60 protein-coding genes and 1 tRNA gene (2 of these 61 only partly in view) are annotated in these 56,106 nt (G+C 52.7%); 38 read left to right on the top strand and 23 right to left on the bottom strand.

Annotation, left to right across the window (positions count from 1 at the left end; genetic code table 11):
• Positions 1–326, bottom strand: partial view of a phosphoribosylaminoimidazolesuccinocarboxamide synthase gene (locus tag EL386_RS01705; protein WP_126452667.1) — the start only. 571 nt of this gene lie to the left of the window's left edge; 326 of the gene's 897 nt are visible here — the first part of the coding sequence; its start codon is at positions 324–326; its stop codon lies beyond the left edge, outside the window.
• A gap of 66 nt (positions 327–392) precedes the next feature.
• On the opposite strand from EL386_RS01705, the gene EL386_RS01710 reads away from it, so the two are divergent.
• On the top strand, positions 393–1,058 hold the full coding sequence (locus EL386_RS01710; protein WP_126452669.1) for a methionyl-tRNA formyltransferase: 666 nt from the start codon (positions 393–395) through the stop codon (positions 1,056–1,058).
• The gene (gene def, locus EL386_RS01715) at positions 1,049–1,603 is read left to right on the top strand and encodes a peptide deformylase (RefSeq protein WP_126452670.1); all 555 of its coding nucleotides are present in this window, start codon (positions 1,049–1,051) and stop codon (positions 1,601–1,603) included. Before EL386_RS01710 ends, def begins: the two co-directional genes overlap by 10 nt.
• Before the next feature lie 71 nt (positions 1,604–1,674).
• On the opposite strand, the gene EL386_RS01720 is transcribed toward def, so the two are convergent.
• A complete protein-coding gene (locus EL386_RS01720) occupies positions 1,675–2,274 on the bottom strand; it encodes an OmpA family protein (RefSeq protein ID WP_126452672.1) in 600 nt (199 codons plus the stop codon).
• A gap of 124 nt (positions 2,275–2,398) precedes the next feature.
• Positions 2,399–2,983: a thioredoxin family protein gene (locus tag EL386_RS01725; protein WP_126452674.1), complete on the bottom strand. Its 585-nt coding sequence runs from the start codon at positions 2,981–2,983 to the stop codon at positions 2,399–2,401.
• Positions 2,984–3,193: 210 nt separating this feature from the next.
• On the opposite strand from EL386_RS01725, the gene EL386_RS01730 reads away from it, so the two are divergent.
• Entirely contained in the window at positions 3,194–3,493 is a 300-nt protein-coding gene (locus EL386_RS01730; protein ID WP_126452676.1) for a hypothetical protein, read from the top strand.
• A 4-nt stretch (positions 3,494–3,497) separates the two neighbouring features.
• Here EL386_RS01730 and EL386_RS01735 read toward each other — a convergent pair whose 3' ends face one another.
• The 10 genes from EL386_RS01735 to EL386_RS01780 all read right to left on the bottom strand — a co-directional run bounded on the left by EL386_RS01735 (position 3,498) and on the right by EL386_RS01780 (position 12,387).
• Entirely contained in the window at positions 3,498–4,364 is an 867-nt protein-coding gene (locus EL386_RS01735; protein ID WP_126452678.1) for an RluA family pseudouridine synthase, read from the bottom strand.
• The gene (locus EL386_RS01740; protein ID WP_126452680.1) at positions 4,361–4,954 is read right to left on the bottom strand and encodes a class I SAM-dependent methyltransferase; all 594 of its coding nucleotides are present in this window, start codon (positions 4,952–4,954) and stop codon (positions 4,361–4,363) included. The genes EL386_RS01735 and EL386_RS01740 overlap by 4 nt, the downstream gene beginning before the upstream one ends.
• Before the next feature lie 10 nt (positions 4,955–4,964).
• The gene (locus EL386_RS01745) at positions 4,965–5,567 is read right to left on the bottom strand and encodes a histidine phosphatase family protein (protein ID WP_126452682.1); all 603 of its coding nucleotides are present in this window, start codon (positions 5,565–5,567) and stop codon (positions 4,965–4,967) included.
• Positions 5,560–5,967, bottom strand: coding sequence for a hypothetical protein (locus tag EL386_RS01750; protein ID WP_126452684.1), 408 nt, complete (start codon positions 5,965–5,967; stop codon positions 5,560–5,562). The genes EL386_RS01745 and EL386_RS01750 overlap by 8 nt, the downstream gene beginning before the upstream one ends.
• A gap of 23 nt (positions 5,968–5,990) precedes the next feature.
• Positions 5,991–6,533, bottom strand: coding sequence for a TIGR00645 family protein (locus EL386_RS01755; protein ID WP_126452686.1), 543 nt, complete (start codon positions 6,531–6,533; stop codon positions 5,991–5,993).
• Between the two features lie 10 nt (positions 6,534–6,543).
• Positions 6,544–8,886 (bottom strand): nitric oxide reductase activation protein NorD, encoded by a 2,343-nt coding sequence (locus EL386_RS01760; RefSeq protein WP_126452688.1) that lies wholly within the window; start codon positions 8,884–8,886, stop codon positions 6,544–6,546.
• 239 nt (positions 8,887–9,125) lie between these two features.
• A complete protein-coding gene (locus tag EL386_RS01765) occupies positions 9,126–9,953 on the bottom strand; it encodes a CbbQ/NirQ/NorQ/GpvN family protein (protein ID WP_126452690.1) in 828 nt (275 codons plus the stop codon).
• A gap of 52 nt (positions 9,954–10,005) precedes the next feature.
• Positions 10,006–10,317 carry a hypothetical protein gene (locus EL386_RS01770; protein WP_126452692.1) on the bottom strand — a complete coding sequence of 104 codons (312 nt, stop codon included), beginning with the start codon at positions 10,315–10,317 and terminating at the stop codon, positions 10,006–10,008.
• Positions 10,318–10,502: 185 nt separating this feature from the next.
• Positions 10,503–10,862, bottom strand: coding sequence for a ribulose bisphosphate carboxylase small subunit (locus EL386_RS01775; RefSeq protein ID WP_126452694.1), 360 nt, complete (start codon positions 10,860–10,862; stop codon positions 10,503–10,505).
• Positions 10,863–10,965: 103 nt separating this feature from the next.
• A complete protein-coding gene (locus EL386_RS01780; RefSeq protein WP_126457188.1) occupies positions 10,966–12,387 on the bottom strand; it encodes a form I ribulose bisphosphate carboxylase large subunit in 1,422 nt (473 codons plus the stop codon).
• Positions 12,388–12,608: 221 nt separating this feature from the next.
• Between EL386_RS01780 and EL386_RS01785 the strand changes: the two genes are divergently transcribed.
• The 19 genes from EL386_RS01785 (at position 12,609) to EL386_RS01870 (ending at position 31,499) form a co-directional block, all read left to right on the top strand.
• Positions 12,609–13,520 (top strand): LysR family transcriptional regulator, encoded by a 912-nt coding sequence (locus EL386_RS01785; protein WP_126452696.1) that lies wholly within the window; start codon positions 12,609–12,611, stop codon positions 13,518–13,520.
• A gap of 120 nt (positions 13,521–13,640) precedes the next feature.
• Positions 13,641–14,027, top strand: coding sequence for a hypothetical protein (locus EL386_RS01790; protein ID WP_126452698.1), 387 nt, complete (start codon positions 13,641–13,643; stop codon positions 14,025–14,027).
• An 86-nt stretch (positions 14,028–14,113) separates the two neighbouring features.
• Entirely contained in the window at positions 14,114–15,403 is a 1,290-nt protein-coding gene (locus tag EL386_RS01795; protein ID WP_126452700.1) for a TolC family protein, read from the top strand.
• Positions 15,403–16,992 carry an efflux RND transporter periplasmic adaptor subunit gene (locus EL386_RS01800; RefSeq protein WP_126452702.1) on the top strand — a complete coding sequence of 530 codons (1,590 nt, stop codon included), beginning with the start codon at positions 15,403–15,405 and terminating at the stop codon, positions 16,990–16,992. Before EL386_RS01795 ends, EL386_RS01800 begins: the two co-directional genes overlap by 1 nt.
• A 12-nt stretch (positions 16,993–17,004) precedes the next feature.
• On the top strand, positions 17,005–20,136 hold the full coding sequence (locus tag EL386_RS01805; protein ID WP_126452704.1) for an efflux RND transporter permease subunit: 3,132 nt from the start codon (positions 17,005–17,007) through the stop codon (positions 20,134–20,136).
• A complete protein-coding gene (locus EL386_RS01810; protein WP_126452706.1) occupies positions 20,133–20,630 on the top strand; it encodes a c-type cytochrome in 498 nt (165 codons plus the stop codon). Before EL386_RS01805 ends, EL386_RS01810 begins: the two co-directional genes overlap by 4 nt.
• A gap of 12 nt (positions 20,631–20,642) precedes the next feature.
• Positions 20,643–20,765: a hypothetical protein gene (locus EL386_RS15845; RefSeq protein WP_269471112.1), complete on the top strand. Its 123-nt coding sequence runs from the start codon at positions 20,643–20,645 to the stop codon at positions 20,763–20,765.
• A 97-nt stretch (positions 20,766–20,862) separates the two neighbouring features.
• Complete coding sequence (locus tag EL386_RS01815) at positions 20,863–21,249, top strand: DUF302 domain-containing protein (protein WP_126452708.1); 387 nt, start codon at positions 20,863–20,865, stop codon at positions 21,247–21,249.
• A gap of 108 nt (positions 21,250–21,357) precedes the next feature.
• Positions 21,358–21,660, top strand: coding sequence for a hypothetical protein (locus EL386_RS01820; RefSeq protein WP_126452710.1), 303 nt, complete (start codon positions 21,358–21,360; stop codon positions 21,658–21,660).
• A gap of 45 nt (positions 21,661–21,705) precedes the next feature.
• Entirely contained in the window at positions 21,706–22,197 is a 492-nt protein-coding gene (locus tag EL386_RS01825; protein WP_126452712.1) for a hypothetical protein, read from the top strand.
• Between the two features lie 256 nt (positions 22,198–22,453).
• A complete protein-coding gene (locus EL386_RS01830; RefSeq protein ID WP_126452714.1) occupies positions 22,454–22,849 on the top strand; it encodes a hypothetical protein in 396 nt (131 codons plus the stop codon).
• Between the two features lie 215 nt (positions 22,850–23,064).
• The gene (locus tag EL386_RS01835; protein ID WP_126452716.1) at positions 23,065–24,258 is read left to right on the top strand and encodes a porin; all 1,194 of its coding nucleotides are present in this window, start codon (positions 23,065–23,067) and stop codon (positions 24,256–24,258) included.
• Between the two features lie 12 nt (positions 24,259–24,270).
• A complete protein-coding gene (locus EL386_RS15670; protein ID WP_197722130.1) occupies positions 24,271–24,567 on the top strand; it encodes a hypothetical protein in 297 nt (98 codons plus the stop codon).
• A gap of 8 nt (positions 24,568–24,575) precedes the next feature.
• Positions 24,576–24,905, top strand: a complete 330-nt coding sequence (locus EL386_RS01845; RefSeq protein ID WP_126452718.1) for a c-type cytochrome — start codon at positions 24,576–24,578, stop codon at positions 24,903–24,905.
• Positions 24,906–24,944: 39 nt separating this feature from the next.
• Positions 24,945–25,934 carry a YncE family protein gene (locus EL386_RS01850; RefSeq protein ID WP_126452720.1) on the top strand — a complete coding sequence of 330 codons (990 nt, stop codon included), beginning with the start codon at positions 24,945–24,947 and terminating at the stop codon, positions 25,932–25,934.
• 78 nt (positions 25,935–26,012) lie between these two features.
• A complete protein-coding gene (locus tag EL386_RS01855) occupies positions 26,013–28,445 on the top strand; it encodes a heavy metal translocating P-type ATPase (RefSeq protein ID WP_126452722.1) in 2,433 nt (810 codons plus the stop codon).
• Positions 28,446–28,462: 17 nt separating this feature from the next.
• Positions 28,463–28,690 carry an SHOCT domain-containing protein gene (locus EL386_RS01860; RefSeq protein ID WP_126452724.1) on the top strand — a complete coding sequence of 76 codons (228 nt, stop codon included), beginning with the start codon at positions 28,463–28,465 and terminating at the stop codon, positions 28,688–28,690.
• A gap of 347 nt (positions 28,691–29,037) precedes the next feature.
• On the top strand, positions 29,038–29,244 hold the full coding sequence (locus EL386_RS01865; RefSeq protein ID WP_126452726.1) for a heavy-metal-associated domain-containing protein: 207 nt from the start codon (positions 29,038–29,040) through the stop codon (positions 29,242–29,244).
• Positions 29,245–29,270: 26 nt separating this feature from the next.
• Positions 29,271–31,499 (top strand): heavy metal translocating P-type ATPase, encoded by a 2,229-nt coding sequence (locus EL386_RS01870; protein WP_126452728.1) that lies wholly within the window; start codon positions 29,271–29,273, stop codon positions 31,497–31,499.
• Positions 31,500–31,653: 154 nt separating this feature from the next.
• Here the strand turns inward: EL386_RS01870 and EL386_RS01875 are convergent, their stop codons facing one another.
• Together EL386_RS01875 and EL386_RS01880 are read right to left on the bottom strand one after the other, a co-directional pair.
• A complete protein-coding gene (locus EL386_RS01875; protein WP_126452730.1) occupies positions 31,654–32,319 on the bottom strand; it encodes a tetratricopeptide repeat protein in 666 nt (221 codons plus the stop codon).
• 446 nt (positions 32,320–32,765) lie between these two features.
• Positions 32,766–33,626, bottom strand: coding sequence for an HDOD domain-containing protein (locus tag EL386_RS01880; protein WP_172597577.1), 861 nt, complete (start codon positions 33,624–33,626; stop codon positions 32,766–32,768).
• A gap of 163 nt (positions 33,627–33,789) precedes the next feature.
• On the opposite strand from EL386_RS01880, the gene djlA reads away from it, so the two are divergent.
• On the top strand, positions 33,790–34,581 hold the full coding sequence (djlA, locus tag EL386_RS01885; RefSeq protein WP_126452734.1) for a co-chaperone DjlA: 792 nt from the start codon (positions 33,790–33,792) through the stop codon (positions 34,579–34,581).
• A gap of 165 nt (positions 34,582–34,746) precedes the next feature.
• On the opposite strand, the gene EL386_RS01890 is transcribed toward djlA, so the two are convergent.
• Entirely contained in the window at positions 34,747–35,202 is a 456-nt protein-coding gene (locus EL386_RS01890; protein WP_126452736.1) for a CopD family protein, read from the bottom strand.
• Between the two features lie 32 nt (positions 35,203–35,234).
• On the bottom strand, positions 35,235–36,059 hold the full coding sequence (locus tag EL386_RS01895; RefSeq protein ID WP_172597578.1) for a DUF3530 family protein: 825 nt from the start codon (positions 36,057–36,059) through the stop codon (positions 35,235–35,237).
• Between the two features lie 146 nt (positions 36,060–36,205).
• On the opposite strand from EL386_RS01895, the gene rpe reads away from it, so the two are divergent.
• From rpe to trpC, 6 genes are all read left to right on the top strand, one after another.
• Positions 36,206–36,916, top strand: coding sequence for a ribulose-phosphate 3-epimerase (gene rpe / locus EL386_RS01900; protein WP_126452740.1), 711 nt, complete (start codon positions 36,206–36,208; stop codon positions 36,914–36,916).
• Between the two features lie 50 nt (positions 36,917–36,966).
• Positions 36,967–37,662, top strand: coding sequence for a phosphoglycolate phosphatase (locus EL386_RS01905; RefSeq protein ID WP_126452742.1), 696 nt, complete (start codon positions 36,967–36,969; stop codon positions 37,660–37,662).
• 128 nt (positions 37,663–37,790) lie between these two features.
• Positions 37,791–39,269 (top strand): anthranilate synthase component I, encoded by a 1,479-nt coding sequence (trpE, locus tag EL386_RS01910; RefSeq protein ID WP_126452744.1) that lies wholly within the window; start codon positions 37,791–37,793, stop codon positions 39,267–39,269.
• 12 nt (positions 39,270–39,281) lie between these two features.
• Complete coding sequence (locus tag EL386_RS01915; protein WP_126452746.1) at positions 39,282–39,872, top strand: anthranilate synthase component II; 591 nt, start codon at positions 39,282–39,284, stop codon at positions 39,870–39,872.
• A gap of 17 nt (positions 39,873–39,889) precedes the next feature.
• Positions 39,890–40,909, top strand: coding sequence for an anthranilate phosphoribosyltransferase (gene trpD / locus EL386_RS01920; RefSeq protein WP_126452748.1), 1,020 nt, complete (start codon positions 39,890–39,892; stop codon positions 40,907–40,909).
• On the top strand, positions 40,906–41,703 hold the full coding sequence (gene trpC / locus EL386_RS01925; RefSeq protein ID WP_126452750.1) for an indole-3-glycerol phosphate synthase TrpC: 798 nt from the start codon (positions 40,906–40,908) through the stop codon (positions 41,701–41,703). Before trpD ends, trpC begins: the two co-directional genes overlap by 4 nt.
• 52 nt (positions 41,704–41,755) lie before the next feature.
• Here trpC and EL386_RS01930 read toward each other — a convergent pair whose 3' ends face one another.
• Positions 41,756–44,095, bottom strand: a complete 2,340-nt coding sequence (locus tag EL386_RS01930) for a tetratricopeptide repeat-containing sulfotransferase family protein (protein ID WP_126452752.1) — start codon at positions 44,093–44,095, stop codon at positions 41,756–41,758.
• Positions 44,096–44,163: 68 nt separating this feature from the next.
• Positions 44,164–44,790 carry a cAMP-activated global transcriptional regulator CRP gene (gene crp / locus EL386_RS01935; protein ID WP_126452754.1) on the bottom strand — a complete coding sequence of 209 codons (627 nt, stop codon included), beginning with the start codon at positions 44,788–44,790 and terminating at the stop codon, positions 44,164–44,166.
• Between the two features lie 181 nt (positions 44,791–44,971).
• Between crp and EL386_RS01940 the strand changes: the two genes are divergently transcribed.
• Genes EL386_RS01940 through speD form a run of 3 tightly spaced genes read left to right on the top strand, consistent with a single transcriptional unit; the run spans position 44,972 to position 46,624 of the window.
• Positions 44,972–45,394: an OsmC family protein gene (locus tag EL386_RS01940; RefSeq protein WP_126452756.1), complete on the top strand. Its 423-nt coding sequence runs from the start codon at positions 44,972–44,974 to the stop codon at positions 45,392–45,394.
• Complete coding sequence (locus EL386_RS01945; RefSeq protein ID WP_126452758.1) at positions 45,391–45,789, top strand: VOC family protein; 399 nt, start codon at positions 45,391–45,393, stop codon at positions 45,787–45,789. The genes EL386_RS01940 and EL386_RS01945 overlap by 4 nt, the downstream gene beginning before the upstream one ends.
• A gap of 25 nt (positions 45,790–45,814) precedes the next feature.
• Complete coding sequence (speD, locus tag EL386_RS01950; RefSeq protein ID WP_126452760.1) at positions 45,815–46,624, top strand: adenosylmethionine decarboxylase; 810 nt, start codon at positions 45,815–45,817, stop codon at positions 46,622–46,624.
• Here the strand turns inward: speD and coq7 are convergent.
• A complete protein-coding gene (gene coq7 / locus EL386_RS01955) occupies positions 46,621–47,265 on the bottom strand; it encodes a 2-polyprenyl-3-methyl-6-methoxy-1,4-benzoquinone monooxygenase (protein ID WP_126452762.1) in 645 nt (214 codons plus the stop codon). The two genes, speD and coq7, sit on opposite strands and share 4 nt — an antisense overlap.
• Positions 47,266–47,297: 32 nt before the next feature.
• Positions 47,298–48,530: a (Fe-S)-binding protein gene (locus EL386_RS01960; RefSeq protein WP_126452764.1), complete on the bottom strand. Its 1,233-nt coding sequence runs from the start codon at positions 48,528–48,530 to the stop codon at positions 47,298–47,300.
• A gap of 88 nt (positions 48,531–48,618) precedes the next feature.
• On the opposite strand from EL386_RS01960, the gene EL386_RS01965 reads away from it, so the two are divergent.
• From EL386_RS01965 to EL386_RS01985, 5 genes are all read left to right on the top strand, one after another.
• Positions 48,619–48,927 carry a (2Fe-2S) ferredoxin domain-containing protein gene (locus EL386_RS01965; RefSeq protein ID WP_126452766.1) on the top strand — a complete coding sequence of 103 codons (309 nt, stop codon included), beginning with the start codon at positions 48,619–48,621 and terminating at the stop codon, positions 48,925–48,927.
• A 1,031-nt stretch (positions 48,928–49,958) separates the two neighbouring features.
• Positions 49,959–50,387: a 50S ribosomal protein L13 gene (gene rplM / locus EL386_RS01970; RefSeq protein ID WP_126452768.1), complete on the top strand. Its 429-nt coding sequence runs from the start codon at positions 49,959–49,961 to the stop codon at positions 50,385–50,387.
• A 19-nt stretch (positions 50,388–50,406) separates the two neighbouring features.
• Complete coding sequence (rpsI, locus tag EL386_RS01975) at positions 50,407–50,796, top strand: 30S ribosomal protein S9 (RefSeq protein WP_126452770.1); 390 nt, start codon at positions 50,407–50,409, stop codon at positions 50,794–50,796.
• Between the two features lie 47 nt (positions 50,797–50,843).
• Positions 50,844–50,917: transfer RNA gene (locus tag EL386_RS01980), tRNA-Gln, on the top strand.
• 698 nt (positions 50,918–51,615) lie between these two features.
• Positions 51,616–52,803, top strand: coding sequence for a porin (locus EL386_RS01985; protein WP_126452772.1), 1,188 nt, complete (start codon positions 51,616–51,618; stop codon positions 52,801–52,803).
• A 475-nt stretch (positions 52,804–53,278) separates the two neighbouring features.
• Here the strand turns inward: EL386_RS01985 and rpiA are convergent, their stop codons facing one another.
• Positions 53,279–53,941 (bottom strand): ribose-5-phosphate isomerase RpiA, encoded by a 663-nt coding sequence (rpiA, locus tag EL386_RS01990; RefSeq protein WP_126452774.1) that lies wholly within the window; start codon positions 53,939–53,941, stop codon positions 53,279–53,281.
• Positions 53,942–54,383: 442 nt separating this feature from the next.
• On the opposite strand from rpiA, the gene ilvA reads away from it, so the two are divergent.
• Positions 54,384–55,904, top strand: a complete 1,521-nt coding sequence (ilvA, locus tag EL386_RS01995; RefSeq protein WP_126452776.1) for a threonine ammonia-lyase, biosynthetic — start codon at positions 54,384–54,386, stop codon at positions 55,902–55,904.
• A 92-nt stretch (positions 55,905–55,996) separates the two neighbouring features.
• On the opposite strand, the gene EL386_RS02000 is transcribed toward ilvA, so the two are convergent.
• On the bottom strand, positions 55,997–56,106 hold the 3' end of the coding sequence (locus tag EL386_RS02000; protein ID WP_126452778.1) for a histidine biosynthesis protein HisIE. The gene runs 292 nt beyond the window's last position; the window shows 110 of its 402 coding nt (coding positions 293–402); the start codon falls outside the window, past its right edge — the gene reads right to left on this strand; its stop codon occupies positions 55,997–55,999.

Consider the following 56,106-nt stretch of genomic DNA (forward strand, 5'->3'; position numbering starts at 1 on the left):
GGCAGTGGGCGCAATTTGCGCACGACGGTGGCCTGGCCTTCGACGGTGGCGCGCTCCCCGGCATCAGGCAGTACTTCGTCGAGCGTGCGTGAGGCGAGATGGTTCGGTACGATGTCGGCAAGATAGTCGAACCAGAAGTTCGAGACCGTGGTTAATACCCGGCCCTTGTCCGGGATGGGCGTTTTCATGATGACATCAAAGGCCGACAGACGGTCGGTGGTGACGATCAGCATGTGCTGGTCATCGATATCATAAATATCGCGCACCTTGCCGCGATTAATCAGTTTCAGGCTGGTCAGGTTTGATTCGTAAAGGGGCGCTGCCATGATGAAATTCTGCTTATGTTTCAGGAATGAAGGCGTGATTGTGCCGTGAGTGCGGGACAGACGCAAATGCCACTATTTATCTATGCCGGCCAGGGTGGGCCGCTGTCGCTGCGCCCGCTCGAGGCCCTGCTTGAGGCCGGCTACCGCCCGCAGGCCGTGTTGATGCCGGTAACGGCCAACACGTCTAACCCGTCGAAATCACTGCCTGTACGGCCACCCCGTGACCCTGATAGCCTTGCTTACCTGGCCTTTGAGGAAGAGCTGCCCCTGCTTGGCTGGCAACAGGGCAAAGAGGCGGAAATCGCGGCGAAAATAACTGAACTGGGGCCGGAACTGGTGGTGTGTAGCTGTTTCCCATGGCGGGTACCGCCCAGGCTACTTGGCATCCCCCGCCATGGCTGGTGGAACCTGCATCCCTCATTATTGCCTGCCTATCGGGGGCCGGATCCACTGTTCTGGCAGCAGCGGGCCGCCGAGGGTAACACCGGGATCAGTCTGCACCAGATGGACGAGGGGCTTGATACGGGGCCGATCCTGGGCCAGGCTGCGGTTTCTTTAACCCTCGGGGATTTGCGTGAGGCCGAGCAGAGGCTGGGTGCAGAGGGCGGGCAATTACTGGTCAGGGCATTTCAGGAATTGATGGCCGGCGAGCTTCGGCCACGGCCACAGGCTGCGGCTGGCGCCAGTTACCAACCGTTACCAAACAAGGTGAGGCAGACGACATGGCGGTAAGAGAGGTATTACGTATGGGTGATCCGGCCCTGCTCAGGCGGGCCGGGGCCGTGAGCGAATTTAATACACCGGCACTCGATGCCTTGATCGAGGATATGTTTGAGACCATGGCCGCCTGTGACGGGGCCGGGCTGGCCGCGCCGCAGATTGGCGTCGACCTGCGTGTGGTGATCTTCGGGGTCGGGCATAACCCGCGTTATCCGGATGCCGAGACGGTACCGCAGACCGTGCTCATCAACCCGCAGATCATGCCATTAAACGAGGGCATGGATGAGGGCTGGGAAGGCTGCCTGTCTGTGCCCGGTATGCGTGGCTTGGTGCCGCGCTTCACGCATATCCATTACAAGGGTTTTGACCAGTTAGGTCGACAGATTGACCGTGAGGTGACGGGTTTCCATGCCCGGGTTGTGCAGCACGAGTGTGATCACCTCGATGGCATTCTCTACCCGCAGCGTATCCCGGATATGCGCTACTTTGGTTTTACCGAGGAGCTTCTGACCGAGGGACTGATGGGGACCCCAAAAACGCCCTGTGACCAGCCATGAACGGCCGATAGCAGAGAAAAAGAAACGGGGCCCATAAGGCCCCGTTTCTTGATATCACGAACAATCCGCGATCACTCGACGGCGCGAATACCGATTTCAACGCGACGGTTCTGTTGCCGTCCTTCCTTGGTCGCATTGGATGCGACAGGAGAGGATTCACCCTTACCGCTGGCAGTGATCACATTGCCGTTGACTCCCTTACTGATCAGATACTGGCGTACAGAGGCCGCACGGCGTTCACTGAGACCCTGGTTGTAGGCATCGGTACCCTGGCTGTCGGTATGCCCAACAACATTTATGCCGCGAACGGAAGAGAAAGATTTCAGCCTGGCAGCCAGGGCATCCAGTTCACGTTTGCCTTCAGGGCGCAGGTTGGACCTATCGTGGTTAAAGAGGGCGTGGGCACCGAGGCTGACGTTTTTCTTGATGACCTGTGGGGCCGGTGCTGGAGCTGGTGCCGGTTCGGCCATCTTCTTGGCTTCATCTGCGCAGTACTTAATACCCCCATCTTTGTGAAAATGTTTAAGTTTGTCTATCGAGACGCACTCACCAAAGCCATCTGTCACATATTGGCCTTGTCTATCCAGCAATATCCCTTCAAGTGCGTAGGCAGGACTGGCCAATAAGGTAATACAGACTGTGAACAGTGCATTGAACATGAATTTGCGCATGATTTTTTATCCTAAATTAGGTTGTTGATTAGCCCGATAATAAATACACATTTATGAGTGGATATCTATCAATGAACTTATTTCGGGATTGTATACCCCAGTGAGACAATTAAGTTAGAAAAATTTAGCCAAAATAATCCGGTTCGTTACCGCCCTTCCATTTGATATTGCAACCCATACTTGGGACCTGTGCGTCTTCGGGGATAGACCGTCCGGTCAGCACGGCCTCGATGGCGGCACGCATATCTTTACCGGTCACCGGCTGTCCATTATTGGGGCGTGAGGCATCGAACTGGCCACGGTAGGCGAGTCTCATCTCACCGTCAAAGAGGAAAAAATCCGGGGTGCAGGCCGCCCTGTAGGCCTTGGCAACGGACTGGTCCTCATCAAACAGGTAGGGGAAGCAATAGTCCATGGTCCTTGTTACCTCGACCATCTTCTCAGGGCTGTCATCCGGGTAGTTGGCGACATCATTGGCATTGATGGCTACGGCGGCCAGCCCCCTGGGCTGGTATTCACGGATCAGGTCATTCAGCTGCTTGTGAAGGTGCAATACGTAGGGGCAGTGATTGCACATAAAGATCACCAGCAGGGCCTCGTTGCAGGTGAAGTTGGCAAGCGAAAAGGTCTTGCCGCTGGCCGGTTCCGGCAGGGAGAAGTCGGGGGCGGGGGTGCCGAGGGCCAGCATGGTGGATTCGGTACGTGCCATTATGTATGTCCTTTTTTTGCGTTTTCCTGTGTGGAGATAAAGGGTACTGCATTGTCGGCATGGCCCACAAGTGCGGAGGCATGCAGGGTGTAAAACGGAATTTTGTGAACTGTTCGACATAGCGATGTGTCCTGATTTGACCTGGGTCGCATTTTGTTTTCCTGCAGGTCTCTATGATTTGCTGCACACATAAATCAGGAGGTGAGATAAATGGAAGTACGTAATGTAGTCATGGCCAGTGTGCTGGCAATGACCTTGAATGCCTGTGCCAGCACGGCACAGAACCCGGATGAAACCAACAAACTGGCGGCGAGTTGTGACAAGAATTTAAGTATTGCTTACCAGGAACTGGATTTCGCCAATGCAAACGGATTTTCCGGTAGTTGGGAATATACCAAGGCAGCCAGCCTGTTAGGGACGGCCAGGGTACAGTCGGGTTTTGGTGCCTATGAAGACTGTATTGATAAGGTCAAAACCGCACAGGCCTATATCAAGGAATCCAAACAGTAACTAATCAGGATTTGTTCAGGGACGATAGCCGCGGTAGTTTATCTTCGGATAAATGATATGTCCGCGGGGTGCCGGTAATCGGGCACAGGAAGGCGAGTGTGAAGGCCGTCAGTTGCAGGTCTTCATGCGCGCCTTTTTTTTCAGTTTTTCCATAGAGTCGGTCACCAATGATAGGAAAACCCGCCTCACTCAAGTGTCTACGAATTTGGTGTTTACGCCCGGTCTCAATTCTTATTGCCACTAGACTGCGGTTAACACCTTCAGCAAAGTCCAGTTTGCGTGCATGACTGGTTGCTGCCTTGCCATCAATCTCGGTGGTGAGGCATTGTTCCTCATCAGGAAATCGCCCATGCACGACGGCACGATAATGTTTTTCAATATCACGAGACTGGAATAGGGCAGACAACGCGGCCGCAGCCTTTTTTTCGTGTGCTATCAGTATCAGGCCGGTGGCGGCACGGTCGAGTCGGTGAACGACAAAGGCCGGTCGTTGTGGTTGCAGGTGTTGTTCGGCCCAACGGCCGATGGTGCAGTGGTCACCCCACTTCGAGCCTTGTGATAACATGCCATAAGGTTTGAACCAGACGCTGTATGCCCCTTCATCGGCAATCAGTTCAGGTGCCAGTGGCTCACGGGCAAGGACCTTCTCATCATAATAGAGGTGCAAGGTATCACCGGGCAGAAAGGTCTTCTTCGCCCGGCGAACACGCTGTGTTTTATTACCGCGCGTGAACCAGACAGCGCCTTTTATCATGGTCTGTTTCAGGCGTGATTTTGATAATGTGGTCTTGTCCGCAAGCAGCTCAATGGCCGTGGCATCATGGTCAGTGACATCGATATGGACCTCGATAGGACCGGTTTCGCTATTCATGCTTCTTTGATGGCGCGCGCGACGGTGTAATTGGTACCCTGCTTGAGTTTTTTGTAATTACCAAAGACTTCTTCAAAATGGCGTTTCATGAATTTGCGCAGGCCATTGATCGTTACCACATATAGTTCCCCGCCCGGATTCAGATGGGCCAGGGCATCATAGAGAATCAGCAGCAACATCTCCTTGCCGACCTTGGCAGGAATATTCGAAACAATGACATCAAATTTACGCTCGCCAACCTGGTCAAAGGCATTGCTAAGCATGGCCCTGGCATTATCCAGGCGGTTCTCTTTAATATTCTTGTTTGCATAGTCAATGGCGACAAAATCCTTATCGACCAGCAGGTGTTGGCCTTTGGGGGCGAGTTTGGCGAGGGTGATACCAAGGGGGCCATAACCACAGCCGATGTCGAGGCTGTCGGCATCCTCGGCGATATCGATGTAGTCGAGCAGCAGCCGTGTGCCCTCATCGATCTCACGCGGTGAGAAGAGTCCCCAGGTAGAACGAAAGCGTAATTCCTTATCACGCAGACGTACATCAAAGGCGATATCCTGGCGCAGGGTATCCAGATAGGTCTGTATGTCGGCCATAGTGACAGCCTTATTTCTCTAATGTGTGGTTATGGTATTCGAGCATATCGCCATATATCGTGGAACGGATACGCGTGATACCGGCATTGTGCACCGTGATGCGATACATGCCAAGCGGGTCAGCATGAAGGATATGGGCAATGACGGCACGTATGACACCGGCGTGGGTGACCAGCAGGATGTGTTGGCCACGGTGGCGGCTAACAGTCTCCTCGTACGCCTCGGTGACGCGGTTAATAAACTCTTTGAGCGGCTCGGCACCCACCGGTCGATTATTCACGGGGTCTTGATAAAAGGCCTCGTATTCCTGCAGGCGTTCGTGCCTAAGTTGCTCGGGGGTTTTACCTTCCCATTCCCCAAAGCCGACCTCTTTCAGGCGCTCATCGGTCTCTACCGAGATTGCGTGTTTCTCGGCCAGGGCGTCGGCAAAGTCACGACAACGTAACAGTGGAGAAGAGATGATTTGTGACCAGGGCGCATGTTCGCCTACTGCCTGCCACATCTGTTGCCAGCCCTTGTCATTGAGCGGGTCATCGATAGTATGGCCACGGTAGGCACGGCCGCCAACCGGCTCACCATGGCGGATTAAGTCAATAATACTGGTGTCAGTCATCTTGTTGCTTAAAGGGGATCACATCAGATACATCGTCAGGCAGCATTTCCGGCAACTCTTCGCTGAGCAACATCTCCATGGCATCCAGGCTGCGATCCAGAATCAACTCAGCATTCATATGATAGAGCTTGAGTTGGCAGTGTATGTCTTCATGTAGATTGTCGCGGTTGTCAATCTGAAAATCGGTCCAGGCAGCGATGGGAACATCATTGAGTACACGGTCGACAATAATCCAGGCATTGTCTTGCAAGATCAGATCGAGGTGTTTGAGTCGAGGGATGACCAGGCGTATCTCATCACCGAGTCGCTTCAGGGCCAGTTTGACGTGATTGTAGTGCGTGGCACTAACCTTGGTTGGTCGCCGGGCGTAAACGGGAATGTCATCAAGGCGATCATACATGTGCGAAAAATAATTCCAGATGGTTAATGTTCATGAGCATGTGCAACGGCAATGCTCTTGTTCATAATAAAGTCTGTGACTGCCATGGCAATCGCGGACACGATGAAGGTCAGATGGATAACAACCTGCCAGTAGATGGTGTCATTGGCCATGTGCTCGGCATTAATGAAGGTTTTCAACAGGTGAATCGAAGAAATACCAATCAGCGCCATGGAAAGTTTAATTTTCATGGTAGTCGCGTTAACGTGAGCCAGCCACTGTGGCTGGTCAGGGTGCTCTTTCAGCTGCAGTCTGGAGACGAAGGTTTCGTATCCCCCTATGATGACCATGATTAACAGATTGGCGATCATGACTACGTCAATCAAGCCCAGAACAATTAACATGATCTGGTTTTCGGTAAAGGTATTGGCGTCCGCAACCAGGTGGGTCAGTTCCTTCAGGAACAGGAAGACATAGACACCCTGTGCGACAATCAGGCCGAGGTAGAGCGGTGCCTGTAGCCAGCGACTCCAGAAGATCATATTGCCCATGATAGCCATGGAAGCATTGCGTGGTGTATTACTCATATTACTCTCTTTACGATGTCAGGCTGGCAAATAGTACCGGTAGTTGTTCCGGTAGTCTGTCGACATTATCAATAACGGTATAGTTATTGGCACCAAAGATACGTTTGACGTAGTTGTCGGCGTTGGGATCCAGTGTCAGGCAATAACTCAGGACACCCTTGCTATAGAGTTCTTCAACCGCTTTTTTGGTATCGTGGCGCAGGTGTTGCGGGTCGCGCTCATCGATATCCGCCGGCTCACCATCAGTCACAATTAATAACAATTTTCGCCGTTCAGGTTGTTTCAATAAATGTTGCCCGGCATGACGCATCGCTGCGCCCATGCGGGTAGATAAGCCACCCTGCATGCCGGCGAGGCGTGATTTCACATCATCATCAAAATGCTGGTTGAAATCCTTAAAGCGGTAATATTGCACATCGTGGCGACCATCGGAGGCGAAGCCGTGCAAGGCAAAGGGATCACCGATACCATTGATGGCAGTTGAAACCAGTGTCGCCGCCTCACGAGTCAGTTGTAATACGGTTTTTTCCGAACCGGCCATAGCTTCATTGGTCGATTCAGACAGATCCATGAGTATCACCACTGAAAGGTCACGAGTCTTCAAGACATTACGCATGGTGATACGTGGGTTAGGTTGTTCTCCCATGCGGATTGAAATCATGGCATCAACTGCTGCATTCAGATCGATCTCATCACCGTCTTCCATGTTACGCACACGTTGCACACCTGCGGGCGTTAATAAGTCAATAATCTGTCTAATACGGTGTGCAATCGGTTTGTGTTCAGTAAGGATTTCCTCGATGTCTTCCGGATTCCCTTTTGGCTGACGACGTTCATATACCGTCGCCCAGTCAGGCCGGTGTAATTGAATCTGGTAGTCCCATTCCTGGTAATGGAAGGGTTCAGAAACAGGTTCTTTACCCCACATATCATTGAAGCTTATCTGCTCGTCAGTCAGGTCATCCTCGTAGGGGCGCATATTGGTAGAGCAGGTCCAGATTTCCTGGGCATCATCACCGGCAAGCTCGCAGTCGACCTCATTGGCCATTTCAATGACGCTGACCATCCTGCGCACCTGGCGCTGGCTGGCAGCCATGTATTCGACGCCTTGATCCCAGTTGATTTCTGAAAATTCCCAGACGAAACGATTGTCATCGCGATAGGGGATGCGAATACGCTCAAGGATACGCAAGCTGGGAACTTCCTTGCGGGCGCTAAACAGATTAAATAGCTCAACACCCATGTGCCAGCTGTATTGATTGTTATCTTGCTCTGCTTCGATTTCGTCGTGGAAGCGTTGTATGAACTCGCCCAGTTCCTGATCATCGGTCGAGACATTTTTATCGAGTAACATTAATGCAATACGTTCCAGCGCCAGCATCGTTGGATGCTCAGGTTCTTCTTCGTAGTTTATGTCGAGCAAGGATCGCCAGAGTTTTCTCAAACCCGGGAAAGCATTCATGGCCTTGTACTCAATGCGAGCATCCTCCATGAAACCGATAAAGAACATTTGTGCCGGACTTAATGCCTCAGCCGAGATAGCCGCGGTGGAATAACAGAGGTGTGAGGCCATGTGTGCAGCCGTGGCACGGTATAGCTCGAGCCCTTTAATGTCGCCAATATCATCTACTGCATCGGGCATATGGAAGATCAGGTTATCAATATAGGGGCGAAAGTCGGTGTAATCCGCACCCGTTGGACGCAAGAAAAAGTCCCGGCCCCACAGCGCACGTAAATAAAAATTTAATTTGCGCTGCGTATCAATGAACAATACGCCGCGACGTTCTTTTTGCAAGATCGCCCTACTGTCCTGTGATTCAAGACCGAAATAGGCGATTAAATTATTGTAGTCACGACGGTACGCCTGGGTGCCAAACTGGGTCCAGCGGCGCAGACCGCTCAAGGTCAGCTTGGACAATAGCTCGTCGATATGATTCAGCATTGGCCGCAGGCCGCGTGAAGCCGTCGATGCCGTTTGATGTATCAGGGTCAGGTAACCACGTAACAGTTCGGCATCGCCCAGACGACGTGCGGCAGTCGGCATACTACTGAAGAGTAATGCAACCACTTCACCAGAAGTCATGGAAGAGAGTTTCAGCGCAGCAGTAATGCTGTCATCAAGTATGTCTTCGCCACATTCTTTTACGACCAGAGGCATGTTCTGCAGGTAAGAAATGACTACATCGGTACCACGACCGAGATTGCACAGAGACTTGGCGCCATCCAGATACTTTTGCAGACCGGCAGGGGACATAACCCTGGCGGCTTCCTGAAAGATGCTCTCAAGCACATCGCGCACTTCCGGCGCGACATCCTGCAGCTGTTCTTCATAATCTTTTAAATTAATCGACATTACTTTGACCCTATGTTAGCCCACGTAAGCACGTCTGCGGTGTCGGTCACAGGGGACTTACGGACTACTTTGTTTGGAACCTCCGATTTATTCTGAACGAAGTAGATTATGGTCTAAAATATTCAGATTCAAGGCGCGAATCGCACGTAATAGCTAGCTATTGCGAAGGTTTGCAACACAGAAGCTGATTATTTTAGGCGTAAGATACGAGTTCATGAATAGATCGGCGGTTCCTTAGTTTACTCAGAAACAAAGAAGGTGCTGACAGCCGCGGCCAGTGTTTCGCGCATGTCCGGGTCGTCAGTTAATGGTGTCACCATGGTCATGTTACAGGCAGAAACCGGTTCGACACCCTTATTAATCAATTGTCCCGCGTAAACCAGCAAGCGGGTTGAGATACCTTCATCCAGGCCATGGCCTTTCAGGTTACGCGCACGATGGGCAATCTGTACCAGTTTGCCGGCGGTGACTTCATCAATACCTGATTCCTTGGAAACAATGGCTATTTCGATTTTCTCTTCCGGATAATCAAAATCAAGACCACCAAAACGTTGTTTGGTTGATTGCTTCAGGTCTTTCATTAAGCTCTGGTAACCGGGGTTGTAAGAAATCACCAGTTGGAAATCAGGGTGTGCCTCGATGAGCTCGCCTTTCTTGTCGAGCGGCAGGCTGCGACGGTGGTCAGTCAGTGGGTGGATGACGACGGTAGTGTCCTGGCGGGCTTCAACAACCTCATCGAGGTAGCATATGGCGCCTATACGGGCGGCTGTAGTGAGCGGGCCATCCTGCCACTTTGTGCCGTCGGCATCGAGCAAGAAACGACCAACCAGGTCGGAGGCGGTCATGTCTTCATTACAGGCAACCGTAATAAGTGGGCGTCCGAGTTTATAGGCCATGTACTCAACAAAGCGGGATTTACCACAACCGGTTGGGCCTTTTAACATCATTGGCATGCGAGCGTTATAAGCAGCTTCATAGAGCGCTATCTCATCGCCAACAGGTTCGTAATAGGGCTCATCTTTAATGATGTATTGAGCCGGATCGACATTGGTATCTTGTTTAGACATAACTCACCCTTCTCTATAGATATAAATCAAAATATATAAATCTTTAATAAGATTATTTTTCGTCTTCAGTTTCCGCTTCGCCACACCAGCCAGAGGCTTTTGCATTAGCGATAGCTTCATCATGGATCCTCTGGTGACGTTGTCTTAAGTCATCAGGTAAATGACTAACGAGACAGCCATACTTATCCCATTCGATATTGACCTTATCAAGCAATGCATCAATACCAGCCAAGTTCCAGTTCTCACAGGTCTCGGTTTCCGGAATAATGCCAAATACCCACGCATCACGAATGAGCTTACCAATCGTTGTCATACCACCATTGATATCATTATTGATGCCTACGTACTTCTTTGGTTTGTCCATTCATTAACACTCTTTAATTTAGTTTGCATATACTGGTTATACGCAATCTGTTGTCAGATGTTACTGCACTTCATTGTAATCAGTATTCTGCCTGACTCGATGTACTACACAACTCTTGCAAAAAAAAAGCCCCTGTCCGTATCGTCTCGGGCAGGGGCTTTATGCTGATAATTACCCCGCCAGTCTTATACAGACACGCCGCGGTAAACAACTAGAGCAGTACCCGCTGACTGTGCAAAGTTATCAAAGCCCAGTAGACGAACATGGTTCTTAGGGTGTGCTTTGTGGCAGTTTTCAATTTCAGCCAGGATAGCGTCTACGTCAGTCTCACCAAACATTGGTAGTTTCCACATGTACCAGTAGTTGCTAATGGCATTTTCCGGTTCAGTGTGTTCGATACCCGGATTCCAGCCTTTATCCACGATGTACTGGATTTGAGCGCGAGTGGACTCTTTGGTCAAAGGTGGCAGGTATGAAAAAGTTTCATATTTACGGCTCTGAGCAGCATCACTCAGGCTTGAATTGTAATCTTGTACGTCACTCATTGTGATTTACTCCAAAAATATTAAATTCGTATAACTTGATTAAGCGGCAAGGTGCTGAGGTTTAATGTCGGCACCCTGCCGTTGTTGTTTAAAAACGGATCGCTTATTTGTGCGCGACGTCGATCTTGTCAACCGTATCAAATTCGAACTTGATTTCTTTCCAGGTTTCCATGGCGATCTTGAGTTCCGGGCTGTGTTTCGCAGCCTTGGTAAGAACGTCCTTACCTTCCTTCTCAATTTCGACACCAGAGTTACGGGCTTCGACACAGGCTTCAACTGCGACACGGTTAGCCGCGGCGCCAGCAGCGTTGCCCCATGGGTGACCCAGTGTACCGCCACCGAACTGCAGGCAAGAGTCATCACCAAAGATGTTAACCAGTGCTGGCATGTGCCATACGTGGATACCACCAGAAGCAACTGGAATCACACCAGGCATTGAACCCCAGTCCTGGTCGAAGAACAGACCACGTGAACGATCTTCTTTAATGTAAGAATCACGCATTGTGTCGATCCAGCCCAGTGTTGCCTCACGGTCGCCTTCCAGCTTACCAACAACCGTACCTGAGTGAAGGTGATCACCACCTGACAGACGTAAAACCTTGGTCAGTACGCGGAAGTGGATACCGTGGTGCGGGTTGCGGTCGAGAACCGCGTGCATGGCGCGGTGAATGTGCAACAACATGCCGTTGTTCTGACACCACTGAGCCAGCTGGGTGTTAGCAGACAGACCACCGGTCAGGTAGTCATGCATGATGATCGGTGCGCCAATTTCTTTCGCATATTCAGCACGACGCATCATTTCGTCAGCAGTTGGGGCAGTAACGTTCAGGTAGTGACCCTTACGTTCGCCTGTTTCGGCTTCGGCCTTATGGATAGCTTCCATAACGAAGTCGAAACGGTGGCGCCAGCGCATGAATGGCTGTGAGTTAACGTTTTCGTCATCCTTGGTGAAGTCGAGACCACCACGCAGACCTTCGTAACAGGCGCGACCATAGTTCTTGGCAGACAGACCAAGCTTAGGCTTGATGGTACAACCCAGCAGAGGACGACCGTACTTGTTGAGGATGTCGCGTTCTACCTGGATACCCTGAGGTGGTCCATTACAGGTCATGACATAGGCAATCGGGAAGCGGATATCTTCGAGACGCAGGGCACGCAGGGCCTTAAAGCCGAATACGTTACCCACCAGTGAAGTCAGAACGTTAACAACTGAACCTTCTTCGAACAGATCGATTGGGTAAGCAACAAAAGCATAGAAACAGGTGTCATCACCCGGTACGTCTTCGATTGCGTAGGCGCGACCTTTGTAGTGATCCAGATCAGTCAGCAGGTCAGTCCAAACTGTTGTCCAGGTACCCGTTGAAGATTCAGCCGCAACAGCTGCTGCAACTTCTTCACGAGGTACACCTTCTTGTGGAGTGATTTTGAAACATGCTAGAAGATCGGTGTCTAGCGGCGTGTAATCCGGCATCCAGTAAGTTTCGCGGTATTCTTTTACGCCCGCATTATAGGTCTTTGCCATGATAGGCCTCCTGATGGTCAATAAAAAAACTGTGTCTCTGATGGAGAGGGGCCGCAGCTTAGCGCGACCTGTTGAGAGAATAAAGGGTATTTGTTACCCGATTATTTCAGCTCCTCCACCACTTGAGGCTGGGCAATATAGGATCATTGGTGCATAATTAACACTCAATATTTATGATAAAGATCATAAGTAAAAGCTTATGGTTTTATGAGGTGGTTAAATCTATGAATGTGACCCTGCGACAGCTCCGGGTCTTCGAGGCAGTGGGGCGACTCAAGAGTTTTACCCGTGCCGCTGAAGCGCTTCATTTATCCCAGCCAGCAGTCTCTATGCAAATCAAGCAGTTAGAGTCGAATATTGGTGTCGCCTTGTTTGAACAGGTGGGTAAAAAGATCTTCCTGACCGAGGCCGGCCATGAACTCTACCAGACCAGTCGCATTATCGATCGCCAGCTCGATGAAACCGAGCAGATATTCGAAGATATAAAGGGCGTCAGGCGAGGGCGCCTGCAGATTGCCGTAGCGAGTACCGCCAATTATTTTGCCCCGCGCCTGCTGGCCGTCTTCAGTGCCCGCCATGAGGCCGTCACCGTGAACCTGGATGTGACCAACCGCGAGGGCCTCATTTCACACCTGGAGGCCAATGATACAGATATGGTGATCATGGGTCTGCCACCGGAAAACCTGGATCTGGAGGCCAAGGCCTTTTTGGATAACCCGCTGGTGGTGATTGCGCCCCCCGAACACCCACTGGCGGGGGAGAAGGCAATTTCCATCCAACGCCTGCAGGAAGAGACCTTTATTATGCGTGAACCCGGCTCCGGTACTCGAATCGCCATGGAGCGGTTTTTTGCCAAGCAGGGTGCGCACCTGACCACCAGCATGGAAATGAGCTCGAACGAGGCCATCAAGCAGGCCGTGCAGGCGGGCCTCGGCCTGGGGATCGTCTCCCTGCACACGCTGGAGTTGGAACTGGAAATGCGGCGGCTGGTGGTCCTCGATGTCGAATCCCTGCCTATCCTGCGTCACTGGTACATTGTGCAACGTAAGGGTAAGCGTCTGTCTCCGGTGGCGGCTGCCTTCAAAGATTTTGTGCTGGAAGAGGCCGGTAAAATCCTGCAATTCCCCATGGCCTGAAAATCATAGCTTATATATAGAGACAGGTAGGGATTGATCAGGGAACCCTCGGCATCGATTGGGGTCAGAAAAGCTGATGGATAGACTGTACAGCACCTTTTAGGATGATATGATAAAGACATGCTGAAGTTTCTCGCTCATTGTTGGTTGATATTGTCACTGTTGATTGCGCCGCTACATTTTGCCGCGGCCGATATGGCAGTGTCTGATCATGCCGAGATGAAGTGTGAAAGCATGGATGTACATAGCCAGAATGCGATGCAGGACAGTTCGATGGAACACGACATGGCCAGGGATACCTCTAAATGTTCTGAGAAGTGTCAGGCAGCCGACGGTTGTGAATGTGCCGGGCAATGCAAGGTCAGTTGTGCCAGTGCCCATAGCAGTCTGGCTATGCTTGGCCTCATACAGTTTATGCGAGTCGCTTCTTCATTTTCGGTGGGTGCCCTGACAACATCGATTCGCGGCATTTACCCCCTTACCGAGCTTCGCCCCCCTATAGCCTGACTTCAAAACAGTTACACCTTAGTAATGTGTGTAACAACCGCATGCCGTCAACGGCATGATTTGTGTTTTGTTGTGGAGTTAAGACTATGTTTACCGATCGTTCCGGACATCTGAAGTTACATCGGCTCATCAGCCTGTTTATTGCCAGTGGTCTGATGGCCTATGGTCTGAGCACGCATGCCGACGCCGCTGATATTTTATCGTTGGCCGAGGCCGAGCAGCTCGCCCTACAGGGCGACCCCATGCTCGGAAATATTGATGCCACGGCCCAGGCCCTGGATGAGGCTGCGATTGCCGATGGCCAGTTACCCGACCCGAAGGCGAAGTTCAGCCTGTTTAATTTTCCTACCGATACTTTTGATCGTGATCAGGAACCCATCACGCAGTTACGTTTTGGTATTCAGCAGACCATCCCCCGTGGCGATACGCTGGCGCTACGCAGTCAGCGTACCCGTGTTCAGGCCGGTGGTGAACGCGCCAGGATTGACGATGAAACGCGCAAGCTGAAACGTGATGTGCGGGCAAACTGGTACGAGACCTATTACTGGCTGCGTGCCGAGCGGGTCGTGACGGCCAACAAGCGCCTGTTCAAGGAGATGGTCGATATCACCGAGTCGCAATATGCCGCGGGCCGTCGAAATCAGCAAGATGTGCTGCGTGCGGAACTGGAACTGGGTCTGCTGGATGACCGCCTGACCGATATTCAGCAAAAGCAGGAGGCCTCACGTGCCGACCTGGCCAAGTGGATCGGTGGTGAGGCACAACGTGCCCTGCCGGAGGCATTTCCACAGTTGCCAGAGCCACCAAGCCTGGCGGCAATACAGGCGCTCCTGCCACAACACCCGGCACTGCGTATGCAGCAGGCGAATATCGATGTGAACCGACAGGGTGTCTCGATCGCACGCGAGGCTTATAAACCCGCCTGGACGCTCGGGGTGGATTACGGCGTGCGGGATGGCAATAACCCGGATGGCTCGGATCGTGCCGATCTGGTTGCGGCGACAGTCACGTTTGACCTGCCTATCTTTACCAACAAACGTCAGGACCGGCGCCTGGCTGCGGCACAACGTCGCGAAGGGGCGGCCAGGCTGCAATATGATGACAAGTTGCGTGCCATGCAGAGTGTGCTCGAACGTGATTTTGTCAGCTGGCAGCGTTTGTCACAACGCCTGCAACGTTATCAGAAGACACTGGTCAATCAGGCCACGGCCAACAGCGAGGCCTCCTTGCTGGCTTATCAGAATGACGCCACGGATTTTCCAACCCTGATGCGGGCGAAGATCACCGAATTGAATACCCATCTTAAGGCTCTGCGCATCCATGTCGATGCCGCCAAGGCGCAAGCGCGCCTGCTTTACCTTGCAGGAGAAGAATAGTGAACACGTTTACAAAATATACCTTTCTGATCGGTGCTGCAGTCCTGTCAGTCTCCTTGGTGGCCTGTGATAGTAGCGATCAGAAGTCATCTGCGAAGAAGGAAAAGGAGATATTGTACTGGGTTGCACCGATGGACCCGAACTATCGCCGTGATGAACCAGGTAAGTCCCCGATGGGTATGGACCTGGTCCCGTTCTATGCGGAAAACACGTCAACCACGATGAAAGACAAGCAGCCTCTTTACTGGGTTGCGCCGATGGACCCGAATTTTCGTCAGGATGGCCCAGGTAAGTCTCCGATGGGCATGGACCTGGTTCCGTTCTACGGTGAGGACAATGATGATAGCGGTGCGGTGACCATTTCCCCGGCGATTGTGCAAAACCTCGGTGTGCGTACTGCCCGGGTAGAGGTTGGTAAGCTATGGAAGCGCATCGATACGGTAGGTTATGTCGATTTTGATGAAAACATGATCAGCCACGTACACCTGCGTACCGATGGATGGATCGATAAACTGGTGGTGAAGTCGGAAGGCGAGCGCGTTAAAAAAGGCGATCTGTTATTCGAATTGTATTCGCCGACTCTGGTCAATGCCCAGGATGAATATATCCAGGCACTGCGTAGTAATAACCAGCGTCTGATTAGCGCTTCACAGGATCGCCTGCGTGCACTGGGGGTTGGTAACCAGCAGATAGACAAGGTTAAAAAGACCCGCAAGGCCGAACAGCTGATTAAGGTGCGCGCCAGCCAGGACGCCATTATCTCCAAGCTTAGTGCACGTGAAGGCATGTATGTGAAACCTCGCATGGAGGTCATGACACTGGCCGACCTGTCCAGTATCTGGATCCAGGTCGAGGTCTTTGAACGTCAGGCGGAGTGGGTGCAGCAGGGTAAACCGGCCGAGATCACAGTGCCATACCTGCCGGGTCGTACATGGGAAGGCACGGTAGAGTATGTCTACCCAAGCTTGGACCCACGTACACGCACGCTGCGCGCGCGTCTGCGTTTTGATAACCCGGATGAATCCCTGAAGCCGAACATGTTCACGAATGTCACTATCTTCGGTGGCGCTACGCAGGATGTGACCAGCATTCCGCTTGAGGCACTGATTCGAACTGGTGAGGGTGAGCGAGTGATCATTAGTCTGGGTGAGGGCCGCTTCGCGCCACGCGAGGTCGTTAGCGGTATCGAGTCGGGTGACCGTATCGAGATCCTGAAGGGACTGACAGGCAATGAAGAGGTCGTGACCTCTTCGCAGTTCCTGCTCGATTCCGAGGCCAGCATCAAGGCCAGTCTGAATCGCATGAGTGAGCCGAAGGCTGAGATGGCAATGGAGGATAATAAAGACGGCAAGTCAGGCAAGATGGTGAGCGGCAAGGGCGTATTAAGAGAACTGTTGCCGGATGAGAACAAGATCAATATGTCGCATGACCCGATCCCTGCATTGGGCTGGCCGGACATGACCATGGACTTCCGTGTTGCTGAGGGTGTGAGCCTTGAAGGCCTCAAGCCGGGGCAGGCCATTGAATTTGATCTGGTGGAAAAGAATGATGTTTACATTATCGATTCTATTCGCCCTGCGGCACAGTAAGGGGATGCGAACATGATAGAAAAAATCATTAAATGGTCCATCGCCAATCGCTTTCTGGTCCTGCTATTGACCGCAATGTTAATTGGCTGGGGCGTATTTGCTGTTAAGAACACCCCGCTGGATGCGATCCCGGACCTTTCCGATGTGCAGGTAATTATCAAGACCAGCTATCCTGGTCAGGCTCCGCAGGTCGTTGAAGATCAGGTGACCTATCCGATGACCACGGCGATGTTATCGGTGCCGGGTGCGGTAACGGTGCGCGGTTATTCCTTCTTTGGAGATTCCTATGTCTACATTATCTTCAAAGATGGCACCGATCCCTACTGGGCACGTTCGCGTGTGCTCGAATACCTGAGCCAGGTTGAGTCGCGTCTTCCCCGGCAGGCGCGTCCGGCACTGGGGCCAGATGCCACGGGTGTGGGCTGGATCTATGAATACGCACTGGTCGATCGCACTGGCAAGAATGACCTCGCCCAGTTGCGCAGCCTGCAGGACTGGTTCCTGAAATATGAACTGCAAACTGTAGCAGGTGTTTCCGAAGTCGCTACGGTGGGCGGTATGGTGCGCCAGTACCAGGTCGTGCTGAACCCGAACCGGTTGCGGGCCTATAATATTCCGTTGGCCAGGATAAAAAGTGCGATCCAGCGCGCCAATCAGGAGGTCGGTGGTTCGGTGATCGAGATGGCCGAGGCCGAGTACATGGTTCGTGCCACGGGTTATATCACGGGTGTCGAGGACCTTAAGGGTGTGCCGCTGGGCATGAACGAGCAGGGTACACCTATCCTGCTGAAGGATGTTGCCGACATCCGTGTGGGTCCGCAGATGCGTCGCGGTATTGCCGAACTCAATGGCGAAGGTGAGGTCGTCGGTGGCGTGATCATTATGCGCTTTGGCGAGAATGCACTGACCACAATCCAGGGTGTGAAGGAAAAGCTCAAACAGTTGCAGAGTGGTCTGCCGGAAGGCGTCGAGATTGTCACGACCTATGATCGTTCCTCTCTGATCGAGCGTGCGGTAGAAAACCTGAGCCATAAACTCATTGAGGAATTTATTGTAGTGGCGCTGGTTTGCGCGCTGTTCCTGTTTCACTTCCGCTCGGCACTGGTAGTCATCATCAGTCTACCTGTAGGGATTTTGGTAGCGTTTATTATCATGCAGTCACAGGGTATCAACGCTAACATCATGTCACTCGGCGGTATCGCGATTGCGATCGGGGCGATGGTCGATGCGGCGATTGTCATGATCGAGAACGTGCACAAGCACCTCGAGAAGGAAGAACTCACGGATGAGAACCGCTGGCGGATCATGGGCGAGGCGGCCTCAGAAGTCGGGCCACCGTTGTTCTTCTCGTTGTTGATCATCACCCTGAGTTTCCTGCCGGTGTTTACACTTGAGGCGCAGGAAGGGCGTATGTTCGCGCCATTGGCCTATACCAAGACCTTTGCTATGGCCGCAGCGGCAGCTCTGTCGATTACGCTGGTGCCGGTACTCATGGGCCTGTTGATCCGTGGTCATATCACACCGGAACATAAGAACCCCGTGAATCGCGGGCTCATCGCAATATATAAACCCGTGATCAATCTGGTCTTGCGTCGACCCAAGCCGGTTCTGTTGGCGGGTTTGCTGGTCACCGTAGTTGGTGTCTGGCCGGTGACGCAATTGGGTGGCGAGTTTATGCCAACGCTGGATGAAGGTGACCTGTTGTATATGCCTTCGGCCTTCCCCGGGATATCGATCGGCAAGGCAGGAGAAATCCTGCAACAGACCGATAAGATGATTCGTACCGTGCCCGAGGTGGAGTCGGTATTCGGCAAAGTCGGGCGTGCAGATACGGCGACGGACCCGGCACCTCTGACCATGATTGAAACGACGGTTCGTTTGAAGCCGCGTGACGAATGGCGGGAAGGTATGACACTGGAAGGTCTGAAACGTGAGTTGAACAGCATCGTCAAGGTGCCGAGCATGGCAAATACCTGGGACCCGCCGATCAAGATTCGTACCGATATGTTATCGACGGGTATCAAGACCCCGATTGGTATCAAGGTGGCCGGTCCTGATCTGAATGTGATTCAGGATATCGGCAAGCAGATCGAGCAGGTCATGAACCAGGTACCGGGTACCTCCTCGGTTTATGCGGAGCGTGTCGCCGGTGGTCGTTATGTCACGGTTGATATTGACCGCGTTGCCAGTGCCCGTCTGGGCCTGAATGTCATGGATATCCAGGATGTTATCAGCACCGCAGTTGGTGGGCTGAATGTTACGCAGTCTGTTGAAGGCCTGGAACGCTATCCGGTAAATATGCGTTATCCACAAGGGGTGCGTAACTCGCTGGAAAAGATCCGTAACCTGCCACTGATTACCCCGATGGGGGCACATATACCCCTGTCGCAAGTCGCAACTATTGAGATCGAAAGCGGCCCGGCCATGATCAAGAGTGAAAATGCGCGTCTGAATGGCTGGATCTATGTCTCGATTGAAGGCCGTGACATCGCCTCCTACGTGGCCGATGCCAAGCGCGCCGTGGCGGAAGGGGTAACCTTGCCCGCCGGTTACTCGATAGGCTGGTCAGGCCAATATGAGTACCTGGAGAGGGCCTGGAAAAAACTTGCCATTGTTGGCCCACTGACCCTGGCGATCATCATGTTGCTGTTGTATCTGAATTTCAGAAACTTCGTCGAGGTGATCATCATCATGGGCACCCTGCCGGTAGCCCTTGTCGGTGGTGGCTGGTTGTTATACCTGCTGGGCTACAACCTGTCGGTGGCCGTGGGTGTCGGTTTTATTGCCCTGTCCGGCGTGGCGGTAGAAATTGGCGTGCTGATGCTGGTCTATCTCAACATCGCCTACAAGCAGAAACATAACAGGGCCCTTGATGAAGGGCGTGCCATAACATTGGCTGAACTTCGTGAGGCGGTGATTGAGGGTGCCTTGTTGCGTGTGCGCCCGATCATGATGACTGTGGCCGCGATCATCGTCGGCCTGCTACCGATCATGTTGGGTAGTGGTACCGGCTCCGAGGTCATGAGCCGCATTGCCGCTCCGATGGTCGGCGGCATGGTAACGGCGACCTTGCTGACCCTGGTTGTCATTCCGGCCGTGTTCCTGGTCTGGAAGAGTCGTAGTCTTAAGGAGGAAGCAGCATGATACGTGTCAATATCGTCATAGCGGCAAGTGTGTTGTTGGTGGCCTGCGACAAGCCAGTCAGCGAGGCAGTCAAACCGGCCCAACAGGTTGCTGCGCAGGAAGAAATGGCAACACCTGAAACACTGATACCAAAGCGTGGCCACGACATCGCACAGATCACGCGCGGTGCCGAGGTCTACAGGCAAAACTGTGCGGTCTGCCATGGGCCAAACGGTGAAGGGGCGCCAAACTGGCGACAGCGCGATGCCAATGGCCAGTTCCCGCCACCACCCCTGAATGGCGATGGTCATACCTGGCACCATCCGCTGAGTGCCCTGCGCTATACAATTCGCAACGGCACCAGGGCAATAGGTGGGACGATGCCCGCCTGGAAGGACAAGCTCAGTGATGCCGATATCGATGCCGTGATCGCCTGGTTCCAGTCGAAATGGCCGGAGCGGGCCTATATCGCGTGGTACGACATCGATCAACGGGCACGCACACGCAAACAATAAAGGAGGAATAACATGCACGATAGCGCCTGGTTAACATTTGGTCTGGGGCACTGGGGTTTTGGCCTGTTGTTTTGGGGGCTGATTATCTTTGCCATTGTCAGCCTCTTAAGCGGCAAGGGCGGTAATGATGATTAGGCATTGAGTCTGACACTGAAGGCGGTACACTTGCCGGCATGGCAAGGTAGAGCTGCGTTGTGTTGCCCCACTTTTTACTATTTTTTAGGAGAATGATATGTACGGTTTTTCAGTCACAGTTAAAGACAAGTTTGATGATGCAATTACACGCGTAACCGAAGAGTTACAGAAAGAGGGTTTCGGTGTGTTAACCGAGATCGATGTCAAGGCCACCCTGAAAAAGAAACTGGATATCGACAAACTCCCTTACACCATCCTCGGTGCCTGCAACCCGGTTCTGGCCAATCAGGCCATTAATGCCGAACCGGATATCGGCCTGCTGCTGCCCTGTAACGTGCTTGTGCGTGAAGAGGAAAACGGTGCCGTAACCGTGGCCTTTATGGACCCGGCTGCCGTATTGCAACTGGTCAACCGTCCCGAAGTTGAAGGCATGGCCGCACAGGTGAAAGAAAAACTCGAGCGGGTACGTGACGCACTGAAATAGAATACATAATTGTAAATTTTATAAAATCAATGTTGCCTGCTAATACAGGCGGGTACTATTTGTGCATATACGGTGATGTGATTATTTTATAGAGAGGAGTTATAAGAGATGAAGACGATCAGATATTTAATCATGGCTATGCTATTTGCTGCCCCGGTAGCCGCCTTCTCTGCGGGTGATGACGCAATGAAGCTTGAGAAAATGATTCATGATATGGAAGCACACTGGCAACAGGTCACAAATGAAAAAGATGATAAGCGCCGTCAGGCTATGCTTGAAGAGCATGCAAAGATGATGAAGGATGTTGAAGAGGCTACAGGTAAAATGTCACATAGTGGCCACGGCATGATGCACAATCATAGTGCCAACATCCTGGATATGCATCGTACAATGATGGGCTCGATGAAATAGTTGGGCTCTGCCGGGTAATGAAAAAATATTGATAAGGACAGGACTATGATAAACATTATTAAAAATATTAAGACATTAGTCATTACAGGGGTGATGCTATTTGCGTCGTCGGTTAATGCAGTTTATGCGGAAGATGTGAACTGGCATGCGGAATCAGAAAATTATCATGTTTATTTCGGTGTTGTGCCAGCGAGCATGATCAAAAACACCACCGCCCTGGTTGATAATGATAAGCAGTTGCATGGTGGTCTGGACAAACTGTCGTCTGTTGCACAACACGTCATGATTAGTGTCTACCGCAAGGATGGCAAGACGCGCGTTAATGATGCAACGGTGATAGCGGAAGTCTCATCAGGGATATTACTATGGCGCAAGGAGCTGGAAAAACCATTAGAAAAGATGACCACCAGTGGGCAGATAACCTATGCCAATTTTTTTGATATGAAGGAAAAAGGCAAATATAAGATCGAAGTTGAAATCTATGAGTCGCAAAAAAATGGTAGTGACGAGCTTGCCTTCTTTTACAGCAAAGAATAGCCGTTAACCCAGTATGGTAAGAGGAAAAATGCCATCTTAACAGGCGGCATCTTTTTTATTCTTCGCCATCGACTGGTGGGGTTTATCCTCGCGCAGAGCCGATCGGCCAAAAACCATGCTAAGTACACGTGATTGATATAGATCAAAGAAACCGTCAAAACATTGTGTTAACTTAAGCGGCGAAATTGATTGAATCATACGAGGCGAGATAAAGCAGCGCATGTTCATATGGATGACAAGAAGCAGACGAAGACTTGTGCCACAGGTACTGCTGCTTTGGCTTGTCAGTACCATGGCCCCCGCCATGCAACAATGCTGTGAGGCTATTGCGGAGGCTGTCCCCCACCACCACACACCTGCTCAACCGTCAACGGATACCCAGCATTCCGGACATGCGCATGAACATGGCCCGGTAAGCGACACACTGGTTATTGAAGAGCATGAGCATTGTCCAACGGCCAGTGCTGATATCTCCGGTATGCCTATACTGGAACTGACGTCTTCTGTGAAATGGGATCATGGGGCTTTAGTTTCGCAGCCCTGGAGTCCAATGGTTTTAAAACCATTGCCGAAGGCGCTACATAAAGATAATACCATCTGGATAATCAACCGACGAAGTACCTATCTGGATACCCTTCGTTTGCGCGTTTAAACGTCCCCTCGCTTTTCCCGGCACGACCGTGTCAGGGCAAATATTTTTCCTTGTTGTTACAAATTATCTGACATAAGCCATAACGGTTGATGAGGGCTTTAACCCGTTGTCCAGCGGTCCATTTCATGGAGTGACAGGGGTCATTGTTCCTATCATTAATGTAGGAGGCTATTCCGATGAAAAGAACTTTATTAAAAGCAGGACTATTGTGGGGCATGGCTATAGGTATAGCCGCGTTCCCTTTAACGGCATCTGCCGATGAAGTGTCACAACTGAAAAAAGAAATGGAGATTTTAAAGAAGCAGGTCAGTGAGTTAAGGGAACTGCTCATCACGCAGCAAAAGACTATGGCGAGTAAGGCTGAGGTGGAATCAGTGAAAGAAGAAGTCAAAGAAGTCGCCAAGGCAAGTAATGAATGGAAGATCGCCGATTCCGCTGTGCACCTCGCGGGTTACGGCGCCATTGGTTACACCGATTCTGAACGCAGTGATGGTACATTCAACCAGGTTACTTTCAATCCAATCTTTCATTACCAATACAAAGATCTATTCCTACTGGAGGCAGAGCTGGAAGTGGCAGTCGGAGAAGATGGTGAGACGGAAGTGGGACTCGAATACGCAACGATTGATTGGATAATCAATGATTATGCCGTGCTGGTAGGTGGCAAGTTCCTTAGTCCACTGGGCCAGTTTCGCCAAAACCTGCACCCGACCTGGATAAATAAATTTGCCTCGGCACCTATTGGTTTTGGGCATGATCAGGCGGCCCCCCTGGCTGAGGTTGGTGTTCAGTTGCGGGGTGGTTTCCCGATTTATAACCAGGCACGAGGTAACTATGGTGTTTATGTCGGTAATGGTCCGTTAATCGAGATAGATGCAGTGGAAGGTGAACTCGAGGCCATTGAGGCGGTAGGACTGGCGAGCAATGCAGATGGCGAGTTCGCCTGGGGTGGTCGGTTTGGCATCCTACCGATGGCAGGATTGGAGTTCGGTATCTCCGGTGCCTGGGGCGATGTCGGGCCTGAGGGCGAAGAGGGCTTGTTACGCGACTACAAGGCTTATGGCGCAGACTTTGCCTATCAGTATGCGGCGTTTGACTTGCGTGGTGAATATATTCAGCAGCGTGTCGGTTCGAAGGCGACCAGTGTTGCTCCGGATGCTGCTACCTGGAAGACCTGGTATGTGCAGGCGGCCTACAAGATACTCCCGACAAAATGGGAATTGGTTGCACGCTATGGTGATTATGACAGCCCGCATGATTCGGCTGATCAGGAGCAATGGGGTATAGGTGCTAATTACTTGTTTGCCAGTAATGCGATCGCCAAGATCGGTTTCGAATCAAATGATGGCAAAAATGGTGAGACAACCGATGATGATCGGTTCCTGTTGCAACTCACGTATGGATTCTAAAAGGGGCTTATCATGAAAAATCATAACGTATTTGGATATGGTCTGGTCAGCGTAGTGATCGCTGTCGCAGTGGTTGTCTTGATACAACTGGCACAAATTGAAACTGTGCAGGCGGGGACGGCTGCAGGAGATCTTGGGCGGGGTGCCGTCCTGTGGAGCCAGAACTGTGCACGTTGTCATAATATGCGGGATCCAAAAGAATTTCGGGATGACCTGTGGAAGCCTATTGTCACGCATATGCGGATTCGCGCCGGTCTGACAGGGCAGGATGCACGCGACATTCTGGTCTTTCTGCAGGCGAGTAATTAGGGGCACATATGCGTTGTAAAAAATTTCCCCTCTGGCTGTTTCTGATGGTGATGTCACCGGTCTTGCCTGCACAGCAGGCAATGACCGGCAAGGCATTGTATGAGCAATCCTGTCTGGTCTGTCATGGTGATGATGGCAGCGGTGTTATGCCGGGTGTGGTCGAACTACCGGGCACCGGTGGTCCGTTGTCAAAAAGTGACCAGCAGCTGGCCAAGGCCATCCGTGAAGGTATACAGCGCGAGGGGGCTGTTATGGCGATGCCACCCCTGGGTGGCAATGCACAACTTACGGACCAGGATATACAGGAGATTATTCTGTATATGCGCAAGACATTCTGATAATGCATTTTGCTTTTAAAAGTAATAAGGAGAAAAACAATGTACAGCATAAAATTAAATATTCTTGGTATGAGTCTGCTGGCAATAGCCGGCTCGGCACTTGCAGGCACAACCGTGTATATCCCCCTGGGCTCGGGTAATCAGGTGATTGCCGTGGATGCAGAGAAGGATACGATCACGGCAACCTACAGCGGGGTGGAAAACCCGCATGGCCTGGTGGCAACCCCGGATGGGGAATACCTGATTGCAGGCAGTCTCAAAGAGACGGCACTCAAGGCGGGTGAGGCAAAGGATACACCGAACAGCAAGTTATTCCTGATACACCCGGTACACGGCCATGTTATGTCTACCATTGCCGTATCCGGTTGGACGCATCATCAGGCAATCACTCCGGATGGCCGCTACGTTATCTCTACGCATCCTATTCGGGGCAACATCAGTGTCGTCGATATGCAGACCAGTCAGGTGGTAAAGACGATCAAAACCGGTCCGGCACCGAACTACACACTGGTGACGCGTGATGGTAAGAAGGCCTTCGTTAGCAACAGTGGAAATGGCACGATTTCTGAGATTGATATTTCAAGTTGGAAGGTGATGCGAACCTTGAAGTCTGGCCCATCACCTGAACACCTGACATTTTCTGCGGATGAAAAAACTATCTATGTCACAAACCCCCGTGCCGGGAGTGTTTCAGCCATTTCCGTGGATAGTGGAGATATCACCAAGAGCTACACCATTGGTAAAAATGTACATGGCCTGGATATCAGCGATGATGGCAAAAAGTTGTTTGTCACCAGTACAAAGGAAGACAAATTAGTCGCCATAGACCTCAGTAGCGGTGAGTTGCGTTCGATAAAGCTGTCACCCGCCCCCTATCATCTGAACACGATACGCGGTACGGGAAAGGTTTATATATCCAGCCGGAAATTGCCCATTATATGGGTGATGAACCAAAAAAACCTCGAAGTGCTGGGTAAGATTAACCTGCCGGGCGGGGAAGCGCATCAAATGACGGTTGTGAAGGACTAAGGTCAAGAGGTGTTATTTTACTAGGTTGGCGCATGCCTTACGGAGTATGTTAACGGTTAAACCGGAGAGAGAAAAAAGATGACTGGACACACAAAAACAAATAATGGGCTACAAGATCCGGTTTGCGGGATGAATGTTACCGCAGCATCAGAACACCACACCCGTCATGAGGGCAAAGACTGGTATTTTTGTAGCGCAGATTGTCTGCACAAATTTGAATCTGGACCGGTGCAATATTTGAATAAGGACTCCTCCGCTCCTCTGGGACAAGTGAAAGCCCCCGAGAGGACATTATTTACCTGCCCTATGCACCCCGAAATTGTTCAGGAAGGCCCGGGGACATGCCCCAAATGTGGCATGGCGTTGGAACCAAAGGGTGCCCCGGAATTTTCCGACAAGACCGAATATGTTTGTCCTATGCACCCTGAGGTAGAAAGTGATGTGCCCGGGTCATGCCCCAAGTGTGGGATGGCACTTGAACCGCGTACCGTTACGGCTGAAGAGGATAACGCGGAACTTATCGATATGAGCCGACGTTTCTGGGTAGGTACGGTACTGGCTTTACCCGTGTTTATTTTGGCCATGGTCGCCGACCTGACCCCGGATTGGTTACCCCAGGCACTGTCATTAAAAACTGTGCAGTGGATTGAGTTTTCCCTGGCCACGCCGGTGGTGCTGTGGGGGGGCTGGCCATTCTTTGTTCGGGGCGTGCAATCCATCAGGACCTGGAACCTGAACATGTTTACCTTAATCGGGCTGGGGGTGTCGGTGGCCTGGGTCTATAGCGTGGTTGCCATGCTGGCACCTCAGCTATTTCCACCGGATATGTTGCATGAGGGCGGCACAGTAGCCGTCTATTTTGAAGCCGCTGCGGTGATAACCGTGCTGGTTTTACTGGGGCAGGTACTCGAACTGAGAGCCCGCTCACGTACCAACACGGCCATCAAGTTGCTCCTCGGTCTGGCACCGAATACGGCCCGCATTGTCCGGGACGATGGCAATGAAGAGGATATACCTCTGGAACAGGTTCATCCCGGAGATGTACTGCGTATTCGCCCGGGTGAAAAGGTGCCCGTCGACGGTATTACCATTGAAGGCACGAGTCATGTTGATGAGTCTATGGTGACCGGTGAATCAATTCCGGTGAAAAAGACTGCAGATGACCGACTGATCGGTGCAACCATAAATGGTACCGGTAGTTTGCTCATGCGGGCTGAGAAGGTAGGGGCCGATACCTTGTTGGCACAAATCGTCAATATGGTGGCAGAGGCGCAGCGCTCACGTGCGCCGATCCAGAAACTGGCTGATACGGTTTCGGGCTACTTTGTTCCTATTGTGGTGCTGATTGCCGTTGCCGCCTTCTTCGCCTGGTGGCTGTGGGGGCCTGAACCCCGGTTAGCCTATGGGGTCATTAATGCCGTCGCCGTTTTGATTATTGCCTGCCCCTGCGCACTCGGGCTGGCTACACCCATTTCTATTATGGTGGGTACCGGCCGCGGCGCAATGGAAGGTGTGCTTATCAAGAATGCAGAATCACTCGAGATCATGGAAAAGGTTGATACCCTGGTGGTCGATAAAACCGGAACCCTGACCGAAGGTAAGCCGAAGCTGGTTTCCGTTACAGTAACCGGGGACATTGATGAAGAAAATGTCCTGCGCCTCGCAGCGTGCCTGGAACGCGCCAGTGAACACCCACTTGCCGAGGCGATAGTAAAAGGCGCACAAGACAAGGGCATCAGCCTGGTCCAGGCTGCTGATTTTCAGTCAGTCACTGGTAAGGGCGTGACCGGTGTGGTCGAGAATCACAAGCTTGCCCTGGGGAATATAAAATTACTCGAAAGCCTTGGTATTAATGCCAGTGAGATGTCGGCGCAGGCCGATGGATTACGCACCAAGGGGCAAACAGTAATGTTATTGGCTGTGGATGGTAAGGCAGCTGGACTCATTGGTGTCGCTGACCCAATAAAGGAAACAACGCCCGAGGCCATCCGTCACTTGCATGAAGAAGGGATAATGGTTGTTATGCTGACAGGCGATAGTCGCAGGACGGCAGAGGCAGTTGCCGCGATGCTGGATATCGATCAGGTGCAGGCCGAGGTGTTACCCGAACAAAAGGCCGAGGTCATTAAGCAACTGCAGGCACAGGGGCGGGTGGTTGCCATGGCCGGCGACGGCATTAACGACGCGCCGGCACTGGCGCAGGCACAGGTGGGTATTGCCATGGGTACCGGTACGGATGTGGCTATGGAAAGTGCCGGAGTGACACTGGTCAAAGGCGACTTACGAGGGATTGTCCGTGCGCGACGTCTTTCACGGGCGACGATGAAAAATATTCGCCAGAACCTGTTTTTTGCCTTTATATATAATTCTGCGGGTGTGCCGATAGCCGCAGGGGTGCTTTATCCTGTATTTGGGCTATTACTCTCGCCAATGATCGCTGCTGCAGCCATGAGTTTTAGTTCGGTTTCAGTGATAACCAACGCGCTGCGCTTACGCAACGTAAAACTCTAGATGAAGGGAGGTGGATTATGTTTGGTCATGATGGTGGTGTATTTTTCGGAGGCGGATTTATGTGGATATTCTGGATATTACTGATAGTGGTTTTATTAGTGGTGGTGAAGGCTATGGCTGGCCCGGACAAGGGCAGCAATTCCGGGCAGGGCGATACACCAATAGAAATATTAAAGAAGCGTTATGCGAAAGGCGAGATTGATGAAGAAGAGTTTGAGCGCAGACGCAAAGAGCTGGAGTCATGATGCCTGATACAACAAATAATACTGGAGTTTGTAACAATGTGAGAATGTCAGACAAGCCCTCCACCCAGGGTTATGTGGACGTTAGCTGACGGTATTAATAATTATAAGCTTGTCAGCAATGTAGAAATTCACATCAAAACCAACACAGAGCGTATTGGCGGCAGTGCCTTCATGGACGTTGGAAATGCTGTTACGATTCTTACTTGTGTTAATCGGTGGGAGCGCTAAGAGGTAGAATATACGCATATTTGGTCAGTGTTTACATAGAGTAAGATTTGCCACTGTAGTCGTGTAGATTTTGGGTAAGTCATTTTTTGCAAAATTGCCAGAGAATTAAGGAAATAGATATGAGTGAGAGTACCCATCTTGTGATATCAGGAATGAAATGTGCGGGTTGTGTTGCCAATGTGCAAAAGGCGCTTGAGGCGCTTGATGGAGTGAACAGTGTGGAGGTCAGTCTTGAATCGGCATCGGCGACTGTGCGCGGGGATGCCGACCCGGCAGAGTTGGCACGGGTGGTTACCGAGGCCGGTTATCCTGCTACATTGGCATGAATGAATTCAGCGGATAGAGAAAAAACATGAGCAGTCAGTCTTCATCAGTACGCCTGTCTATAGGCAGCATGAGCTGCGCCGGTTGTGTGGCGAGCGTTGAAAAGGCCCTGCAACAGGTTGGTGGCGTGGCCTCAGCGAGTGTCAACTTTGCCGAACATACTGCCGAGGTCCAGGGTTCAGCCTCCGCAAGCGCGCTTATCAAGGCGGTGGTCGATGCGGGTTATGAAGCGGCTGAATTAAAGACCGCCGAAGATACCGAGGGCAAAGAGGCAAAAGAGTACGCCCAGTATCGGCAACTCATCCGCAAGAGTCTGCTCGCGGCAATGGTCGGTGCGCCGTTGTTTGTTTCCGGTCTGCTGGGCAAGATGCCGGGCCTTGTCGCACACCAGCTATTCTGGATCGGCATCGGCCTGATCACATTGTTTGTTCTGTATTATTCGGGCAGTAATTTCTTCAAGGGCGCATGGAAGTCCTTCCTGAACCATAACGCCAATATGGATACCCTCATCGCACTGGGTACCGGCAGCGCCTGGTTATACTCGATGTTGATCACCATCTGGCCAACATTGGTGCCGGTCTCGGCACAGCATGTCTATTTTGAGGCGGCGACGATCATCATTGCCCTGATCAATTTCGGCTCCGCCCTGGAGATGCGCGCCCGTGGCAAGACCTCCGAGGCCATTAAAAGGTTAATCGGTCTGCAGCCAAAAACCGCACGTGTGGTCCGTGACGGCAAAGAGATCGATATCCCCATCGATCAGGTCGGTCTGAACGAAACCCTGCGTGTACGCCCCGGCGAGAAGATCGCCGTCGATGGCGTGTTGATCGATGGTCACTCCAGTATTGATGAATCCATGCTGACCGGTGAACCGATCCCGGTGACCAAACAGGTAGGCGATGAGGTGGTCGGTGGCAGCCTCAACAAGAGCGGTAGTTTTCTCATGCAGGCGAAAAAGATCGGCAGCGAGACCATGCTGGCGCAGATCATCGACATGGTGCGCACCGCGCAGAACTCCAAACCTGCTATCGGTCGGCTTGCCGATCGCATTTCGGCCATCTTCGTCCCCACGGTTTTGATCATTGCCGTGCTGACAGCGCTGGTCTGGTACAACTTTGGTCCGGAGCCACGGGTCAGTTACATGCTGGTGGCGACCATGACCGTGTTGATCATCGCCTGCCCCTGCGCGCTCGGCCTGGCCACGCCGATCTCGATCATGGTCGGCGTTGGCAAGGCCGCCGAGTTTGGCATTCTCATTCGTAACGGTGACGCCCTGCAGCAGGCCGGCCAGCTAACAACCGTAGTCCTCGACAAGACCGGTACGGTAACGGCCGGTAGCCCTCAGGTAACGGGTTTCAAGCTTGTTGGTGGCTATACGGAGGCCGAGCTGCTAAGCATGGCCGCCAGCCTTGAGCGCGGCTCTGAACACCCACTGGCCGAGGCGATCATGGAGGCGGCGCAACAACAGCAACTGAACATAACGGACGTCGAGGACTTTGAGGCCGTGGCCGGGCACGGTGTGCGCGCCCGACTTGAAGGCCGGCAACTTCTGTTCGGTAATCAGCGGTTGATGGAAACCCACGACATTGATATCACTATGTTGTTGGAGGCGGCCCAGACGATGGCCGGTCAGGCACAGACGCCAATGTACCTTGCGGTAGAAGGTCGGGCCGCGGGCATTATCGCCGTCAGTGACCCGGTTAAGGCAGACTCGAAAGCTGCTATTGAACGCCTGCAGGCGCTTGGCCTGCGCGTGGTCATGCTCACCGGCGACAATCAGGCCACGGCCGATGCGGTAGCGAAACAGGTTGGCGTCGATGTGGTGATCGCCGAGGTCCTGCCGCAGGACAAGGCAGCGCAGGTTATGGCCTTGCAAGCGCAAGGCGAGGTCGTCGGCATGGTCGGTGATGGCATTAACGACGCGCCGGCGCTGGCACAGGCCGATGTCGGTTTTGCCATTGGCACCGGTACCGATGTCGCCATTGAGAGTGGCGATGTCACCCTGATACGCGGTTCACTGCAGGGCGTTAGTGACGCGATTGGTATCTCACGTGCCACGGTGCGCAATATCCGCCAGAACCTGTTCGGGGCTTTTGTTTATAACAGTCTCGGCATACCGGTGGCGGCCGGTGTCCTCTATCCATTAATGGGCATCCTGCTCAACCCGGTAGTGGCGGGGGCGGCGATGGCCATGTCCTCGGTGACGGTCGTCACGAATGCCAATCGTCTGCGTTTTTACAAAGGCAAAATTTTGTAGAACGGTTATGCTGACCGTAGGTCAGAAGTGGACAGGATCTAGCCGATAAAGCCTTACTCTTTGGGTGGTGCAAAAAAACGTGTGAATCCTGTCTCATTAATTTTTTCGCCTAAGCATCTATTCTCGGGCGAGAAGCCAATGATTAATTGAACGCCTATTTGCCCTGGATCCCGGTCTGACCCCGAACGCCGAACTCGTTGGCATGTTTATCATCGTTCGCGGCGTGTTCGTGTTCGCCGCGTGCCTGATAGGCGCGGGCGCGTACATAATAGGCCGTGCCACGCAGGTAATAGGGGCCTTTGTCTATGACACGGCTACAGCTCTCAATGGCCCGTGCGTATTGTCGGTTACGTTCATAACTGCTGCACAGGTTGACGAGCAGTGCATAATTATCCGGCTGTAACTGGTTGGCACGTTGCAAATGCTGCAAGCCCTCAGGATATTTTTCCACCACGTTGAGGGCATTACCCGCGGCGTTATGTGCCTGCCAGCTATCGGCATCAAACTCGAGGGCCTTTTGTGCATAAAGCAGGGCCAACGGTGGCTGGCCAAGTGACAGTTGCACCTCGGACATGGCCGCCATCATCTGGGCATTATTCGGGCAGCGCTTCAGCGCCGGGAAGATACTGTTCTCAATAACATAGAGGGCCTGCAGGTAGTCTTCACTGCCCGCTGGATAATTATCCAGGGCCTTGCGGTGCTGGTTATCGATAGCTTGAACTGTTTGCGCACAGGTTTCTGCGCGCGAGAGGGCAGGTTGCAGGCTCAATAACAGCGCACTGCAAAAAAGCATGACCGCAAGGTGTTGTGTGCTGGACATAGATCACCATTCTTGTGGATTTGCATCAATGCTAACATGGGGAAAACAGAAAAAGCTTACCTAATTTTTCTTATAAGGGTTGCATTCTGCAGGGGTAATAATAGAAAAAAGCAAAACCTGGCCACGTTAAGTCTGTCACCTGCTGAAGGCAGACGACTAAGATTGGCAATGGGAGGTAAAGCTGTTAAACATCAATGGGTGCCGCAGTCTGGATGATTTTTGTTACACTCGGACCATGCAAACTATTCTCGTAAATATACTGGGTTTACTGGCCATCGGTTTTATTGTCTGGTGGTTCTGGCGTACCTAAAATCTTTGTCGAGGTGCATTAAGTATTTCCTGCACCGGCCTCGCGAGTTCTGGTCAGCACAATGCGGCAAGTCACGTTAGGGGCAGGCTTAGCTACGTCGCCTACATCAGATGATGCCTGGTATTGGCGCGCGCATTCAGGCGACCTCGTCGTAGACCATGATCTCGAGTGTTTCGTTAAAACAGGCCTCGGCCTGTTTTAACACAGTTTGTAAAATATTCGGTGTCAGCCCGACGGTTTGCAGGGCGGTGACTTCCAGCGCCTCGGTTTCCTCGATATCGCCGCCGACCCGGGCGAGCATGGTGTTGGCCAGGTAGTTGGCGATATGGATAATCGCTGCCTCTTTCGGGTGCTGTTTGGCAAAACGCGGGGTATGGTGAAACTCGACGGCCTCGCTGAGTGCCGAGGGCAGATTCCATTGGCGCAGCAGCTCACCGCCGACGGCGGCATGGTCAAAGCCGATGATCTCCTGTTCGACGATGTGCACGATCTCCCGATTCTGTGTGCTGTGGGTGAGTGTCTGGCTGGCCAGTTCGGGCAATTCACGGTAAATAAGCAGGTAGCCAATGTCGTGTAGCAGGCCTGCGGTGAAGTAACGCTCAACATTGGCTTCATGCAGGTGGGCCGCGAGGAGACGGGCAATCACTGCACAGCGCAGGCTGTGGCGCCAGAAGGTCTCCATGGAGACCAGTTCATTTGTGAACGCCGAGAAGACCTGGATGGCACTGGTGGCGAGGAGCAGGTCACGTAGTTCATTCATGCCGATGATCGTGATGGCGCGGGGGATGCTGTCGATGCGTGAGGGAAAACCGTAAAATGGGCTGTTGGCGATCTTCAACAGGCGGGCGGTCAGGACGGGGTCCTGGCGTATGACCTCGCCAATATCGGCAGCGGAACTATCCGGGGCATTCATTATCTCATTGACGCGGGCCACGCTCTCGGGGAGCGAGATGGCATCGCCGACGGCATTGACCAGATCTCTGGCGGTAAATGGCATATATGCATCCCTGTGTTGTCCAAAAATGAGACCGACTTGTAAACGCTTGCGTCCCGTATCAACAATCCTTTGCACGGATAGATTACTATATGAGAGTTTACGCCGGGAATAAATAGGGTGTTTTACAAGGATTTGTCTAGATTGAGTCTTTTGAGGTAAGTCTATGAGTTGGTGGGGAAAAGTCATCGGTGGCGCGTTCGGGTATTTACTCGGTGGGCCGCTGGGCGCCCTGATGGGCGCCGCCCTCGGGCATAATTTCGACAAGGGCCTGGGGGGGATGTCGGATGCCGATTTTCGCCCTGGTGCCCGTGAGCGCGTCCAGGGGGCCTTTTTCACCGCGACTTTCTCGGTGATGGGGCATGTCGCCAAGGCCGATGGCAAGGTCACGCATGACGAGATTGCGATCGCCAATGCCATCATGGCCCAGCTCAGCCTGTCGACCGATATGCAACAGGCCGCACGGCGTTTGTTCAACGAGGGCAAGCAGGCGGGTTTCCCGCTGGACGATGTCCTCGAGCAGCTCCGTAGCGAGTGTCACCGCCGCGATACCCTGTTGCGCATGTTTATCGAGATCCAGATGCATGCCGCCTATGCCGATGGCGTGGTGCACCCGGCCGAGCGCCAGCTCATCGAGCATATTTGCGAGATATTAGGCTTTTCTCGTCAGGAGATGGAGCACCTCGAGGCCATGGTCAAGGCGCAACGCCACACGGGGGGGCGGGCGGGTCAGCCTGTCGGTCTTTCCGCGCAGGAGGCCTATGCCGTGCTGGGGGTCTCTGCAAAGACCAGTGATGCCGAGGTGAAAAAGGCCTATCGACGGCTGATGAGCCAGCATCACCCGGATAAACTTGTTTCCAAGGGTCTGCCGGAAGAGATGATGCAGCTGGCCAAGGAAAAGACCCAGGAAATACGTTCCGCATATGAGGTCATTAAAGAATCCCGTGGCATGAAATAGAGCAATTGATGATGCCCTGAACCTTCGGGGCGAAGGTTAGGGTACTCGCAATGAACCCGCAGGGTTCTGCGAGAGCATGGTGGCAGCCTTGCACATTCGCGCATAGAAGCCTTTGGCTTCATTATGCGTACCTCACCCATCTCCGATGGGTCGAGGCATCATCAATCAGAAGTACCGTCCACCACTGGCTATAGCGGTCACGATCAGACCCAGGCTCAGGTTCACCCCTATAAGTAGGCGTATTTGCGCCAGCCTGGCCCCAGCTGTGGGCAGGTCACCGGCGGCGATGGCCTGTTTCATGCGCCGGTAGGGGCCGAAGAAGACGTGCATATAGATAAGTATCATGAGGATGCCGAGGCCCTGCATGATATTCACGTAGAGCGGCAAGGTGGCGAAGCCGCCAAACAGTTTGAAGGCCATCCAGTAACCGCTGGCCAGTGACAGGAGCACCGAGACCCACACCCAGGGAAAGAAGCGGGCAAACACATCTCGCCACAATGGCAGGCGTTGCGGCGGTTCGAGCAGGCTGGCCGCAACCGGGCGCAGGGCCATGTAGGCGAAAAACATACCGCCAACCCAAATGGTGGCGGCGAGCATATGCAGGGCAATGGCGAGAGGCATTTTATTACGTCCTTCGAATCGCGGTAGGCGAGTTATTTTTTCATGCTATCGACAGGCATGTCGACCGCCATACCCCGGAACTGTGCCAGCCAGCTCTTCACTCGGCGCACCAGGTCGGCCTCGAGGCCCTGGAAGAAGTGATTGGCTCCCGCCACCTCGACCTGGCGATAGTGGCTATTTCCCGCCCTGCGGGCGGCCTGGGCACGGGCCTTGACCGAGTCGAGCACGGTCTCCAGGTCCTGGCTGCCATAGATATCCAGGACGGGGAGGGTGATCTTCTCGAGGAAGGCGAGGTTGTCCATACGCGGGTCTGCACCTTCACGGGCGCCCATGCCGATGGCGGCAAAGGCGGTGATGCCCTCGGCATTGTTCGCCAGGTACGAGGCGGCCATGCTGCTCCCCAGGCTGTGGGCGAGGATGATGATATTGTGATAGCCCTTTTCTTTCAGATAGGCGATGCCGGCCTGGATACGGGCCGGGACCTCGGCGAACAGCGGGGCATAGTCTTTATGGTCTGCCTCATTGGCCAGGATGGGTAATTGCAGTGACAGGCTGGCCCAGCCGTGAGCGGGCAGTTCCGAACGCAGGGGCTGGACGATATCCGGCCAGTCCGGGTGCACCCCACTGCCGTGTAAGACGATGACCGCGCCACTCGGCTTGTCGGTCTCGTGCTCGGCGTAGATGCCGAGGAATTTATTGCCGTCGGCCTCCAGCCAGGCGGCTTCACCGACAATGAGGCCATCGACTACCTGGTCGGCCCAGCGTTTTTCCTTCGCCGTGTCCGAGGCGTAGGCGCCATTAATTGAACATATCCCTATGAAAAATATATAAAAAAATTGCATTACAGGGGTTTTCATGTCGGGCTCCATCGGCTCGCTGTGAGCGACTAATGATACCCTGAAAAGCTGCAATATCCAGCCTGATCGGGTAAAGTGCGGCGTTCTGTTTACGGGTGTGCCCGGTAAGGGTGCGAACTCAACGAATTTTTAAGGGGTGATTGACCATGGCCGAAGATTTTATTGCACCGTCTATTTTGTCTGCTGATTTTGCCAAGCTGGGTGAGGAAGTCGACAAGGTCCTGGCCGCCGGTGCCGACGTCGTGCACTTTGATGTAATGGATAACCACTACGTGCCAAACCTGACTATTGGCCCACTGGTCTGTGAGGCGCTGCGCAAGCACGGCGTGACGGCACCGATTGACGTGCACCTCATGGTCAAGCCGGTGGACCGCATCATCCCGGATTTTGCCGCTGCCGGTGCTAGCTATATCACCTTCCACCCGGAGGCCTCCGAGCACATCGACCGTACCCTGCAGCTGATCCAGGCCGAGGGTTGTAAGTCAGGCTTGGTGTTTAACCCGGCCACTCCGCTGGATGTGCTTGAGCATGTTATCGACAAGATTGATGTTATTTTGTTGATGTCGGTTAACCCGGGCTTTGGTGGTCAGAGCTTTATCCCGCACACACTGGAAAAGCTGCGTGCCGCCCGCAAGATTATTGATGCCTCTGGTCGTGATATTCGTCTGGAAATTGATGGTGGCGTGAAGGTTGATAATATCCGTGAAATCAAGGAAGCCGGTGCCGATATGTTTGTTGCCGGTTCGGCCATCTTTGGTGCCAGGAACGATGCCGATGCCAACCTTTATGACACCGTGATTGGCCAGATGCGCGATGAGTTGGCGAAAGCGGTTTCCTCTTATAGCATGGAGATGTAAACGTAGCGGTCATTCTTTGCGGCCTTTGCGTTATATACTGGATTTGAAATATGAGCCTTAAAAAACCTGAAATGGTCCTGATCGATGTCGACGGCACGCTGGTCGACAGTGTGCCAGACCTCGCCTACTGCGTTGATGAGATGCTGAAGCAGCTCGACATGCCTGTGCGCGGTGAAGACCGCGTGCGTCACTGGGTTGGCAATGGCGTCGAACGCCTCGTCGAGCGCGCACTTACCGATGACCTCGATGGTCACCCGGATGAAGCACTCATGGCCAGGGCCTACCCGATCTTCCTCGATCTGTATGCCGAGAACACCTGCGTGCGTAGTGGCCTGTATCCCGGTGTCCGCGAAGGTCTGGATTACCTGAAAAAGGCCGGTTACAAGCTCGGTTGCGTGACCAACAAGGCCGAGGCCTTTACCGTGCCGCTGCTGAAGCAACTGGGTATCTATGACGAGTTTGCCATCGTCATCAGTGGTGACACGCTGGCGAAGAAAAAGCCGGACCCTCTACCCCTATTACATGCGGCGGAGTTTTTTAACGTTTCACCGCAGCAGTCCATGATGCTGGGCGATTCGGTCAGCGATGTGAAGGCGGCGCGCGCAGCGGGCTTCCAGATCACCTGTCTGACCTATGGCTACAATCATGGTGACAATATTGCCGATGCGAATCCGGATGGCTTGATTGATTCCATGGCTGAGTTAGAATCACTACTCGAGAACGCCGAGGCCCAATTGGCCTCGTGAAAATATAAAATAATAGTCATTTAGCGGATACATGAACATGGAAACAAAATTGGAACAACGATGGTGGCGCTGGTCTGCGTATAGAACCAGTAATGCCCTTGTAACCATGCCATGTACAGGAAATGACTATGACACTCGAACAATTCAACGCACTCGCCAACGCCGGCCATAACCGCATCCCCCTGATGCGCGAGGTCCTTGCCGACCTCGATACGCCGCTGAGTGCCTACCTCAAGCTTGCCGACGGCCCGTACTCCTATCTGTTTGAGTCCGTGCAGGGCGGGGAAAAGTGGGGTCGTTATTCGATTATCGGTTTGCCCTGCCGCAGCCTGTTGCGTGTACGGGGTTATGCGATTGAAATCGAGAAAGACGGCGAGATTATCGAGACCCATGAGGTCGAAGACCCACTGAGCTTCATCGAGGATTTCCAGTCACATTACCGCATGCCGGAAGTGGCGGGGCTGCCGCGTTTTACCGGCGGCCTGGTCGGTTATTTTGGCTACGACACCATCCGTTACATCGAGCCAAAACTCGCCAACGGCAACAAGCCAGACCCGCTTGATAACCCGGATATCCTGCTCATGGTCTCCGACGAGGTCGTGGTGTTCGATAACCTCTCCGGTAAGATGTTCGTCGTCATCCACGTTAACCCCGAGATAGCGGACGCCTACAACGTCGCTGAGCAACGCCTCGATGCCTTGGTGGCCAAGCTCAGGCAGGCGACGCCGGAATACCACCACGACGAGAGTGTGGGTAGTGAGGTCAAGGAATCGGACTTCGTCTCGGGGTTTACTGAAGACGGATTCAAGGCCGCCGTGGAGCGGGTCAAGGCGTACATCGTCGAGGGCGATGTCATGCAGACCGTACTCTCACAGCGCCTGTCGATACCGTTCACGTCCGAGCCCCTGGATTTATATCGTGCCCTGCGCAGCCTGAATCCGTCACCATATATGTATTTCCTTGACCTTGGCGATTTCCACATCGTCGGCTCCTCGCCGGAGATCCTGACCCGCGTCGAGGACGGTGAAGTGACGGTGCGGCCGATCGCCGGCACCCGCCCACGCGGCAAGACGGAAGAAGAAGACCGGGCGCTGGAGGCCGAGCTGCTCGCCGACCCGAAGGAACTCGCCGAACACCTCATGCTGATTGACCTCGGGCGCAATGACGTGGGGCGTGTCGCCGAGACCGGCACGGTCGAACTGACCGAGAAGATGCTCATCGAGCGTTACTCGCATGTTATGCACATCGTCTCCAACGTCACCGGTCAGTTGAAGAAGGGCATGTCGGCCATGGATGCGCTGCGCGCGACCTTCCCGGCCGGCACTGTCAGTGGCGCACCGAAGATCCGCGCCATGCAAATCATCGACGAGCTCGAGCCGGTCAAGCGTGGTGTCTATTCCGGCGCGGTGGGTTATATCTCCTGGAGCGGCAACATGGATACCGCGATCGCAATCCGTACCGCGGTGATCAAAGACCAGACCCTGCACATCCAGGCCGGTGCCGGCATCGTCGCCGATTCTGTGCCGCAGAGTGAATGGGACGAGACCATGAACAAAGGTCGCGCCATCTTCCGCGCCGTGGCCATGGCTGCGGCCGGTTTGAAGTAGGGGAGAACAACTATGTTACTAATGATCGACAACTACGACTCCTTTACCTACAACCTCGTGCAGTACTTTGGTGAATTGGGTGTGGATGTACAGGTGCAGCGTAACGACCAGATCACGATCGATGAGATTGAAAAACTCGCGCCGGAATACCTGGTGATCTCACCGGGGCCCTGTACACCGAACGAGGCCGGTGTCTCGGTCGAGGCGATCAAGCACTTTGCCGGCAAGCTGCCGATCCTGGGCGTTTGCCTGGGACACCAGAGTATCGGCCAGGCCTTTGGTGGCAAGATCGTGCATGCCAACGAAATCATGCACGGCAAGACCTCGATGGTGAAACACCATGACATTGGTGTTTTCAAAGGGCTTGCCAATCCGCTCGAGGCGACCCGTTACCATTCGCTGGTGATCGAAAAAGACAGTCTGCCAGCGTGCCTTGAGGTCACCGCCTGGACCGAAAAGGCCAATGGTGAGATTGACGAGATCATGGGTGTGCGGCATAAAGACATGGCCATCGAGGGCGTGCAGTTCCATCCCGAATCGATCCTGACCCAGCATGGCCATGATATGTTGCGTAATTTTCTCGAGCAAAATAAAAAACAGTAACAGAAGGTATGAGCAGAATGGACATGCAGACTGCGATTCGCAGCGTACTCGACAGAAAAGACCTGTCACGGAAAGAGATGACCCAGGTCATGCGTCTGATCATGACCGGCGAGGCGACCCCGGCACAGATCGGTGGTTTTCTGGTGGGTCTGCGGATGAAGGGCGAGACGGTTGACGAGATTACCGCCGCCGCCAGCGTCATGCGCGAACTGGCTACGGGTGTGAAAGTAGAGGGCGAGCATGTCGTCGATATCGTCGGCACCGGTGGTGATGGTGCGAATACCTTTAATATCTCCACGGCCAGTACCTTTGTTGTTGCTGCTGCCGGTGGCACGGTCGCCAAGCACGGTAACCGTTCGGTATCGAGCAAGTCCGGCAGTGCCGACCTGCTGGAGGTCGCCGGTGTAAACCTCGAGCTGAATGCCGGGCAGGTCGCACGGTGCATTAATGAGATCGGCGTCGGCTTCATGTTCGCGCCCAAGCACCACAGTGCGATGAAACACGCCATTGGGCCGCGCAAGGAAATGGGGGTACGCACCATCTTTAACGTGCTCGGCCCGCTGACCAATCCGGCCGGCGCGCCGAACCAGTTACTCGGCGTGTTTAGTGAAGAGTTGGTTGAGCCACTGGCGGAAGTTTTAAAAGCATTGGGTAGCAATCACGTATTGGTCGTGCACTCCGAAGATGGCATGGACGAGATCAGCATCGCCGCGCCGACCAGGGTCGCCGAGTTGAAAAACGGAGCGATCACGACCTACACGATCTCACCGGCGCAGTTTGGCATCGCCACCGGCAAACTCGAAGAGCTGGCGGTGGACGGCGCCGAGGAAAGCCTCGCCATCGTCAGGCAGGTACTCGATAACACGCCCGGTGCCGCGCGTGATATCGTCGTGCTGAATGCCGGTGCCGCCATTTATGCCGCCGACCTGGTCGATTCGCTCGAGGCCGGTGTGAAAAAGGCGCAAGAGGTCATTGCCAGTGGCGCGGCCCGTGAAAAACTCGAGGCATTAGTGAGCCTTTCCAAGTCTTTATCATGAACGATACCCCCGACATCCTGAAAAAAATCATCGCCCGCAAGCATGAAGAAATCGCCGAGCGTAGTGCAAAGGTTTCTATTAAAGAACTGAAGCAACGCATTGCCGTCGCCTCGCCACCACGCGGCTTTGTTAGCGCGATCAAAGCGAAACTCGCAAAAGGCCAGGCCGCGGTGATCGCCGAGATCAAAAAGGCCTCGCCGAGTAAGGGGGTATTGCGTGAGGATTTCCAGCCGGCACAGATCGCAGCCAGTTATGCCAGGGGCGGCGCGGCCTGCCTGTCTGTCCTCACCGATGCGGATTACTTTCAGGGCCATGAAGACTACCTGCAGCAAGCACGCGAGGCCTGCGACCTGCCGGTGATCAGAAAGGATTTTATTATTGACCCCTATCAGGTCTACGAGGCGCGGGCGATCAATGCCGACTGCATCCTGCTCATCGTCGCCGCGTTGGACGATGAACGCATGCACGAACTCTCAGCGCTGGCCCACGAGTTGGGTATGGATGTGCTTGTCGAAGTGCATGATGCCGAAGAATTACAGCGCGCACTGAAGTTGAATATCCCGCTGCTGGGCATTAACAACCGCAACCTGCGGACCTTTGAAACATCACTCAATACGACACTGGAACTACTCGACAGTATCCCTGATGATCGCATCGTCGTCACCGAGAGTGGTATTCACACGGCGGAAGATGTCGCACGCATGCGCGAGAACCAGGTCAATACCTTCCTGGTTGGTGAGACCTTCATGCGTGCCGTCGAGCCGGGCGAAAAACTCGCTGAGTTGTTTCAGTGATTTGTCTGGGTCGGTTTAGGCCATTAGCGATGGCCTAAACCGACGAGAAGAGTTAATAATCCCAGTCCTCGACACCGGCTTCTTTACGGTATTCCGGTTCCAGGGCATCGATGAGCGGTTGCAAGTGTTTTTCGTAAGGTCTCCATCGCTGCATGGAGCCCTTGTAGATAGGCTGGCGCACCTGCTGGTTACTGGCGGTATTGACGACACGTTTGCTCTTGTGGAAATTCAGGCAGGCATCATCCCACTCAAGTCCACAGAAATCGATAAGTTTACGTGACCAGGCCTCCTGGTCGATAACAAGGTCTTCATACTGGATGTTCATAATCGGAATATCCAGTACTTCATGCCAGTGGTGCATAATGCGTCGGTACTCGTTATAGAAACAGCCAAGGTTTTTCAGGTCATAGGCGTAAGGGTGCCGGCCGGCGAAATCCAGAGTATAGATAGACAGGCAGGTATCAAGAGGGTTACGCAGGGTGTGAATAATGCGTGCCTTGGGCAATAATTGCTGAACCAGACCAAGGTAAAGGAAATTAGTCGGCATCTTGTCAGTGATGCGACGTGTTGTTTCGCTGGTTGCGATTCCATCCAGTGTTTCCAGATAACGTGTTGCCAGCTTGTTACACTCGGCAACCGTCAGTGCCATTTCCTTTTGTTCGCGTGCTTTTGCCTCCATCATCTCCTCGACACTTCTGTAAATCTGGGCAATGTCGCCGAGTTCGCCGGCGCCTTCAACCTTTGGGTGCGAGGCGATAATCTGCTCAGTCAGGGATGTACCAGAACGTGGCATGCCGACAATCAAGACGGGTTTTGCGGAGTTGTTTTCTGCGTCAGGGTAGTCATTTAGGGTTTTTCTGGTAAACGTGGCCATTAATGCATCGACATATTCATGATGTGTCTGGCAACTGAAATCAGTTTCTTTCAGCTTGTTGGCTTCAATAAAATCAGAGAATGCCTTGTCATATTGTTTTGTAGTGTCGTATAAGCGACCGCGTTCAAAGTAGAGGTCACGGATCGAGGTGGCCTCACGGATTTCCTTGCTATCGAGTAATTTCGTGATGCGTTCAATAGCCTCTTCACAACGTCCCATGTGTTTACAGAGCTTGGCAAAACTTGAGACAACCGCAAATTCACTATCTTTATGTTCCTGGGCAGGATTTTCCAAGATAGGTTCGAGCTTTTCAGCAGCCTCATCGTGTCGTCCCAGTTTGATGAGCAGGTTGACCTCTGAGCAGACGTGAGCGGCGTTTTTTGGTTGCAGTGCCTGTGCCCTTTTTACGTGCACAAGTCCTTTATCATGGTTGCCTCTAGTTCCATATAGGCCAGCTAGTTGATTGTGAATAAGGGCATTATTTGCATCGAGGTCAAGCCCGTGTTTCAGCACGGTAATAGCCTCCGTGGGTTGCGATGTTGCCTGTAGAACCCGTGCATGCAGGATGATGGACTGGATGTCATCAGCATCTAAATCCCTTGATTGTTGTATATTTTCTAGTGCCTCCTGGGTGCGCCCTTGCTTGTAATACAGGTCTGCCAGTTCGTGAAAAATGTGAAAGTTCGAATTATTAGCCTCTAGGGCATTACTGAATAAGCGGATAGCGCCATCGATATTGCCCTCGGCCTCTTGTAGTTTCGCAATGGCATTAATTTTGTCGTAACCATCGGGTTTCAAACGAGCAGCCTGTTCATAGTGTTGGCTGGCCTCTTTTTTATGCTCGATGCTGAGTAATGCATTACCCAGGTTTAAATGGGCATCAGCGTAGTCGGGGCGCAGTTGTACGGCAATGGAGAGGTGTTCGATGGCCGCCTCGGTATCGTCCTCATCATTGTAGATCGTGCCTAGATTGTAGTGAGCTTCAGGGCTGTTTGGAGTTTGCTCGAGTAGCTTCAGGAAGGTTTGCTTGGCTTCTTGGTTATGATTTATATCTTTTAGACAGACGCCAAGATTAACCAGAACATCGGCAGAGCCTGGTTCAAGGATTAGTGCCTTGTTAAAGTGCTCAATAGCATCTTCATATTGTTTCAGTTCATGAAGGATACACGCCAGGTTGAAATGATTCCCGGCGTCATTGGGTTGCAGTTTCACCACTTGTTCGGTGTAACGTCTGGCAAGGTCAGTATTGCCCAACATCATATTGGCAACACCGAGGTTATTCAGAGTATCGAGGTCGTTGGGGTTTATCTCAATGACGCGTTCAAGGTAGTGCACGGCCGGTTCAAGTTGCCCGGACTGGCCATAGATACTACCCAGCGTGGCCAGTGCCTCGATATCCTTCGGGTATTTGTTAACAATTTGTTCCAGGATCGGCACGGCTTCCTGCACGTGGCCCTGGTTGAGGAGTTTGAAGGCTTTTTGTTTCTTGCTGTGGGCAAGGGGATTGCTGGAGGCCATGAGGCAAAACCTGCTGAAATTGCTGTCAATGAATGGTGGCTATTCTAGCGCAAAATGGCAGGCGGGGGTCAGCGGGTACCAAAAACGACGATGGTCTTGCCCTTGACCGAGATGAGTTGTTGTTCTTCGAGGTTTTTCAGCACACGCCCGACCATCTCGCGGGAGCAGCCGACAATGCGACCAATCTCCTGGCGGGTGATGCGGATTTGCATGCCGTCTGGGTGGGTCATGGCATCAGGTTGCTTGCAGAGGTCCAGCAGGGTGCGGGCGACACGGCCGGTGACGTCCATGAAGGCGAGGTGGCCGACCTTGCGGCTGGTGTTCTGCAGGCGGATTGCCATCTGTGAGGCCAGTTCGAAGAGGATATCCGGGTTTTCAGTGGAGAGCTGGCGAAACTTGCTGTAACTGATCTCGCCGAGTTCACACTCGACGCGGGCGCGGATCCAGGCGCTGCGCTTCTGTTCGGGCATGAACAGGCCCATTTCACCGAAAAAATCACCCGGATTGAGGTAGGCGAGGACGATTTCACGGCCATCCTCTTCCTCAATGAGTACTGTAACGGAGCCCTTGATGATGTAATACAGCACATCGGGCACGTCACCGGCGTAGATAATGACGCTCTTCGCCGGGTACTGGCGACGGTGACAATGCTCAAGGAAACGCTCAATGGCCGGATTGATTTGATTGCTCAGCATGGGGGTAATGATTGCCCTGTGTAACCTTATTATGTACTGGCTCTATGTATACGCCCAGTGTAGGCAATTTTCCACAGGCTGTCGAACCCCGCGCATTCAGCGGGATTTTGCTCCCTGACCTATGCTGTGCTTAGAGTATTTTATGATACTCTTCCGCGTCCTGATTTCTGAGGAGTAGGTCATGAAAGCGCGAGTAAAATGGGTTGAGGGTGCCACCTTCGTCGGCGAGTCGGGCAGTGGTCACGCGGTGGTCATGGACGGGCCACCGGAACACGGTGGACGTGACCTGGGGATCCGCCCCATGGAGATGCTCCTGCTCGGCATGGGTGGTTGTACCGCCTTTGATGTCCTGCATATTCTCAAAAAGGCCCGCCAACCCATTACGGACTGCGTGGTGGAACTCAATGCCGAACGTGCCGATGAAGACCCGAAGGTCTTTACGAAAATCCATGCCCACTTCCGTATCAAGGGTGCCGGTCTGAAAGAAGACCGAGTTAAACGCGCTGTGGAGCTGTCGGCCGAAAAGTACTGCTCGGCCTCGATTATGCTTGGCGCCATGGCCGAGATTACACATGACTATGTGATCGAGGAGGAGGTGGTATGACACGTCCCCCTGCAACCGGTGGAATGCGCCATGTGGCGCTGTACGCTGAAAACTTTGAGGCCTGCGAGCACTTCTATACCGAGTTACTGGCCATGCAGGTGGAGTGGCGTCCGGATGCGGATAATGTCTATCTGTGTTCCGGTAATGATAACCTTGCCCTGCATCGTGCCCGTGAACCGCTGGCCGAGAAGGGCCAACACCTTGACCACATCGGTTTTATTCTGCGTGCTATTGAGGATGTGGACAGCTGGTATGAATTTCTGAAATCACATGAGGTGGTGATGCGGACTGAACCACGCACCCACCGTGACGGAGCACGCAGTTTCTATTGCAGTGACCCGGACGGCACGACCGTGCAGATGATTTATCATCCGCCGATTGCGGATAAATGTTAGTGGTGTATAAACTGAGACGACCTGAATGGCGAAGAAAAGAATCAAGCTGCATGGTTTTAATAACCTGACCAAGACCCTAAGTTTCAACATCTATGATATTGCCTATACCTCAAGCAAGGCCCAGCAGCAGGAATACATTGAATATATTGATGAGGAATACAATGCCAGGCGGTTGACCCATATCCTTACTGATGTGAGTAATATCATCGGTGCAAATATCCTCAATATTGCCCGGCAAGATTATGACCCGCAGGGCGCCAGTGTCACCATGCTGATTTCGGAAGAGGCGGTCGCTGCCGGCGAACTGGATAACCGCGAAACGCCGGGACCCTTGCCCGATGCAGTGGTCGGTCACCTGGATAAGAGTCACATCACGGTCCATACCTATCCCGAGTACCATCCGGAAAACGGGATCAGTACTTTCCGCGCCGATATCGACGTCTCTACCTGTGGGCGTATTTCACCGCTGAAGGCCCTTAACTATCTGGTGCACAGTTTTGAATCGGATATCGTCATCATGGATTACCGCGTGCGTGGTTTTACCCGTAATGAAAAAGGCGGCAAGTTGTTTATTGATCACAATATCAATTCCATCCAGAACTTCGTTTCACGTGATATCAAAAACGCCTATGAAATGATCGACGTGAACGTTTACCAGGAAAATATTTTCCATACCAAGATGATGCTGAAAAAATTTGATATTAACAATTATCTTTTTGGTATCAATGATGACGACCTGACCGGTAAGGAAGAAGCGGTAGTTACCGACAATCTGCGTCGTGAGATGGCCGAAATCTTTTATGGCCAGAATATGAAAAAGGGCATGAAGTTCTAGATGCGGTAGGCGGTACGGGTCATAAGCTTTGAGGTGAGGCGCATCGCCTGTTTGATCGGCGTCGGCAGCTCGGCGCCACCGGCCTCCAGCGCCACGGTGGCGTGGCGGCCCTCGTCTATCTTCATTTGCTCGAGGATTGCCCGGCTTTTCTCGTCTTGCTCGGGTAACTGGGCAAGGTGCTCATCCAGGTGACGTACCACCTGCTGTTCGGTTTCGGCGACAAAACCCAGGCTCCACTTATCACCGGCCAGACCGGCGGCGGCCCCCATCGCAAACGACGCGCCATACCAGAATGGATTCAGCAAACTCTTGTGACTGTGTAATTCACCCAGGCGCTGCTCACACCAGGCCAGGTGATCATTTTCTTCCTGGGCGGCGCGCTGCATACTTGTACGGACATGATCGAGTTTTGCTGTCAGTGCCTGCCCCTGATAAAGGGCCTGGGCACAGACCTCGCCAACATGGTTGATACGCATCAGGCCGGCGACGTGCTGGCGCTCTGTCTCATCTAAAGCAACCTCGGCACAGCCCTGGCTCGGATTTTCCCGTTCGGTGACCTGTGGCCGTCCGAATACGGTGCGCAGGGCCTGGTCCACGTTCATGGCCAGCTGGTCGAGGGAACTATATGTGCGTGGTTTCATAAAGCTAGACGATACAAGAGACGGGCCGAAAGTCAATCGACTATCAGTTGCTGTGCAAGGAGTTCAACGGGGTGTAATACCGTTGTCTCAAGTCCGGCACGTTTCAGGCTGGTCTGCAGATTCATCGCACAACCTATATTGCTGGTGACCACGATATCGGCATTAAGCCTTCGGATTTGTTGAACAGTGGCATCGGCGAGAGTATCCGCGAGTGCTTCATGAGCTGCCTCGAACATGTAACTGCCGGCGGCGCCACAACAACTGTTGGTTGTTTGTTCGAGAGACAGCAGCGTGGCCTGTGGGATCCGCGCCAATAGGGTGGCCACGGCAGCCTGTTGACGCATGACGTTGCGCAGGGAACACGGGCTATGAATGACGATGCGTTTCTCCAATGGACGAATCTGTATGTCTTTCGGCCAATCGAGAGACTGGAGATAATGACTGATGTCGGTAATGGCCAGGGCGAAGGCCCCGGCATCAGGATCTGCCTGTCGCGCATAATCCTTCAGGGTTGCCGCACAGCCACTGGCGAGGGTCAGGATAGGTGCGTATGTACTCGCTGCAAAGGCTTCGATGTTGATCGCGGCCAGTCTATTCGCTTGCACGGCACGGCCCTGATGTTGTGACAAGCCGCCACAGCAGCCCTGTTGTGCAGGGACCTCTACGCTTACACCCAGCCGGTTCAGTAGCTGCACGCTGCTTTCCAGCAGGCGGTTACCAAACAGTGTCTGTGTACAGCCCTTGAAGAGTTTCACCGTGCCGGTTTCTGATGTGGCCGGATAGTGTGCCTGCACCGGCTTGAGTGGGCCGATGGTGGGCAGGCTGCGCGCCAGTCGCCCTGTCTGACCGGGGAGCAGGGCGGCAAGGCCCTTCATGCCGCTGAGCTGGGCGAGGCGTAACCAGCGATGCCAGCGGCGTGTCTGCACGGGGTTCTCGAGACGAGCAACCAGTGGGTTGATGGCCGTTTTTTGTTCCGGCTCAAGGGTCTCTCGCAGGCCGTCCATGAAATAACCGAACTTCACACCAGAGGGGCAGATGCGTTCACACTGTCGACAGAGCAGACAGTTATCGATGTGTTGCCGGATAGGTGAATCCACTTTCAGCTCGCCGCGTAACAGCGCCTTGCCTAGCACCAGGCGGCCACGTGGTGATTCGTTTTCATCCTGCGCGTGGATATAGGTGGGACACTGTGGCAGACACATGCCACACATCACACATTTATCACTTTCGGTGATCAGGGCGGAGTTACGAGGTTCTGTCGACAAGGGAGTATTGATATCGTGTAGAATAATATAGAGTCACAGCGATTCTACTCGTTACAGTTTGCTTGTCACCCGTTACTTGGTCTTAATTATGTCTTACTACCGTTACCACGTTTTCTTTTGCACCAATCAACGTAGCGATGGCCGTGAATGTTGTCAGGACTGTAATGCCCAGGCCATGCGCGACTACGCCAAGGCACAGTGCAAGGCCCTGGGGCTCAATGGGCCGCGCAAGGTCAGGATCAATTCCGCTGGTTGCCTGGATCGCTGTAGCGAAGGCCCGGTGATGGTGATCTACCCGGAAGGCACCTGGTACAGCTATGTTGATCACGAAGATATTGATGAAATTCTGGACAAACACCTGCAACAGGGGGAAATTGTCAAACGCCTGCAGATTTAGGCTTTTTTTATTTATTTATCCACGAATTTAGCGCAAGAAATATTAATCAATGTAATCAATTAGTTATTAAATATTACATGAACTGAGTTAAACCAGCGCGATGGCGAATATACCTATTACTATACATTAATAATAATATATAACTAATTGTAAAATAAGACAAACAACTAAACGTTGACAAAGAAAACCACATCGCACATCCTTTAAGTCCACCAGCGAATACCCCTCTGTTGGGGACAAACACTCTAGCATTCCTCCACGAATAGTAGAGTTCCAGGTGGTACAGGCGCGATTCTTCACCGGATCGCGCCTTTTTTATTGCCTAATAACCCATTAGATAACAATTGCTTATGCCGCGCCTGGCAGATAGCCGTAAGATTATCGCTACAGCCTGTTAATTAGAGTTGACTAATATACTAATGCTTAGTAGAATTTATTCCACTTCAGATTGTTGTGCCTACCTCCTCCAGTGCACGCAACCTGAAACGATCCTCCTCCACCTCCCAAATGGTGGCTTATAAGGCGCGGCAGCCCAATATGCCGCGCCTTTTTTTTGCCTCGAACCATCGGAGATGGTTGAGGTACGGATAATGACCAGAACCTGCGGAGCAGGTGCAGGAAATCCCTAATGAAGCTCGTAGAGATTCTTGGGGGAAGCCCACAGGTAGCTCATAGAAGCTTTTCAAGCTTCATCATGAGTACCCTACTCCTCCGGAGTCAGGGCATCTGTGAGTGGTGAATCAGGCAGCCTAAGAAGCCTGCATGAACGTAGAAGCTACAAGCCCCACGGATATCGGAGATGGGCAGGATCCCAATAAAGAAGCCTAAAAGGCTCTTATGAACGCCTCGACCCTATAAGTACGGTGAGTTAGGAATATAAGCTTCTAGGGCAAAAGCTACAGGAGGAGGGGCTGTGAGGCCCCATGAGGAGACCAAAAAGAGGCCGTTTTCCTCTTGTATCCTGCCGCCGACTCGAGTAATATTCCGCCTCTTTGCAAGACACTACCCTATTTACGTGGAGCAATACTGAAATGAAAACGTTCAGTGCAAAACCGGCTGAAGTGAAGCGCGACTGGTTTGTCATCGATGCCGAGGGCAAGACCCTGGGCCGTATGGCGACCGAAATCGCCCGCCGCCTGCGCGGTAAGCATAAAGCTATTTATACACCGCACGTGGATACCGGCGACTACATCGTGGTCATCAATGCCGAGAAGGTCCGTGTGACAGGAAGAAAGTCTACCGACAAGCTGTATCATCATCATACAGGTTACATTGGTGGTCTGAAGACAATCAGCTTCGACAAGCTGTTAAAGAAGGCTCCAGAGCGCATTATCGAAACCGCAGTGAAAGGTATGCTGCCGAAGAATGCACTGGGCCGTGCAATGTTCCGCAAGCTGAAGGTTTATGCGGGCGGTCAACACCAGCATGCGGCGCAACAGCCAATGCCGCTGGAACTCTAAAAGTCGTAGGTTAAAGAACATGTCAGACGTTTATTACAGCACCGGTCGTCGCAAGTCATCAACAGCTCGCGTATATATGACCGCAGGTGAAGGCAACATCACCATCAACAATCGTGGTATCGATAACTACTTTGGTCGTGAAACCTCACGCATGGTAGTTCGCCAGCCACTCGAACTGACCGAGATGATCGGCAAGTTCGATATCAAGGTTAACGTCAAGGGTGGCGGTAACACTGGTCAGGCAGGCGCGATTCGTCACGGTATTACCCGTGCGCTCATGAAGTACGACGAAGCACTGCGCAAGTCATTGCGTAAGGCCGGTTTCGTCACACGTGATTCACGTGAGGTTGAGCGTAAGAAGGTTGGTCTGCACAAGGCCCGTAAGCGTCCGCAGTACTCGAAGCGTTAATTGCGTTCGCGGCCATTATGCGCCGCACGCCGTTTACCGACTTCTTTTGGGGAATCGTCTAACGGCAGGACAACGGACTCTGACTCCGTCAATCAAGGTTCAAATCCTTGTTCCCCAGCCAATAAACAACAAAGCCCGCCCAGTGCGGGCTTTGTTGTTTATTGGCTGGGATATACGCTATGGCCACATAGCTAATCCGATACGTCCATGTTTATACTTGTTGTCGGATTCACATCAAAACCCCTGCGGGTTTCTCCCTGGAATCTCTTCGAGCTCCATCAAGGATTCCCCGCACTTGCTTCGCATGTTCTGGTTATCAGGCACTTTCTACGCTTCACTTAGAATCTCTAAGAGATTCATTAAGTACTTACTAAACTTGCTATCGCAGGTTCTGGTCGCGCTACGGTCACGTCGTTTCTCTTCCAGTCCGGCCTAGTTGCCAAACAAGCATATCCAGGAAAAGTAGGGTGCGCTTTGCGCACCATCTGAGTCACGAGACTTTTCACGCCCCCCTTGGTGCGCAAAGCGCACCCTACTGCGAACCTGATTGAATACGTCGTGTTAGCGCTAATCCAACCAAGGGGAGAAATGGGATGGGGCACGATTGTGAAAAAACAAGCTATCCTATTGATATTTATTAGCTTTCTCATTTTTTATTCTTGGATGTGATCATCCACTCTGCTAATGTGTTGCTTATTCACAACAAGTCAGTGGGCCTGTTGTTTTTTTTACGAAAAAATGTTGCACAAACCCCGAAACTTGGCTATTGTTAGCCGGTCGATTGACTTATAAACAAAATAGTATTTTTAGGAGAAACCTATGAATAAGAAATTCCTCGCAATTGCAGTTGCCGCCGCGCTGGCACCGGCCGCTGCTTCTGCAGACGTCAAGCTGTACGGTATCGCACAGGTTGAATACAACATTGAAGATTCAGACGCTAGCGGTCAAGACAGCGTACAGTCTGTTGATGACGATGGTGTTCGTTCACGCATCGGTGTCAAGTTCACTGAAAAGCTGGGTGGTGGTCTGACTGCCTTCGGTAAGTTTGAATGGGCACTGGATCCAGCTGATGACCAAGACTCAGCTTCAAGTGGTAATACGCAAGGTTTACGCGGACGTGACCAATTCGTCGGTATCAAGGGTAGCTGGGGTTCACTCTCAGCCGGTGCACACCATGCGCCATACAAGACCGCTGGTGGTGTTAAGTGGGATCCATGGACCGCGACTCACCTGCAGGCCCGTCGTGCCGGTGGTATGCTCGGTGGTACCGGTATCGGTGGCCAGAATGGCTTCATGCGTAACAGCATTTACTACACCTCACCAGAAGTAAACGGCTTCCAGTTCAAGTTTGCGATTTCGCCTGACGAAACCAATCCAGGTGCCAACAATGGCGACGTGGGTAATTCTGACGATGGTGATAACGACTACTCTATTGCCGTTCATTACACGAACGGTCCGTGGGAAGCGATCTTCGCGCATAACCGTAACAACCAGGCAACACGCAGAAGCACCAGTGTAATTAACGTTGCTACAACGACTACAGTTGGTACTACAGTCATTACTGGTACGTTCCCGATTACGGTTACGGCTACAAGCAACGTTGATGACGAAACACTGACCAAGGTTGGTCTGCGTTGGAAGTCAGGTCCTTGGACTCTGGCCGGTCAGTACGAAACTGTAGATGATGCACTGGCCGCTGCTGGTGGCACAACCCCAGGTGTTGCTGGTAACTACCGCCCAGGTGTTGGTGATGATGCCGATGTTTACTGGTTGAACGGTCAGTACAAGGCCGGTAACAACATTTTCAGCCTGTCATACGGTAATATGGATGTTGATCCAGACGGTACTGCGAGAGACTTCGAGTACGATTACTGGGCAGTGGGCGTGATCCACAAGTTCAGCAAGCAGACTCGCATCTTCGGTGGTTACACACAGACCGATGGTGACAAAAACGGTAATGCAAATGACCGTGATGCCTGGACTGTTGGTATCCGCAAGGACTTCTAAGATTAGTTAATAATCTTATTGTCTAGAGACGGGGTGCTTCGGCACCCCGTTTTTTTTGCCTTGAGCCATTGGAAATGGCTAAGGTACTCATGATGAAGCCTGAAAGGCTTCTATGAGTGGTGAAATTAGCAGCCTAGGAAGCTTACATGAACGTATGAACCTTAAACCCCACGGACATCGGAGATGGGTAGGGTACTCATAATTGCCTCGACCCATTGGAAATGGGTGAGGTATCCATAATGAACCTGAAAGGTTCTATGGTGTAACCCTGAAAGTGGCTCATAGAAGCTTTTTCAAGCTTCATCATGAGTGCCCTACTTCTCCGGAGTCAGGGTATCTATGAGTGGTGAATTTGTAAGCCTAGAAAGTTTATAAATACGCAGAAATTGTAAGCCCCACTTACTACCCCAGTTATTTTGAAGAACAAAAAAGCCGAGCAAATGCCCGGCTTTTTTATTGATAGATGATTTGCAGCTTAAGGCAGAATCGTTTTAGCCCCCTCCGGCGTGCCCAAAATCAGCACATCGGCCGGGCGGGCGGCGAACAGGCCATTGGTGACCACACCGACAATGCTGTTGAGCTCGTTTTCCAGTTTCACGGGTTCCATGATTTGCAGGTCACGGATATCGAGGATGACATTGCCGTTATCGGTGGTAAAACCTTCGCGCAGCACGGGGGTGCCACCGGTGCGCTTGAGGATCTCGCGGGCGACATAACTGCGGGCCATGGGGATGACTTCCACGGGCAGCGGGAAGTCTCCGAGGATGTCGACCAGCTTGGACTCGTCGGCGATACAGACAAACTTCTTACTGGCGGCGGCAACGATCTTTTCCCGGGTCAGGGCGCCACCACCACCCTTGATCAGGTGCAGGTACTTGTTGGATTCATCGGCACCGTCTACATACAGGGAGAGCTCACCGGCCTCGTTGAGGTCGAGGACGCGAATGCCGTGACCGCGTAGGCGCTCTGCAGAGGCCTCAGAGCTGGCTACGGTGGCATCGACCTTGCCTTTGATGCCAGCCAGCAGATCGATGAAGTGGTTGGCCGTGGAGCCGGTACCAATACCGACGATCATGCCGGTATCTACATACTCGATAGCGGCCTCGGCGGCGGCCCTTTTCATTTCGTCCTGGTTCATGTTTCTCACCTCATCAAAATCAGACCGCAAACGATACCGAAAAAATGGCATTTTTGCCAGATTTCAGTCTTTGTTGAGATCGAGTAAATAACGCAGAGATCGCCAAGGCGCAGAGGTCGCGGAGAAAGAAATAAAAAGATATCGATTTATGCATATTATTTTGGGAAGTGTTTAGCCGGAATCCAACGAGCTAGTTTGGCGTACTGGATTCTGGCCTACACTTAGATCATCTTCGATGATCATCAAGTACTTACTGAACCTTGCTCTGGTCGCGGCAGAATGACGGCAGCATAAATATTTAGAAAATCTTTGCGTCCTCTGCGCCTTTGCGGTCTTTGCGTCAAATATCGAGAATAAGATGGCCGTCATAGCTGATTTTTACACTGGCTTATCATTCATCAATTTATTTTCTTCGTGCCACTTATTCTAGTATCTTGTGCACATGCTTAATGATTACGAAAAACGTATCAAGGCGGCCTGTGCGGTTGTCTACGACGTCGCCAGACGAACGCCTCTGGATGCGGCGCCCGGCCTGTCTGAGGCCCTGAATAATGAAATACTCCTCAAGCGTGAGGACCTGCAGCCGGTGTTTTCTTTCAAACTGCGAGGTGCCTATAACCGAATAGCGCAACTGAGCGAGGAAGAGCAGGCCAGGGGGGTGATCACCGCCTCGGCGGGCAATCATGCCCAGGGAGTGGCCCTGGCGGCCCAGCGCCGGGGTATCAAGGCCATGATTGTCATGCCGAAGACCACGCCACGCATCAAGGTGCAGGCCGTGCGTAAGCTCGGTGCCGAGGTGGTCTTGCATGGTAATACCTATGACGACGCCAGTGCCCATGCCCGGACGCTGGTTGAACAGACAGGCGCGGTTTATATCCATCCCTATGATGACCCCGATGTGATTGCTGGGCAGGCGACGGTCGCGGTAGAACTGCTTGAGCAACACCCGGAAAGGATTGATGCAGTATTTATCCCCGTCGGTGGCGGTGGCCTTATTGCCGGCATGGCGGCCTGGATTAAACAACATCGCCCGGAGATAAAGGTGATTGGTGTCGAACCGGATGATGCCGCCTGCCTGTATGTTGCCCTCGAGGCCGGTGAGCGCATCACTTTGCCACATATTGGTATCTTTGCCGATGGTGTGGCCGTGCGCCAGGTGGGTGAGGAGCCTTTTCGTGTCGTCCGTGACCTCATCGACGAGGTGGTATTGGTGAGCACCGATGAGATCTGTGCGGCGATCATGGATATCTATGACGATACCCGGGCCATTACCGAACCGGCCGGTGCCCTGGCCGTGGCGGGCATTAAGAAATATGTCGCCCGCGAGGGCCTGCAGGGAGCCTGCCTGGTTGCCGTTAACAGCGGTGCCAATATGAATTTTGATCGCCTGCGCCATGTTGCCGAGCGCGCCGAGATCGGTGAACAGCGTGAGGCCTTGCTTGCCGTGACGATCCCGGAGCGACCGGGCAGCTTCCGGGAGTTCTGTAAAACCATTGGTGAACGAGGGATTACCGAGTTCAATTATCGCTACTCTGATGCTAGCGAGGCGCATGTTTTCGTCGGTGTGCAGCTCAATGGTTCGGCTGAGAGAGAGGAACTCATCGCAAAGCTGAAGGGACGTGACTACCCCGTTGTAGACATGACCGATAATGAAATGGCGAAGATACATGTTCGCTATATGGTCGGCGGCCATAGTGCCGCGATGGTCGACCACGAGCAGTTGTATCGTTTCGAGTTTCCGGAGCGGCCGGGGGCGCTGCTGCGTTTCCTGAAGCATATGGGCCAGGGCTGGAACATCAGCCTGTTTCATTACCGTAACCACGGTGCGGCTTATGGACGTGTGCTGGTGGGGATACAGGTGCCACCGGCTGAGCAGGGGCGTTTTCAGGCCTTTTTGGATGAAGTGGGCTATCCCTACTGGGCGGAACAGGATAATCCGGCCTACCAATTATTCCTCAGTTAACCTCGTTGTGTTTGTCGCCTGAAAACAACAGGCTACGGAGATAAAAAAAGGCCCGCATTGCGGGCCTTTTAATTACAACTTATTGATATTACTTATCTTTTCTTAGTCTTTTTCTTGGCCTTTTTCTTACTGGCCTTCTTCTTCGTCTTCTTCTTGGCTACTTTCTTCTTAGCCTTTTTCTTAGTGGCCTTCTTTTTGGTTT

This window comes from Sulfuriflexus mobilis (assembly GCF_003967195.1).
Taxonomy (GTDB): domain Bacteria; phylum Pseudomonadota; class Gammaproteobacteria; order AKS1; family AKS1; genus Sulfuriflexus; species Sulfuriflexus mobilis.

Bases quoted from the DNA above. Each gene is read 5' to 3' on its own strand.
- EL386_RS01710 (WP_126452669.1), top strand. From the start codon at position 393: ATGCCACTATTTATCTATGCCGGCCAGGGTGGGCCGCTGTCGCTGCGC.
- def (WP_126452670.1), top strand. From the start codon at position 1,049: ATGGCGGTAAGAGAGGTATTACGTATGGGTGATCCGGCCCTGCTCAGG.
- EL386_RS01720 (WP_126452672.1), bottom strand. From the start codon at position 2,274: ATGCGCAAATTCATGTTCAATGCACTGTTCACAGTCTGTATTACCTTA.
- EL386_RS01725 (WP_126452674.1), bottom strand. From the start codon at position 2,983: ATGGCACGTACCGAATCCACCATGCTGGCCCTCGGCACCCCCGCCCCC.
- EL386_RS01730 (WP_126452676.1), top strand. From the start codon at position 3,194: ATGGAAGTACGTAATGTAGTCATGGCCAGTGTGCTGGCAATGACCTTG.
- EL386_RS01735 (WP_126452678.1), bottom strand. From the start codon at position 4,364: ATGAATAGCGAAACCGGTCCTATCGAGGTCCATATCGATGTCACTGAC.
- EL386_RS01740 (WP_126452680.1), bottom strand. From the start codon at position 4,954: ATGGCCGACATACAGACCTATCTGGATACCCTGCGCCAGGATATCGCC.
- EL386_RS01745 (WP_126452682.1), bottom strand. From the start codon at position 5,567: ATGACTGACACCAGTATTATTGACTTAATCCGCCATGGTGAGCCGGTT.
- EL386_RS01750 (WP_126452684.1), bottom strand. From the start codon at position 5,967: ATGTATGATCGCCTTGATGACATTCCCGTTTACGCCCGGCGACCAACC.
- EL386_RS01755 (WP_126452686.1), bottom strand. From the start codon at position 6,533: ATGAGTAATACACCACGCAATGCTTCCATGGCTATCATGGGCAATATG.
- EL386_RS01760 (WP_126452688.1), bottom strand. From the start codon at position 8,886: ATGTCGATTAATTTAAAAGATTATGAAGAACAGCTGCAGGATGTCGCG.
- EL386_RS01765 (WP_126452690.1), bottom strand. From the start codon at position 9,953: ATGTCTAAACAAGATACCAATGTCGATCCGGCTCAATACATCATTAAA.
- EL386_RS01770 (WP_126452692.1), bottom strand. From the start codon at position 10,317: ATGGACAAACCAAAGAAGTACGTAGGCATCAATAATGATATCAATGGT.
- EL386_RS01775 (WP_126452694.1), bottom strand. From the start codon at position 10,862: ATGAGTGACGTACAAGATTACAATTCAAGCCTGAGTGATGCTGCTCAG.
- EL386_RS01785 (WP_126452696.1), top strand. From the start codon at position 12,609: ATGAATGTGACCCTGCGACAGCTCCGGGTCTTCGAGGCAGTGGGGCGA.
- EL386_RS01790 (WP_126452698.1), top strand. From the start codon at position 13,641: ATGCTGAAGTTTCTCGCTCATTGTTGGTTGATATTGTCACTGTTGATT.
- EL386_RS01795 (WP_126452700.1), top strand. From the start codon at position 14,114: ATGTTTACCGATCGTTCCGGACATCTGAAGTTACATCGGCTCATCAGC.
- EL386_RS01805 (WP_126452704.1), top strand. From the start codon at position 17,005: ATGATAGAAAAAATCATTAAATGGTCCATCGCCAATCGCTTTCTGGTC.
- EL386_RS01810 (WP_126452706.1), top strand. From the start codon at position 20,133: ATGATACGTGTCAATATCGTCATAGCGGCAAGTGTGTTGTTGGTGGCC.
- EL386_RS15845 (WP_269471112.1), top strand. From the start codon at position 20,643: ATGCACGATAGCGCCTGGTTAACATTTGGTCTGGGGCACTGGGGTTTT.
- EL386_RS01815 (WP_126452708.1), top strand. From the start codon at position 20,863: ATGTACGGTTTTTCAGTCACAGTTAAAGACAAGTTTGATGATGCAATT.
- EL386_RS01820 (WP_126452710.1), top strand. From the start codon at position 21,358: ATGAAGACGATCAGATATTTAATCATGGCTATGCTATTTGCTGCCCCG.
- EL386_RS01825 (WP_126452712.1), top strand. From the start codon at position 21,706: ATGATAAACATTATTAAAAATATTAAGACATTAGTCATTACAGGGGTG.
- EL386_RS01835 (WP_126452716.1), top strand. From the start codon at position 23,065: ATGGCTATAGGTATAGCCGCGTTCCCTTTAACGGCATCTGCCGATGAA.
- EL386_RS15670 (WP_197722130.1), top strand. From the start codon at position 24,271: ATGAAAAATCATAACGTATTTGGATATGGTCTGGTCAGCGTAGTGATC.
- EL386_RS01845 (WP_126452718.1), top strand. From the start codon at position 24,576: ATGCGTTGTAAAAAATTTCCCCTCTGGCTGTTTCTGATGGTGATGTCA.
- EL386_RS01850 (WP_126452720.1), top strand. From the start codon at position 24,945: ATGTACAGCATAAAATTAAATATTCTTGGTATGAGTCTGCTGGCAATA.
- EL386_RS01855 (WP_126452722.1), top strand. From the start codon at position 26,013: ATGACTGGACACACAAAAACAAATAATGGGCTACAAGATCCGGTTTGC.
- EL386_RS01860 (WP_126452724.1), top strand. From the start codon at position 28,463: ATGTTTGGTCATGATGGTGGTGTATTTTTCGGAGGCGGATTTATGTGG.
- EL386_RS01865 (WP_126452726.1), top strand. From the start codon at position 29,038: ATGAGTGAGAGTACCCATCTTGTGATATCAGGAATGAAATGTGCGGGT.
- EL386_RS01870 (WP_126452728.1), top strand. From the start codon at position 29,271: ATGAGCAGTCAGTCTTCATCAGTACGCCTGTCTATAGGCAGCATGAGC.
- EL386_RS01875 (WP_126452730.1), bottom strand. From the start codon at position 32,319: ATGTCCAGCACACAACACCTTGCGGTCATGCTTTTTTGCAGTGCGCTG.
- EL386_RS01880 (WP_172597577.1), bottom strand. From the start codon at position 33,626: ATGCCATTTACCGCCAGAGATCTGGTCAATGCCGTCGGCGATGCCATC.
- djlA (WP_126452734.1), top strand. From the start codon at position 33,790: ATGAGTTGGTGGGGAAAAGTCATCGGTGGCGCGTTCGGGTATTTACTC.
- EL386_RS01890 (WP_126452736.1), bottom strand. From the start codon at position 35,202: ATGCCTCTCGCCATTGCCCTGCATATGCTCGCCGCCACCATTTGGGTT.
- EL386_RS01895 (WP_172597578.1), bottom strand. From the start codon at position 36,059: ATGAAAACCCCTGTAATGCAATTTTTTTATATATTTTTCATAGGGATA.
- rpe (WP_126452740.1), top strand. From the start codon at position 36,206: ATGGCCGAAGATTTTATTGCACCGTCTATTTTGTCTGCTGATTTTGCC.
- EL386_RS01905 (WP_126452742.1), top strand. From the start codon at position 36,967: ATGAGCCTTAAAAAACCTGAAATGGTCCTGATCGATGTCGACGGCACG.
- trpE (WP_126452744.1), top strand. From the start codon at position 37,791: ATGACACTCGAACAATTCAACGCACTCGCCAACGCCGGCCATAACCGC.
- EL386_RS01915 (WP_126452746.1), top strand. From the start codon at position 39,282: ATGTTACTAATGATCGACAACTACGACTCCTTTACCTACAACCTCGTG.
- trpD (WP_126452748.1), top strand. From the start codon at position 39,890: ATGGACATGCAGACTGCGATTCGCAGCGTACTCGACAGAAAAGACCTG.
- trpC (WP_126452750.1), top strand. From the start codon at position 40,906: ATGAACGATACCCCCGACATCCTGAAAAAAATCATCGCCCGCAAGCAT.
- EL386_RS01930 (WP_126452752.1), bottom strand. From the start codon at position 44,095: ATGGCCTCCAGCAATCCCCTTGCCCACAGCAAGAAACAAAAAGCCTTC.
- crp (WP_126452754.1), bottom strand. From the start codon at position 44,790: ATGCTGAGCAATCAAATCAATCCGGCCATTGAGCGTTTCCTTGAGCAT.
- EL386_RS01940 (WP_126452756.1), top strand. From the start codon at position 44,972: ATGAAAGCGCGAGTAAAATGGGTTGAGGGTGCCACCTTCGTCGGCGAG.
- EL386_RS01945 (WP_126452758.1), top strand. From the start codon at position 45,391: ATGACACGTCCCCCTGCAACCGGTGGAATGCGCCATGTGGCGCTGTAC.
- speD (WP_126452760.1), top strand. From the start codon at position 45,815: ATGGCGAAGAAAAGAATCAAGCTGCATGGTTTTAATAACCTGACCAAG.
- coq7 (WP_126452762.1), bottom strand. From the start codon at position 47,265: ATGAAACCACGCACATATAGTTCCCTCGACCAGCTGGCCATGAACGTG.
- EL386_RS01965 (WP_126452766.1), top strand. From the start codon at position 48,619: ATGTCTTACTACCGTTACCACGTTTTCTTTTGCACCAATCAACGTAGC.
- rplM (WP_126452768.1), top strand. From the start codon at position 49,959: ATGAAAACGTTCAGTGCAAAACCGGCTGAAGTGAAGCGCGACTGGTTT.
- rpsI (WP_126452770.1), top strand. From the start codon at position 50,407: ATGTCAGACGTTTATTACAGCACCGGTCGTCGCAAGTCATCAACAGCT.
- EL386_RS01985 (WP_126452772.1), top strand. From the start codon at position 51,616: ATGAATAAGAAATTCCTCGCAATTGCAGTTGCCGCCGCGCTGGCACCG.
- rpiA (WP_126452774.1), bottom strand. From the start codon at position 53,941: ATGAACCAGGACGAAATGAAAAGGGCCGCCGCCGAGGCCGCTATCGAG.
- ilvA (WP_126452776.1), top strand. From the start codon at position 54,384: ATGCTTAATGATTACGAAAAACGTATCAAGGCGGCCTGTGCGGTTGTC.